Source organism: Pseudarthrobacter sp. NCCP-2145, assembly GCF_023708005.1.
Taxonomy (GTDB): Bacteria; Actinomycetota; Actinomycetes; order Actinomycetales; family Micrococcaceae; genus Arthrobacter; species Arthrobacter oxydans.
Genome location: NZ_BRCG01000029.1, coordinates 1 through 48,155, shown reverse-complemented (window position 1 = coordinate 48,155; position 48,155 = coordinate 1). Strand labels below are relative to the sequence as shown.

Sequence of the window (48,155 nt, the reverse complement as noted above, 5' to 3'; positions counted from 1 at the left end):
GTCAACCGTGACAGACACCTCCATGATCCGCCCCGGCATGCGCCCACCGCCACAGACGAAACCCCCGAGGCACGCACAACCTTCTCCCACCACGGCGCGACAGCAGCGCTGGACCGCTAGTCAGCAGCCTGTCAGCGCCCGGCGGGGCCGCTCCTGGCGGTAGAGATAGCGGCCCGCCTCCTCGAACCCCGCCTGTTGGTAGAGCTGCCGGGCGGCGGAGTTGGCAGCTGTGACCAGCAGCCAGAAGCTTTCCACGTGGCGCGCGGTCCCTTCGGACTGAAGCGCCTGGAGCACTGCTGCTGCGTAGCCCCGCCTGCGGTGCGCAGGCGACGTCGCCATGCAATAGATTCCTCCCGTGGCGCCCGCCAGGGCGAGGCGTCCGACGGCGGCCGGGGCGCCGTCGTCGTCCCTGGCGAGGGCATACAGTGCAGGGCACCCCGTCACGATCAGGCGCGCTGTCTCCCGCGCCTGTCCACCGCCCCGGCCGTCCACGCTCCACCAAAGGTGCAGCCACTCCTCGCTGGGCTCATCAAGGATCTCCACCCCGGCGCCCGCCGGATGCCCATCCTGGGGGCCGGCAGGCCGGGCCAGGATCAGCGTTTCGGACTGCCGCGTGAAGCCCTGGGCGTCCAGGAAGCGGTTCAGCCCGGAGTTGGCGGGGGTGTCCGCCATCTGGAAGATCAGCGGAAGGCGCCGCATCCGGTACCACCGCGCCGCCTCCAGCAAAGCCTCCTGCGGCCTGGGCGCGGGGTCCCGCGGCCACACCGAGTTGGCCCGCTGCGTGACGCCGTCCGCAGCCCGTAGGACCCACTCCCCCAGGTCGTGGCGGTCGGGGGCCGGCCAGGCGGCATCCATGAGTGCTTCGTAGGCGCGGGCGGGGTGGCTCGCACGGTGGGGCGCCACTGGGTCTCCTTTTGCGGACACGCGTGAAGGCCCCCCTTTCCAGGAGGGCCTTCACGTCAAACGGATACTGCCTACTTGCCCTCTTCCGGCTTCCTGGCCTCAGGCTTGAAGTCAACACCGGCTTCCTTGCGCTGCTGCGGCGTAATGGGAGCCGGGGCCGCGGTCAGGGGGTCGTAGCCGTTGCCGGTCTTGGGGAAGGCGATGACGTCGCGGATCGAATCCACACCTGACAGCAGTGCCACCACGCGGTCCCAGCCGAAGGCGATGCCGCCGTGAGGAGGCGCACCGAATTTGAAGCCTTCAAGCAGGAAGCCGAACTTCTCCTGCGCGTCCTGGTGGGAGAGGCCCATGACCTCGAAGACCCGTTCCTGCACGTCGCTCTGGTGGATACGGATGGAGCCGCCGCCGATTTCGTTGCCGTTGCAGACGATGTCGTAGGCGTACGCCAGCGCTGATTCGGGGTCCGTGTCGAAGCTGTCCATGTACTCGGGCTTGGGGGACGTGAACGCGTGGTGCACTGCGGTCCACTGGCCGGCGCCGACGGCAACGTCGCCGGAAGCCACAGCTGCGGCGGCCGGTTCGAACATCGGCGCGTCCACCACCCAGCAGAAGGCCCAGTCATTCGGGTTGATCAGGCCGGTGCGGTGGCCGATCTCAACACGGGCAGCACCCAGCAGGGCGCGCGCGGAGGACTTGTCTCCGGCGGCGAAGAAGATGCAGTCGCCCGGCTTGGCCCCTACGGCGTCCGCCAGTCCTGCTCGTTCCGCCTCGGTGAGGTTCTTGGCCACGGGGCCGGCCAGTTCGCCGTCTTCCTTGAAGAGGACGTAGGCCAGTCCCTTGTGCCCGCGCTGCTTGGCGAACTCCTGCCAGCCATCCAGGGTCCGGCGCGGCTGCGAGGCGCCGCCCGGCATCACTACGGCACCGACGTAGGGGGCCTTGAAAACACCGAAGTTGGTGTCCTTGAAGAATTCAGTCAGCTCAGTAAGCTCCACACCGAAACGGAGATCGGGCTTGTCCGAGCCGAAGCGTGCCATGGCGTCGTGGTACGTGATGCGCTGGATGGGCGTCGGAATCTCGACGTCGATGAGCTTCCACAGTGCCTTCACGATGTTCTCGCCCAGGGCGATGATGTCGTCCTGCTCAACGAAGCTCGCTTCGATGTCCAGCTGGGTGAACTCCGGCTGGCGGTCTGCGCGGAAATCCTCATCGCGGTAGCAGCGGGCAATCTGGTAGTACTTCTCGAAGCCGCCCACCTGCAGGAGCTGCTTGAACAGCTGGGGTGACTGCGGCAGCGCGTACCAGGAGCCCGGCGCCAGGCGTGCCGGCACAACGAAGTCACGGGCGCCCTCAGGCGTCGACCGCGTCAGCGTCGGCGTCTCAACCTCAACGAAGCCGTCCTGGTGCAGCAGTTCCCGGGCCACGCGGTTGGCTTCGGAGCGCAGGCGCAGGTTGCGGGCGGGGCCGGGGCGGCGGAGGTCCAGGTAGCGGTGCTTCAGGCGTGCTTCCTCGCCCACCTCGACGTGCTCGTCGATCTGGAACGGAAGGGGATCGGAGGTGTTGAGGATGGTGACCTTTTCGGCCATGACCTCGATCTCGCCGGTGGCCAGGGCGGGGTTCTCGTTACCCTCGGGCCGCTTGGAAACGGTGCCGATGACCTGCAGGACGTACTCGTTGCGCAGCCCGTGGAAGACTTCTTCCTCGCGGACCACCACCTGTGCCACACCGGACGCATCACGCAGGTCCACGAAGGCCACACCACCGTGATCACGGCGGCGGCCCACCCAGCCGGCCAGGGTTACGGTTTGTCCAATGTGCTCGGAACGAAGGGATCCGAGGTCATGTGTGCGCAGCACAGCACGCCTTTCTGCGGGGTTACGGCGGGAAGTTGATCTGGAAGTTAAATAGGATCGTTACGGGAACAATCCCGTTCGAGTTTACCCGCTGCAAAGGGACTGCCACCGCATGAGCGCACACCAGCAACTTCAACGCAGGCTCGGCACGTTTGACGCCACAGCCATCGGACTCGGCTCAATGCTGGGCGCCGGGGTGTTCGTTGTCTTCGCTCCTGCGGCCGCGCTGGCGGGCCAGTTACTGGCCCTGTCGGTGGTCGTCGCCGGGGCGGTTGCCTACTGCAACGCGGTGGCGTCGGCCGCCCTCGCCGCAAAGTACCCCACCAGCGGCGGCACCTACGTCTACGGCCGTGAACAGCTTGGCGAGTGGCCGGGATTCCTTGCCGGCTGGGGCTTTGTCACAGGGAAGACTGCATCCTGCGCCGCGATGGCCCTGACGTTCGGCAGCTATGCCTGGCCCGGCTACGCAGTGCCGGCGGCCGTGGCCGCCGTGGTTGTCCTCACCGGCGTCAACCTGCTGGGCATCACCCGGACGGCCCTGCTCACACGGATCCTGCTGGGCATCGTCCTGGCCACCCTCGCCTTCGTGGCTTTAGCCGCAGCCGTAGGGCCCCATCCCGTCTCCGGCCCGGGCGGCCCCGCGGGCGGCTCGTCGCCGGGCGGGGTGCTGCCGGCTGCCGGGCTGATGTTCTTCGCTTTTGCCGGCTACGCCCGGATCGCCACGCTGGGCGAGGAGGTCAAGGACCCTGCCCGGGCCATCCCGCGCGCAATCCTCGCCGCCATGGCTGCCGCGTTCGCCATCTACCTGACCATGTCGCTGCTCCTGCTGAACCACCTGCCCGGCGGACAGCTCGCCGCCACACGGACGCCGCTGCTGGACGCTGTCCTGGAGTCGCGGTTCCAGGGCGGTGCAGTACTGGTGCAGGTGGGCGCCGCCGCTGCCTGCCTGGGAGCCCTGCTGGCCCTGATCACGGGTGTTGGCCGCACCACCCTGGCCATGGCACGGGAACGCGACCTGCCCGCACCCCTGGCGAAGGTGGGGGGAAAGCACACCGTGCCTTATGCTGCCGAACTGGCGGTGGCCGCCGTCGTCATCCTGCTTCTGCTCACCACGGACGTTATGACAGTCGTGGGCTTCTCCAGCTTTGGCGTGTTGACCTACTACGCCGTGGCCAACGCCTCTGCGTATACCCTGGCGGCGCATCCAGGCTACGCACCCAAGTGGCTGAACGCCGTCGGCTTCGCAGCCTGCCTGCTGCTGGCCTTCACCCTTCCGCCGGCGTCGGTCCTGACCATGGTGGCCGTGCTGGCAGCCGGAGTGGCTGGGCGGTGGCTGGTCCTGCGCCTGCGGCACTAACACGTCCCCACCGCCCGGAGCGGGACCGTCGCGGGGCACTTTGGTCCGCAGACAGGCCGTGTGCGGACCCATCGACGGCGGGTCTGTGCCAGGTGCCCCACGACGGCGGCACCTGGCACCGACGGGCAGCTAAACGGCTGCCGCAGCCGGCTCGGCCGCCGTGGACACCTGCACTGCCAGATCTTCGGCCGGCGGCGTCCAGGTCTCCGGGGCTGCGACTACCTGCTCGCCGGTGCGGATGTCCTTGACCTGGTGCGTGCCGTCGTCGTCCGTGAACCAGACAAACGGGATGCCGCGCCGGTCCGCGAACTTGATCTGCTTGCCGAACTTTTCCGCCTTCGCGGCCACCTCGGTGGGGATGCCGCGGCTGCGCAGCTGGGCGGCGACGTCCTGCGCGGCGTCCCAGCTGTCATCGTGCGTCAGGGCCACAAGCACGGCGGTGGGAACCGACCGTGAAGCCCTGGCCAGGTCCTGGCTCAGGATGCGGGACACCAGCCGGGTGACGCCGATGGACAGTCCCACGCCCGGGAACTTCCGGTTGCCCTTCGACGCCAGCGCGTCATACCGGCCGCCGGAGCAGATGGAACCAAGCTGTTCGTGGCCAACCAGGACGGTTTCCACCACTGTTCCGGTGTAGTAGTCAAGGCCGCGGGCAATGCTGAGGTCAGCCACCACCTTGCCCGGGGCACGCTGGACGGCCGCGTCAATGACCTGTTCAAGCTCGCTGAGGCCCTCGTCAAGCAGATCGTTGCTGACGCCCAGCGCCCGGACCTGGGCCACGAACGAGGTGTCCTCGGTCCGGATTCCCGCCAGTTGCAGGGCTTTCTGTGCCTGGTCGTCGGTGGCGCCCAGTTCAGACTTCAACAGTTCCGCGACTTTCGCGGGGCCGATCTTTTCGAGTTTGTCGATGCTCCGCAGCACGCCGGCTGTGTCATCCAGGCCAATGCCGCGGTAGAAGCCCTCGGCGAGCTTCCGGTTGTTGATGCGGAGGCGGAAGTCCGGAATGGGAAGGGCGCTGAGCGCCTCGGCGATCACCAGCGCGATCTCGACGTCGTAGCGGAACGGCAGGTCGCCGTCACCCACCACATCGATGTCCGCCTGGGTGAATTCGCGGGCCCGGCCTTCCTGCGGGCGTTCGCCGCGCCACACCTTCTGGATCTGGTAGCGCCGGAAGGGGAACGCCAGGTAGCCGGCGTTTTCGACGACGTAGCGGGCAAAGGGAACAGTCAGGTCGAAGTGCAGGGCAAGTGCGTGCGGGTCGGCTTTGCCCTTTGCCTCGCCTTCGCCCTCCTGGAGGCGGCTGAGGCCGTACACCTCTTTGTCGATTTCCCCCTTGCGCAGCAGCTGGCCGACCGTTTCCACGGCCCGCGTTTCGATGGAGGAGAATCCGTGCAGCTCGAACACCCGGCGCAGGATATCCAGCACATGGAGCTCCACCAGCCGCTCCTCGGGAAGCCACTCGGGGAATCCGGACAGGGAGGCGGTGCGTGCCATGGTGGAGTTTCTCCTCTTGGTGAACGGCGGCAGGGACGTGCGCGGCTATCCGGCCCGAAACGGGCGTACGACGGCGGCAGTCCAGCCGGTCATGCATAAACTATGTGCGGCAGTCAGTTTATGTCGTCGTCCGCCGGCATCTCCAATGCGGCGGACCGGCAGGCCCGGCGGCCACGCACCTGCGCATGCGGCCCACAGCCGTGCCGTGCAGCAGCCCGACTATGAGGAGGACCCTTGGCGGCCAGTTCACGCAGTGCCCGCGAAACGAAACGGCGCATCCAGCAGATGGAAGCCAAGCGGGAGATGCGGCGGGACCAGGAAGCCCGGCGCAAGCGCGACAATCTCATCGCCGCCGGTGCCGGGGCGGCCGCCGTTGTCCTCGCCGTCGTCCTCCAGCTCACTGCCTTTTCCGGCAATCCCTCCGAGGACGAATTTGCTGCTGCAGAGGCCGGGCTGAGCAGCCCGTCCGCGTCGGCCGAGCCGTCCGCAAGCCCGTCCGCCCAGGCAACAAACGGCCCCAACATCCCCGCCGCGGACACCGCCGCAGGCCAGACCTTCACCGGCGAACTCGTCCTGAACGGCAGCCCGCTCGGCGTGCAGCTGAACGGGACGGACGCCCCGCAGGCAACCGCGGTCTTCAAATCGCTCAGCGACGAGGGTTATTTCAGCGGCAAGACCTGCCACCGCCTGACCACCGGAGAGACCTTCGGCGTCCTGCAGTGCGGCTCCCCCACCGGTGACGGCCAGGGAGACCCCGACTACACCTGGGGGCCGCTGGAGAACACACCCGCGGACGGCACCTATCCGGCCGGAACCATCGCGGTGGCCCGGACGGGTAACAACGCGTACGGAAACGGCACCCAGTTCTTCATTGTCTACAAAGACACGGTCATCCCGTCGGACAGCGCCGGCGGCTACACCGTGGTTGGCAAGGTGACATCGGGGCTGGACGTGGTGGCCAACCTGGCTGCCGCCGGAATCACGCCGGGCAGCAGCGACACGGACGGCGCGCCCGTTGAACCAGTCACGATAGACTCGTTTTCTCTGAAGTAGGAAGCCCGGCCGGCACGGCCGCGGTGCAGTACGTGAGTATTTCCCTCCAAGCGAAAGACTTTTAGCGGTGACAGACAGTCAGAAATCCGACGAAACAGCAACAGACCTGACCGAAGCGGCGGCCCCCGCGGCTGACGTCGCAGGGACTGAGGCACCCGGCACCCCAGCAGTGGAAGCTCCTGAAGCCGGGGCAGCCGCAGAAGAACCCGCGGCAAGCGAGGCTGATCCTTCTGCTCCCGCGGAGGACACTCCCGCTGAAGAGGCTTCCGATCCTGCACCTGCCCCGGCACCGGCAACTGCACCAGCACCCTCACCGGCTCCTTCCCCCCGGTCAGCAGCTCCGTCGCCGGCCGCCTTCGCTTCCCGCCCCAAGCCTGCCGCTGCCGCTCCGGCGGCAGCGGCTGTTCCGGCAGCACCTGCCACCTCCCTGGCCGAAGCCTCGAAGTGGGGCCGGGTTGAAGGCGACGGGCATGTGTTCCTCACCATTGACGGCAGCGAGCACGCCGTAGGGCAGTACCCGGGCGTGAGCGACGACGAAGCCCTCTCCTACTTTGCGCGCAAATATGACGACGTCGTGGCACAGATTGTGCTGCTCGAACAGCGCGTCAGCTCCAAAGCGCCCAGCACGGACATGCAGAAAACCGTCGCCCACCTGCGCGAGCAGCTTGCGGAGCGGAACATGGTGGGCGACCTGCGCGCAGCCGAGGCGCGGCTGGACAAGCTTGCTGAGCAGATCAGCGAGCTGGAGAAGGCCGAAAAAGCCGAGCACGACGCCGTCCGTGCGTCCGAACTGGCGGCCCGCGAGGCGATTGTTGCCGAAGCCGAGCAGATCTCCGGCCAGGACCCCGCTCAGACACAGTGGAAGACCTCCAGCGCCCGCATGAACGAACTCTTCGAGAGCTGGAAGGCAGCGCAGAAGAGCGGCGTGCGCCTGGGCCGCAGCAACGAGGACGCCCTGTGGAAGAGGTTCCGGGCGGCCCGGACCGTCTTCGACCGCCACCGCCGCGCCTACTTCTCCCAGCTGGACAGCAACAACTCCGCGGCCAAGTCCGCCAAGGAAAAGCTGATCGCCGAGGCTGAAGCACTGTCCACGTCCACCGACTGGGGTTTTGCCGCCGGCGAGTACCGCAGGCTGATGGACCAGTGGAAGGCGTCACCGCGCGCCAGCCGCAAGGACGACGACGCACTCTGGGCCCGTTTCCGCGCGGCGCAGGATGTGTTCTTCACGAACCGGCAGGCGGCCAACGAAGAGATCGACCAGGAATACGCTGCCAACCTCACCGTCAAGGAAGCCCTCCTGCAGGAGGCCAACGCCATCCTTCCGGTGAAGGACCTGGCCGCGGCCAAGAAGGCGCTGCAGTCCGTCCGTGACCGCTGGGAAGAAGCAGGCAAGGTCCCGCGCGGCGACATGGGCCGCATCGAAGCCGGACTGCGCAAGGTTGAGGATGCAGTCAGGAACGCCGAGGAAGAGCAGTGGCAGCGCTCCAACCCGGAGCGCAAGGCGCGCACCAATAGTGCGCTGTCCCAGCTGGAATCCGCGATCGCAAGCCTTCAGGACGACCTTGCCAAGGCGGAGAAGACCGGTGACCAGCGCAAGATCAAAGCGGCCCAGGAGGCCCTCGAGGCCCGCCAGGCCTGGCTCGACCAGATCCAGCGCTCGGCCAGCGAACTTTCCTAGGCCACCTTCCGGCTCGTCCGCCTGCTCCGCAGGCCGCCGTCCGGTGCAGGCCCGGCCCGGTTATCCACATAACCGGACCGGGCCTGTCCCCGTTAAGGCTCCGCGCGGCAGGATGGACGAATGGCGACTCCATCGGCTCCTCCGGGCAATGACCATCCAGCCGCAGCAGAGGCGGCAACACAACGTTTCCCGGAGCTCTATGTCCCGGAGATGCCCTTCGCCATGCCCGAACTGCAGGCCCTCGCCGCGGACGGACTCCTGGCCAGGCTGCACCACCGCGGCTACACACTGCCCGGAGTCGCCGCTTCCCCGCAGCTGCGTGCACGGGCTGCGGCGGGCGCTGTACCGCCGTCAGTCAGGCAGAGGGTGGTTGCCGGCCGCATGACAGCAGCCTGGATCTACGGTTGCGCGGCAGAGCCGGACAGGCTAGCGCTGCTGGTGGACGCCAAACGAAGGGTTTCAAGCCTCCGGAACACCCGTGGCTGCACACTGCACGAGGTGAAGCTTGGCCCGTTCGACGTTGTCAGCCTTGGCGGCCTGATGGTCTCCAGCCCGCTGCGGACCGCCCTGGACATTGCCCTGCACGTGGACGCCGGCAGGGCCATCCCCGCACTGGAGGGTTTGCTGGCGCGCCCCCAAAAGGACGTGCGCCTGCGCCTGCTCATCCTGGCCATCGAAGCGACACCCCGCGTGCCCCACAAACGGGCCGCCCTGGAAAAGCTCGCCGCCCTAGCTCCGGCGCTTGTTGCCCGTGGTCCGGTAGACGTCGAACACGCCGTCGATCCTGCGGACAGCGCTGAGGACGTGGCTCAGGTACTTGGGGTCGCCCATTTCGAAGGCAAACTTTGAAATCGCCACCCGGTCCGTGGAGGTGTGCACGCTGGCTGCCAGAATGTTCACATGGTTCTCGGACAACACGCGGGTGACGTCCGAGAGCAGTGACTTGCGGTCCAGCGCCTCCACCTGGATTTCAACCAGGAAGACGCTGGATTGCGTTGGCGCCCACTCCACGTCCACGATCCGGTCGGGCTGGTCCTTCAGGTCCGAGATGTTGGTGCAGTCCGTCCTGTGCACGGAGACTCCCGAGCCCCTGGTCACAAAACCGAGGATGGGATCCGGGGGGACGGGCGTGCAGCAGCGGGCCAGTTTGACCCAGACGTCGCCGACACCTCGCACCACCACGCCCGAGTCCGAGAAACGGGCTTTGGTGACCTGGGTGGGGATGCTGACTTCGGCGATGTCGTCGTCGGCGCTCTCATTGCCGCCAAGACTTTCGACCAGCTTTTCCATGACCGACTGGGCGGACGTATGTCCGTCGCCCACTCCGGCGTAGAGTCCCGAAATGTCAACGTACTTGAACCCTTCTGCCACGGCGGCGAGGGCCTCGTGGGTCATCAGCCTCTGCAGCGGAAGGTTCTGCTTCCGCATGGCACGGGTCAGCAGTTCCTTGCCGCGGTCAATCGCCTCTTCCCGGCGTTCCTTGCTGAACCACTGGCGGATCTTGTTCCGTGCCCGGGCGCTCTTGACGAAGTGTTGCCAGTCCTGGCTGGGCCCGGCGCCCTCGGCCTTGGAGGTGAAGATCTCCACCCAGTCGCCGTGGTTCAGTTCGCTGTTGAGCGGTACCAGTTTTCCGTTGACCCGGGCACCGATGGTCCGGTGGCCGACCTCGGTGTGGACAGCGTACGCGAAGTCCACCGGAGTGGACCCGGCGGGCAGCGCCATGACTTCGCCCTTGGGGGTGAAGACGAACACTTCCCGAGCGTTGATCTCGAAGCGGAGGGAGTCCAGGAATTCACCCGGATCCGAGGTTTCCTGCTGCCAGTCCACCAGGGACCGCAGCCAGCCCATGTCTCCGTCGCGGGGGCTTCCGGGACCAACCGCGGTCCGGTTGGGCTGGTCCTTGTACTTCCAGTGCGCAGCCACGCCGTACTCGGCGCGGCGGTGCATCTCATGGGTCCGGATCTGGATTTCCACCGGCTTGCCGCCGGGCCCGATCACCGTGGTGTGCAGTGACTGGTACATGTTGAACTTGGGCATCGCGATGTAATCCTTGAACCTGCCGGGCAGCGGGTTCCAGCGCGAGTGCATGGTGCCGAGGGCAGCGTAGCAGTCACGGACGGAGTCCACGAGGACACGCACGCCCATGAGGTCGTTGATGTCGTCAAAGTCCTTATCGCGGACGATCATCTTCTGGTAGATGGAGTAGTAGTGCTTGGGGCGGCCGGTGATGGTGGCCTTGATTTTGGCGGTACGGAGGTCTTCGGTGATCTGGTCGCGGATGACGCTCAGGCTCTTCTCCCGCTCGGGGGTCCTGTCCCCCACCATCCGGACGATCTCTTCGTAGACCTTCGGGTAGAGCGCAGCGAAGGAGAGATCCTCAAGCTCCCACTTGATGGTGTTCATGCCCAGCCTGTGCGCCAGGGGGGCAAAGATCTCCAGCGTCTCCCGTGCCTTCCGGGCGGACGATTCAGCGGAAACGAACCGCCAGGTCCGGGCGTTATGCAGCCGGTCCGCGAGTTTGATCATCAGGACACGGATGTCCTTGGCCATGGCAACAACCATTTTGCGGACAGTCTCGGACTGTGCCGCCTCACCGAAGCTGACCTTGTCCAGCTTGGTCACGCCGTCAACAAGCATGGCAACTTCGGGCCCGAAATCACGCTTCAAGTCAGCGAGGGTGTAGGGCGTGTCCTCCACCGTGTCGTGCAGCAAAGCCGCGGCCAGGGTGGTTCCACTCAGTCCAAGTTCAGCGAGGATGGTGGCCACGGCCACGGGATGCGTGATGTACGGATCGCCGCTCTTGCGCTTCTGCCCGCGGTGGCTTTGTTCCGCAACGTCGAAAGCCCGCTGGATGAGGTCGAAGTCCTCTTTGGGGTTGTTGGCCCGGACCGTCCTCAGCAGGGGCTCGAGGATGGGTGAGTACGTCGCCGTGCTGCGCCCTGTCAGCCGGGCGAGCCTGGAACGCGTGCGTTCCCTGCGGCCGGGAAAGGTGGGCCGGGAGCCGGAGTTGTCGACCGGAACCAGCGGGCCAGGGCGCGCGGACGAGGCCACCCCGGCCTGCGTACCGTTGGCAGCACCCTTGTCACCCTGTGCCGCTGGCGCTGACGCCGAACGCTCTTCCAATGAAGTACCCCTCACCACCGTTTTAATTACTTCAGTCTATTCCCCGCGGCGGTGAGAATTATAACCAGGGCCTTAAACGCGGACGGGTTATGCGGAGGCTGTTTCCACGGCTGAGGAGCCGGAAGCGGACCCTGCGCCGGCACCGGAGCGCCGGTGCTCAACACGCTTCGCCTGCCTCACGAGGTCGGGCTCGTTCTGGCGCAGCCAGGCATACAGCGGGGCTGCCACGAAGATGGTGGCCGCCGTGCCGATCAGGATCCCGACAAACAGTGCCAGCGAAAGGTCGCGCAGGGTACCTGCCCCCAGCAGCCCGGCGCCGATGAACAGAATGGCTCCCACGGGGAGGATCGCCACCATCATGGTGTTGATCGACCTGACGAGGGTCTGGTTCACGGCGAGGTTGACCTCTTCTGCGAACGTGCGGCGCGTGGACGCGTCCAGGTCGGCGGTGTTCTCGCGGATCTTGTCGAAGACCACCACCGTGTCGTAAAGGGAGTAGCTGAGCACGGTCAGGAACCCGATGATTGCCGACGGAGTGACCTCAAAGTCGCTGAGGGCGTAAACGCCTGCGGTGATGAACATCGTCACCGCCATGCCCGCAATGGCAGAGAGGGACATCTTCCACGTGCGGAAGTAGAGCGCCATCAGCACTGCGGCGAGGAGGACGAACACCACCAGGCCGATCAGGGCCTGCCTGGTGACGTCGGCGCCCCAGGTGGGTCCAACAAACGTCGAGGTCACCTCATTGTCAGTGACGCCGTACGCGCTTGTGAGTCCCTCCTTGATGCGGAGCGTCTCGTCGTCGGTCAGTTTGTCCGTCTGGATCCGCATGGTGGTGCCGGCAACGTTCGCCACGCGCGGCACGCTGCCCTGGACCACGTCGGTTACGGCTTTCTCCCCCAGGGCCGCATCCGTGGTCTGCACGTTGGAGACGGTGAATTCGGAGCCGCCGCGGAACTCGATGCCGAGGTTGAAGCCGCCCTTGGCCAGCGGAATGATGATGGACAGGACAACAGCCACCGCCGCGATGATGAACCAGAGTTTCTTGGCTCCCACAAAGTTGTAGGAGCGCTTTCCGGTGTAGAGCTCGTTGCCGAAGTTGGCGAAGCCTGACATTACTTGTTCTCCTTCGCTGAGGACTTCGAGGAACCCGCGAGCTGTTCCTGCTTCTCCGCCAGGCGGCGTTCGGCGATTGTCATTCTGCGTTCCGCCTCGGCGGCCGCACCGGCGTTCTTGGTCCGGACCGCGGCGGGCTTGTCTGCCGGGGTCCGGACGCGGCCGGCACCGCGGTACAGCGGAACGGCTCCGAGCCGCTTCGGATCAAGGCCGGACAGCCGGTGGCCCTCACCGAAGAACCGGGTGCGCGCCAGCATCTGCAGCGTCGGGTGCGTGAACATGAACACCACAATGAGGTCGGCAATGGCGGTCAGGCCCAGCGTGAACGCAAATCCGCGGACGTTGCCCACGGCCACAAAATAGAGAACCAGCGCGGCAAGCAGGTTGACGGCCTTGGACGCCAGCACGGTGCGCTTGGCCCGCTTCCAGCCGTTTTCGACGGCGGAGACCAGGCCGCGGCCCTCACGGAGCTCGTCCCGGATCCGCTCGAAGTAGACGATAAAGGAGTCCGCTGTCTGGCCGATTGCCACGATGAGGCCCGCCACGCCGGCCAGGGACAACCGGTAGTTTTCCGTCCAGCCCAGGATGGCGATGGCGAGGTACGTCAGGATGCCGGCGACCACCAGTGACGCGATGGTCACGAAACCGAGCGCCCGGTACTGGAACAGCGAGTACACCACCACCAGCAGGAGGCCGATGATGCCCGCCAGGAGGCCCATGCGCAGCTGTTCACCGCCGAGGGTGGCCGAAATCTGCTGCTCGCTCTGGATCTCGAAGCTGATGGGCAGGGCACCGAAGCGGAGCTGGTCGGACAGGGCCTTGGCGCTTTGCTCGGTGAACCCGCCGGTGATCTGCGGGCGGCCGTCGGTGATGACGGCGAGGGAGCGGGGCGCGGAAATGACCTGGTCATCCAGCACAATGGCGAACTGGGCCTTCGGATCGTTGCCCGCGTCGCCGCCGGCGGCAACGTAGAACTGGTTCAGGCGTTCGGTGACCTCTTTGAACCTTGCCGTGCCTTCATCGTCGAACTGGATGTTGACTGCCCAGTCATTGGTAACGGCACCCTGTGCGCCCTGCTGGAGCTGGAAGGAGGACGTGACAATGTTGCTGCCCTTCACCTCCACGGGACCAAGGATGTACTTGATCGCAGGGTTCGTGTCGGAAGCGGGCTCGCAGGTCACCAGCGGCTTGGCCGGATCGGAGCGTTCCCGCTTGTCCTGGGCCGGGTTGTCGCAGTCCAAGGTCTCAAACTCGCGGTAGATCTCCGGAGTGATCCAGTTGATGTCGCTGCTGTTGGCGGGTTCCGCCGTCGGCTTGGGCAGCTGGTCTTCAGGCGCCCGCTGCTCTTCCGGGACGGGAGCGCCGGCACCGGCGAGCAGCACCGGCCGGAAGTTCATGTCGGCGGAGGCCTGGATCAGGTCGCGCGTCTGGCTGGAGGGGGTGCCGGGAAGGCTGACCACCACATTGCGACCGGACTGGGTGCTGATCTCTGCTTCGGCAACACCCGAACCGTCAACGCGCTGGCGGATGATCGCCACGGCCTGGTTCAGCTGTTCCTCGTTGATGTCCGAACCGCCCTCGACCTTCGGCGCCAGGATCATCTGGGTGCCGCCTTCGAGGTCGAGCGCCAGCTTGGGCGCCCAGCTTGCCTGCCCGGCAAGGGTGCCGCCGGCCAGGACGGCAGTGAGTGTGGCGAGGAGTACACCGAGCCAGACCAGGACCCTGAGGCCTGGTTTCTTGGGGCCAGTTCGTGCCATTGTCGATCTTTCTCTTATTCACGGAGGAACCGCCGGTGCCTGCTGACGCTTGCACCGGCGGTGGTCCGCAGCGGTAGAGGTGTTGTGGAAGCAGCGGGGACTAGTTGTCCTTCTTGCCCTCGTCATTGAGGCGCTTCAGGGTTTCGTCCGGGGTCTCGGCTGCAGCGGGGGTGTTTCCGTTGTCCGCGGCCGTCAGGGAAGAGGCATCATCCGGCACCTCAGTCGCAGCGGGTACCCCTGCTGCGGGTTCGATGATCTTGGTGACAGCCTGGCGGTGCACGGTGGCCAGGTTGCCCGGGGAGAGTTCCAGGGTGACCTTGTTTTCCTCGTCGTCGATGTCGACGATGCGGCCGAACAGGCCAAAGCTGGTCATGACCTCAACGCCGGGGGCGAACTGCGACTGAAGCGTTGCCTGCTGCTGCTGGGTCTTCTTGTTGCGGCGGAACATCATGAAGATGAAGATGCCGAGCATCACGAACAGCAGGATCGACATGATGTCGATGCCGCCGCCGGGCTGGGTAGTGGTGGTCTGGGCAGTGATGTGTCCGAACACGGGGAAGTTCCATTCTGTACGTGCATTGAGCTGTACTTGCATTGAGCCGGTTGACAGCGCCGTCCGCTTTGAACGAGTGGCCTGGCGAAGCTGCTTGCCATCCATCCGCGGGCTGCCGGTGGTGCTGCCCGCGGGAACAAAGACCCGAACGTGCCGAGCGTCATACCAGTCTAAAGGGAAAAGCTGAACGGAGCCTGCTATTGGCTTTAGGGGCCAGTCAGCCCGGGCTCAGGCGTCCTCTTCAGCCGGTTCAAACAGGTCCAGTTGCTCCTGGGCAAAGACACCCGACGGAATGGCATAGCCGAGGTGGGTCCAGGCCGGAGCCATGGCAATCCGGCCACGCGGGGTGCGGCCCAGCAGTCCCTCCCTGACCAGGAACGGCTCCGCCACGGTTTCCACGGTTTCGGTCTCCTCACCGACGGCGATGGCGAGCGTGGAGAGCCCCACCGGCCCGCCGCCGAACTTGGTGATCAGGGCTTCGAGGACTGCGCGGTCAAGGCGGTCCAGGCCTTTCTTGTCCACCTCATACATGTCCAGCGCGGCGGACGCCGCCCGGGCGTCGATCTGGTCGATTCCATGAACCAGGGCCCAGTCCCGGACACGCCGCAGCAGCCGGTTGGCAATACGGGGAGTGCCGCGGGAGCGCCCCGCGATTTCGGAGAACCCTGCCGAGTTGACCTTGAGGTCCAGCAGCCCGGCGGAGCGGCGCAGCACAAGTTCCAGCTCCGGCACGGAGTAGAACTCGAGGTGGCCGGTAAACCCGAACCTGTCCCGGAGGGGTCCCGGCAGCAGGCCCGCGCGGGTGGTGGCGCCCACCAGGGTGAAAGGCGGCAGCTCGAGCGGGATTGCGGTGGCACCTGCGCCCTTGCCCACCACGATGTCCACCCGGAAATCCTCCATGGCCATGTACAGCATCTCTTCGGCCGGCCTGGACATCCGGTGGATTTCGTCAAGGAACAGGACTTCGCCCTCGGAAAGGGAGGAAAGGATGGCAGCGAGGTCCCCCGCGTGCTGGATGGCAGGGCCGCTGCTGATCCGCAGGGGCGCGTTCATTTCGGACGCAACGATCATGGCGAGGGTTGTCTTGCCCAGACCCGGCGGGCCGGAGAAGAGTACGTGGTCCGCGCTGCGCCCGCGCATCCGGGAAGCCTGGAGCACCAGGGACAGCTGTTTCCGCACCCGGTGCTGGCCGACGAAGTCGTCCAGGTTCTTGGGCCGGAGGGCCGCCTCGATGGCCCGTTCCTCAGGCTCCTCCCCCGCGGCCACCAGTGACGGTTCAGCCACGGCTGCCTACGCGGTTGCCGGCCCGGGCTCCGTCCTGCCCCAGCCACCGGAGCGTGGTCCGCAGGATCTCCGGCACATTGCCGCGGAACGAGACCTCGGGATCATCTGCCAGTGCTTTGTCGATGCTGGAGGAAGCGTCCTTTTCGGACCAACCGAGGCTCGTCATGGCGGCCACCACCTGCGGTTTCCAGGCGGCCTCGGCCGGAGTGGACGCCGCGGCCGTGCCCGCCGTGCCGTGCGGAACCAGCTTTCCTGCCAACTCCAGCACGATCCGCCCTGCGACTTTGGGACCGATGCCGGGAACTTTGGTGAACGTCTTGCTGTCCCCGGTGTGCGCGGCCACGCGGATCGCCTCCGGTTCGTGGACCGCCAGGACTGCCAGCGCCAGGCGCGGCCCTACCCCGCTCACACTGAGGAGGACATCGAAAACCTCCCGTTCGTCGTCGGACGCGAAGCCAAAGAGCGTGAGCGAATCCTCCCGGACGATCAGGGACGTGAAAAGCTGGCCTTCCTCGCCGGTGCGCAGCCTGCTGAGGGTCTGGGGCGTGGCGTTGACGCTCATGCCCGCCCCGTTAAGGTCAATCACGGCAGTGGAAAGACCCACATGCGCTACCGTTCCGCGAAGGAAACTGATCAAGGCCTGGCTCCTGGTGTCTTGCCGGGCTCCAGGGAGCAGGACCGGCTATCCGAACATATCTACGAATACCCTAACAAGCGGGCAGGACATTCACCGGGCGCGGCGCGCCTTTGCTTCGGCTTCCGCCCATGCCCGCTGGGCCGGGGTCAGGGAAGAGCTGCCAGGGCCGGTAGTGGCGACGGCCGCCCCGCTCCCGGCCCGCCAGGCGTGGGTAATGGCCAGCGCCAGGGCGTCTGCGGCGTCCGCAGGCCGCGGCGGTGCATCCAGTCGCAGGATCTTGGTGACGAGCTTGGTCACCGCGTCCTTGTTCGAGGACCCGCTGCCGGTGACTGCGGCCTTGACTTCCGACGGCGTGTGCAGCGCCACCGGGATCCCCCGCCGGGCCGCTGCGGCGATCACCACACCGGATGCCTGGGCCACGCCCATCACGGTACTGACGTTGAGCTGGGAAAAGACCCGCTCGACCGCGAGGACGTGCGGCTCGTGGCGGTCAAGCCATTCGTCGATGGCGAGGGCGATCACCAGGAGCCGCTGGTCCAGGCTGTCCTCGGGCGACGTTCCCACCACACCATAGGCAACCATGGTGGCCTGCCTGTTCCGCTCGACGTCGACAACGCCGATCCCGCAACGGGTCAGTCCGGGATCCACGCCCAGGACGCGCAGCGTCACAGGTGCAAGCGCCCGGCAGGCAGGCGGAGCGTCACTCAGAGTCCAGGGCGGCCTGGACGTCGTCGCTGAGGTCGGCGTTGCTGTAGACGTTCTGGACGTCGTCGAGGTCCTCCAGGGCGTCAACGAGCTTCATGAACTTCTTTGCGGCTTCCAGGTCCAGCGGCACTTCCATAGACGGAACGAATTCCGCCTCGTCGGTGTCGTACTCGATGCCTGCGTCCTTCAGGGCGTCACGGACGGCCTGGAGGTCCTTGGGGTCCGAGTGGATCTCAAAGGTGTCGCCGTTGTCCTTGACTTCCTCGGCACCGGCGTCCAGGACAGCCATCAGGACGTCGTCCTCGGTCAGGTCCTTCTTGGGCAGGGTCACCACACCCTTGCGGCTGAACAGGTAGCTCACCGAACCGGGATCGGCGATGGTGCCGCCGTTGCGGGAAATGGCAAGGCGCACCTCCGAGGCAGCGCGGTTCTTGTTGTCCGTAAGGCACTCGATGAGCAGCGCTGAACCCTGCGGGCCGCGGCATTCGTACATGATCTCGGTGTAGTCGACCACTTCACCGGTGAGCCCGGCGCCGCGCTTGATGGCACGGTCGATGTTGTCTGCCGGGACGGAGGTCTTCTTGGCCTTGGTGACGGCGAGCTCCAGGCCCGGGTTGCCCTGCAGGTCCGGTCCGCCCATGCGCGCAGCAACTTCGATGTTCTTGATCAGCTTGGCAAACGACTTGGCGCGGCGGCTGTCGAGGATGGCCTTCTTGTGCTTGGTCGTTGCCCATTTGGAGTGGCCTGACATGCTTTACGCTTCTCCTCTGATCAAGCGGATAAAAAGTTCGTGTACGCGTTTCTCCCCAGTCACTTCCGGGTGGAAGGAGGTGGCCAGCAGGTGGCCGGAACGCACTGCAACAATTCTAGCCGTCCCCGGCAGCGGTGCGGCGTGGGACGCGTGCTCCGGGTCGGCGGGCTCAACCTGGGCGAGGACTTCGACGCCGGGACCAACGCGTTCCACCCACGGCCCGCGGATGAAGACGGCGTGGACAGGTGCAACACCGGAGGCGGTGGCGCTGAAGTCCAGTCCCTTGAAGTCAAGGTCTGTTTCAAAGGACTCGCGCTGCCGGCCGAAGGCGTTGCGGCGGACGGTGATATCCAGTCCCCCGAAGGTCTGCTGCGGAGCCCCGGAGAGGTCCGTCGCGGGATCGGCGATGTCGTTGGCAAGCAGGATCATCCCTGCGCATGAGCCGTAGACCGGCAGGCCCTCGGCGATGCGCTCCCGCAGCGGTCCGGCCAGTTCAAAGGCCCGTGCAAGTTTGTCGATGGCGGTGGATTCCCCGCCGGGGATGATGAGCCCGTCCAGGCCGTCGAGTTCCTTGGGCCGGCGGATGCCCACGGCCTCGGCACCGGCGGCTTCGATGGCCCGCAGGTGCTCGCGGAAATCGCCCTGGAGCGCCAGCACGCCGATCCGAAGGCCTGAACCCGGGCGCGCGGAAGCAGCCGAAAGGGAATTTGTCATCCATCCAGCATACGGGTTCGCCCTCCGCGGGCACCGGCAGTGGCGGTGCCGGCGGCAGTTGCATGCCGTTGCTGGGATATATTCAAAACATGCTCTACTTCAGTGTTCCGCTCGGTAAACTGGTCCGCCGGGTATCCCGGCTTCGGGGTGGCGGCTCCGCCCTGCCCGGTCTGGTGGTTGAAAAAATCGACCCGGGCTTTATGCGGCGGACACTCAGCACCCTCCCTCACGGCGTCGCGGTGGTCAGCGGCACCAACGGCAAAACCACCACCACCAAAATGGTGGTGGAACTGCTGGAAAGCCAGGGCTTGAAGGTCTTTACCAACCGCACTGGGAGCAACTTCACCCGCGGCGTGGCTGCCGCCCTGCTCGGCGAGGTGGACTGGCGCGGCCGGCTGGATGCGGACGTCGCGGTGCTTGAACTGGACGAGGCCCACGCCGTGCACTTCGTCAACAGCGTTCCCCCGCGCTACTGCCTCCTGCTGAACGTCCTCCGCGACCAGCTCGACCGTTTCGGCGAAATCGACAAGACAGCCCAGCTCCTCCAGCACATCGCGGCGAAAACCACCGGAACGGTGGTGCTGAACCGCGAAGACCCCAGGGTTGCCCGGATTGCCGAATCGCTCACCGGACAGGACGTCAAATACTTTGGCCTGGACGATTCGCTCCTGAGCACTTTCCCCAACGACGACGACATGCGGACCGCTCCAGGAAGTCCCGCTCCGGCGGGACTGCCGGAGAAGCCTGCCGCCGACGTCGTACTCCGCAAGGTTGGCGCGGACACCGCTGAGTTTGAGTACGACGGCGCCACGGTCACCACGGGCATGAAGCTGCGGGGTGTCTACAACATTTTCAATGCGGCCGCGGCGCTGACGCTGGCGCGCAGCATCTGCGGCAGCGGCGCCGCCACGGCCAACCACGACGCCCTCCTCGAGGCGCTGTCCCGTGTGGCTCCCGCATTCGGACGAGGGGAAAGCCTCACCGTTGACGGCCAGCCCCTGGACCTGGTTTTGGTCAAGAATCCCAGCGGCTTCCGGCTCGGCCTGAAGTCGTTCCCCGCGGGCGGCTACGCCACCATGATCGCCATCAACGACAACTACGCGGACGGCCGGGACATGTCCTGGCTGTGGGACGTGGAATTCGAGTCCCTGCGGGAAGGCGGAGTGGACCAGCTCACCGGCTCACGGGCCTACGACATGGCACTGCGGCTGCAGTATGACGACGTGCCCATCGGCAACGTGGAGCCGGACATAACTCCGGCTCTTGCGGCCTTCATCAGGGAGGCCCAGGGAAAGCCCAAGCGTATCTTCTGCACATACACGGCCATGCTGGCGATCCGCCGCGAACTGTCCAAAATCACCACCGTGGAGGTTGTCTCTTGAGCCAGGCAGGCACGGATTCCGCAACGGAAAACTCCGCGGGCAAGGGCACCCTGCGGGTGGTGCAGCTGTACCCCCGCGACATGAACATCTACGGCGACTGGGGCAACGCCCTGGTCCTGCAGCAGCGCATCCGCTGGCATGGCTACACCCCGGAGCTGCTCGAGTACAACGTGGGTGATCCGTTCCCGGACGATGTGGACATCATTGTGGGCGGCGGCGGCCAGGACAGCGGCCAGCTGGTCATCCAGGACGACCTCCAGGCCCGGGCCGGGGTACTCAAGGACCTTGCCGAGGACGGCGCGCCGGTGCTCGTCATCTGCGGGCTGTACCAGCTCTTCGGGCATTTCTTCAAGACCCGCACCGGCGCCGTCATCCCGGGTATCGGCATCCTCGACGTCGAGACGCACGGCACCGAGGAGAGGCTGATTGGCAACGTCAAGGTTGCCACACCGGAGTTCGGGGAAGTGCTCGGCTACGAGAACCACAGCGGGCAGACAACCCTGGGCAGCGGCGTGCGGCCTTTGGGCTCCACTCCGAAGGGTATGGGCAACAACAGCAGTGACGGCCACGAGGGTGCCCGCTACCGCAACATCGTGGCCAGCTACCTGCACGGCTCGCTCCTGCCCAAGAACCCGGCCATCGCGGACTTCCTGATCCGCACGGCAGCTGAGCGCAAGTACGGCAGCTTTGTTCCCGGCCACCCCGACGACAGCTACGCGGAACTCGCACGCGAACACGCCGCACGCCGACCGCGCTGACCACACCGGCAAGCAGGGTTCCCGGGCGGGGCACATGCCCCCGCCGGCAGGTCACGGTTCGCGGGTGACCAGGAGTTCGTGCGCGCCGCCCGCCGCTGCGCCCATAGACTCCACCACGCCCGCGGTTCGTTGCCAGGTGGCGGCGTCGGCTTCCGGCCCGGCGCAGGGCCCCTGCGGCGCGTCCGACGCCACCGAACACCAGCGGTAGGGATCCCGGACAATAACGGAGGGGGCCCAGGCCAGGTCCGTTGCGCTCCACCTGCCGGAGGCGTCCTGGCCGAACTGCACCCGCACCAGCAGGCCCTCGTTGTTGACCACGTACCAGGGCGAGAGCTCGGTGACACCGTTGCCCAGGCCGTAGGCGATCCACGTGCCCTTGTAGTTCTCAATGGGGAGCACGGAATGCGTGTGGTGGCCGTAGACCAGGTTGAACTGGCCGCTGTCCACCAGGGCGTGCGCCACCTCCTGCTGCCGGGCGTTGGGTTCGCTGGCGTATTCGTCGCCTGCGTGCATGGCCGCCAGCACGATGTCCGCCCCCAGCGCCCTGGCCTTCTCCGCCTTGGCGATCATGGCATGCGCATCCAGCATGTCTACTTGCCACGGATACTCGGGAAGCAGTCCGTTCAGCCCATAGGTGGCCTGGATCACCGCGATCTTCGCGGCGGCGGTCTGCATGACCAGGATCCCCTGCGACTCCCTTTCAGTCCGGTACGAACCCGTGTGTTTCAGGCCGGCGGCGTCCAGCTGGTCCAGGGTTCGCAGGAGCCCATCCGTCCCGCGGTCGATGGTGTGGTTGCTGGCCGTTGTGCAGGCCCCGTACCCCACCTCTTTTGTTGCTGCGATGATCTGCGGCGGGACGTTGAACGAGGGATAGGCCGAGAACGGGCCTTCCGGGCCGGCCACCGGCGTTTCCAGATGGCAGATGGCCAGGTCGCTGTTCCGGATGTACCGCCGCTGCCCCTCCAGCAGCGGCACGAAGTCCAGTCCGGGCTTGCCGGACGCCGCGGCGTCCTGCTGCGCCTGCTGCCACAGCTCTGCGTGGACAAGCATGTCGCCGGTCACCAGTACGGACGTGCATCGGAGCACCGGGCAGGCCGGCCCTTCGCCGGGCGTGGGAGTCGGTGCCGGAGTTGACGGGGCGGCGGGAGCGGGGCTGGCGCTGTCCTGGTTGCCGGGACCGGCGCCAACCGAACCGGGCCCTCCTGCCGGAGCCGCGGGCCCGGCCTGTTCGGCGGCCAGGCCGCAGCCTCCAAGCGCTGCAGTCATGAGCATCGCGGCTGCCAGTGCAAGGCCAGTGATGACGCGGCGAAAGTGCACCGGCCCCCTGCCGGTTGTGTTCCCCATAGAAGCATTCTAGGGAGGGGACCATGGCGTGGCTCACATTGAGAAGCGTGGCCTGCTGTGAAAGGTTTTACTTCATGACCAACCCCCTTTTGGCACCCAGTCCCCTGCCCTACGGACTTCCGCCCTTCGCGGAGATCAGCACCGCCGATTATGACGACGCCGTCCGGGCAGGTCTCCACGAGCACCTGGCTGAGCTCCAGGCCATCGTTGATGACACGGCCCCTGCCACGTTCGAGAACACGGCAGTGGCGATGGAACGCTCCGGCAGGCTTCTGGACCGGGCCGCTGCGTCCTTCTTCACGCTCGTTTCGGCCGATGCATCCCCGGAGATCCGGGACCTGGAAACGGCGCTGTCGCCGCTGCTCTCTGCGCACCAGGACGACGTTTTCCTCAACCGGGCACTGTACGAGCGCTTCGCCGCCATCGACACCGCCGGCTGTGATGCCGAGTCCGCGCGGCTTGTTGATGAGTACCTGAAGGAATTCCGGCAGTCCGGCATCCAGCTGGAAGGCCCTGCCCGGGAAAGGCTCAAGGAGGTTAACGCCGAGCTCTCCCGCCTGGGCACCGAATTCGGACAGCGCGTCAAGGAAGGAATGAAATCCGCTGCCCTGCTGCTGGACCACGCAGGCGAGCTGGCAGGACTGCCGGCCGACGACGTTGCCGCTGCCGCGGAGGCCGCCCGCGCCGCCGGACATGACGGCAAATTCCTGCTGACACTGATCCAGCCGACCAACCAGCCTGCCCTGTCCGCCCTCGAGAACCGCGGAGTCCGCCGTCGGCTGTTTGAAGCATCCGTGGCCCGGGGCAGCGGGGGCGGCAGCCTCGACGTGCTGGATTTAGCCACGTCAATGGCCCGGCTCCGCGCGGAAAAGGCGGCGCTTCTGGGCTTTGCCAACTACGCCGAACTGGTGGTGGACCGGCAGACAGCCCCGGACTTCGGGGCCGTGCAGTCCATGCTGAACCGCATGGCTCCGGCGGCGGTGCGGAACGCCGACGCCGAGGCCTCGGCACTGGCCGAGGCCGCGGGCCATCCCCTGGAGGCCTGGGACTGGGCCTTCTACTCCGCCAAGGTCCGGCGGGAACGCTACGACATTGATGAACAGGCACTCCGTCCCTATTTCGAGCTGGACCGGGTGCTGGCGGACGGGGTCTTCTTTGCCGCAACATCGCTCTTCGGCATCACATTCCACGAGCGGAAGGACCTTGCCGGCTACCACCCCGACGTCCGTATCTGGGAGGTCCGCGACGAGGACGGCATGGGGCTCGGGCTGTTCCTGGGTGACTACTACACCCGTGAGTCCAAGCGGGGTGGCGCCTGGATGAATTCCCTGGCGGAACAGTCGGCGCTGCTGGGAACAAAGCCGGTGGTCATCAACAATCTCAACATCTCCAAGCCGCCTGCGGGTGAACCGACGCTCCTGACGCTGGACGAGCTGCGGACCACCTTCCATGAGTTCGGCCACGCGCTGCACGGGTTGTTGTCCAATGTGACCTATCCCCGGTTTTCCGGAACTTCCGTCCCCCGGGACTTTGTGGAATACCCGTCCCAGGTCAACGAGATGTGGATCATGTGGCCCGATGTGCTGCACAATTATGCGCGCCATCATGTGACGGGCGAACCGCTTCCGCAGGAGGTCGTTTCGAAACTGGACGCGTCACGGCTGTGGGGTGAAGGGTTTGCCACCACCGAGTACCTGGGAGCAGCGCTGCTGGACCTGGCTTGGCACGTCCTGGACGGCAGCGGGGTTCCAGAGGATGTTGTTGCGTTTGAAGACAAAGCCCTGGCGGCCGCGGGCATCGCCCACGCCTTGATTCCGCCGCGGTACCGGACGGGCTATTTCCAGCATGTTTTTGCGGGTGCGGGATATGCGGCCGGCTACTACTCCTACATCTGGAGCGAGGTCCTGGATGCCGAGACGGTGGACTGGTTCACCGAGAACGGCGGACTCACCCGGGCCAACGGCGACCGGTTCCGCCGTGAGCTCCTGTCGCGGGGCAACAGCCGCGACCCCTTGGATTCGTTCCGCATCCTCCGGGGCCGCGAAGCCACGCTGAAGCCCCTCCTGAAGCGCCGCGGCCTGGAGTAAGCCACACCCCAACACACCTTAAAACGACGGCGGCGGGTCACCCACAAGGTGACCCGCCGCCGTCGTACCTCACATGCGCAAGGCGAGGGCCGGCGTTATCCGGCAGCGCGCGTAAAAGGGGCCCCGCGCCGGAAGCCGCTACTAAGCTGCACAGAACGCGCGGGGAATAGCGCGCCGAGGATGGCGCCGTCCCTCACCCCAGGCAGCAAGTTACCAGCCGCGCTCGGCAAGGCGGTGCGGCTGGGGGATCTCGTCGACGTTGATGCCCACCATGGCTTCGCCCAGGCCGCGGGAGGCCTTGGCGATGACGTCGGGGTCGTCGTAGAAGGTGGTGGCCTTGACGACGGCGGCCGCGCGCTGGGCGGGGTTGCCGGACTTGAAGATGCCGGAGCCGACGAACACGCCGTCGGCGCCGAGCTGCATCATCATGGCGGCGTCGGCGGGGGTGGCGATGCCGCCGGCGGTGAACAGGACCACGGGAAGCTTGCCGGAGGAGGCTACTTCCTTGACCAGTTCGTACGGGGCCTGCAGCTCCTTGGCTGCCACGTAGAGCTCGTCCTCGGGCAGGGCCGCGAGCTTGAGCAGTTCCGCACGGATCTGGCGCATGTGCGTGGTGGCGTTGGAGACGTCGCCGGTGCCGGCCTCGCCCTTGGAGCGGATCATGGCCGCGCCTTCGTTGATGCGGCGCAGCGCCTCACCGAGGTTGGTGGCACCGCAGACGAAGGGAACGGTGAAGTTCCACTTGTCGATGTGGTTGGTGTAATCGGCCGGGGTGAGGACCTCGGACTCGTCAATGTAGTCCACGCCGAGGGACTGCAGGACCTGGGCCTCGACGAAGTGGCCGATCCGGGCCTTCGCCATGACCGGCACGGACACGGCGTCGATGATCTTGTCGATCATGTCCGGGTCGGACATGCGGGACACGCCGCCCTGGGCACGGATATCGGCCGGAACGCGTTCCAGCGCCATCACAGCAACGGCACCGGCGTCTTCGGCGATGCGGGCCTGCTCGACGTTGACGACGTCCATGATGACGCCGCCCTTGAGCATCTCAGCCATGCCCCGCTTTACGCGGTTGCTGCCCGTGACGCTGTTCGCGGACGTACCGGCCTCGCTGCTTACATCAGGTGTAGACACAAAAACCCCTATGGGTAGATAGATGACCTTCGCCGGTCGTGCAGGGCGGCACGGAGATGCCACGTGTACACACACCGGGTTGCCGGATCCATTGACCGGGCAGTCCTAATACTAGTCTCACCGCGGCCGGCCGGCTTAATTCGCGTTAATCGGCCGGCGAGGGTTCCGCAAGGGCCTGGCGGCGTACGGAGACCACACGCTGGACCACCGTGATGAAGCTGGCCACGGCGAGGAGCAGGAGCGTCACCAGCAGGACCACCTCCGGAAGTCCCAGGCCGGTGAAACCGGTGACAACCAGCACCGAAACGAGGCGCTCCGCCCTCTCGGCGATGCCGGTATTGGCGGTGAAGCCCAACGACTCCGCCTTGGCGCGGGCGTAGGAAACCACCATGCCCAGGACAAGGCACACCATGGCAGCCACGGCGATGGGGACATTGGCCCCGCCGGTGAAGAACCAGACGGCCAGGCCAGCGAACAGCGCACCGTCGGCAATCCGGTCGAGGGTGGAGTCAAGGAAGTTCCCCCAGCGGCTTCCCACCTCCCGCATCCTGGCCATGATTCCGTCCAGGACGTCGGAAAAGATGAACGCCGTGATGAACAGGGTTCCCCACCACAGCTGGCCGAGCGGGTAGAACACCAGCGCGCCCACCACCACTCCGGCGGTGCCGATGACCGTTACCGCATCCGGCGAAATCCCGATTTTGAGGAGCCAGCGGGCAAGTGGGCTGAACAAGGCGGTGAAAAACCCGCGCGCGTGCCTATTCAGCATCCGTCTCCCCGGGCCAGGCGTCGGCCACCTGCTGGCGGACCTCGTCAAGGGTCTGCGTGATGGCCTTGGTCTGGGCGATGATGGGGAAGAAGTTCCCGTCGCCGCCCCACCGGGGAACGATGTGCTGGTGCAGGTGCGCGGCAATACCGGCACCGCCGACAACCCCCTGGTTCATGCCCAGATTGAAGCCGCCCGGATTGGCCACCTTCCGCAGCACCCGCATGGCTGTCTGCGTGAGGTCCGCAAACTCCGCCGTCTCATCGAGTGTCAGGTCGGTGTAGTCGGGGATGTGCCGGTAGGGGCAAACCAGGAGATGCCCGGGGTTGTAGGGAAACAGGTTGAGCACCACGTAGCAGGTCTTTCCACGGTGGACGATGAGGGCTTCCTCATCAGTACGTCCGGGACCGATGCAGAACGGGCAGTCGTTCTCGTTCTTGAACTGGTGCTGCCCGCCCTTGATGTACGCCATGCGGTGCGGAGTCCACAGGCGCTGGAAGGCGTCCGGGACACCGGCGAGGTCAAAGTCGTCGGTAACGCCGGCATCTCCTGGATACCCTGCGCCTGTGTTCTCCTGCACGGTGCTGTTCCGTTCCGCTAGCTGGTCCGGTTACGGACGGCTTCCGTGATCCGCTTGACGGCCTCGGCCACAGGCACGCCGTTGTCCTGGCTTCCATCGCGGAAGCGGAACGAGACGGCGCCTGCTTCGGCATCGTCGCCGCCGGCAATCAGCACGAACGGAATCTTGTCCTTGCTGGCCGTGCGGATCTTCTTGGGGAAGCGGTCCGAGGAGGTGTCCACTTCCGCGCGGATGCCTGCCGCCTTCAGCTGGTCCACGACGTCGAACATGTACTCGTTGAAGGTCTCCGCCACCGGAATGCCCACCACCTGGACCGGTGCCAGCCATGCGGGGAAGGCGCCGGCGTAGTGCTCGGTGAGCACGCCAATGAAGCGCTCGATCGATCCGAACAGGGCACGGTGGATCATCACGGGCCGCTGGCGGCTGCCGTCAGCGGCCTGGAATTCGAGTTCGAACCGTTCGGGCAGGTTGAAGTCCAGCTGGATGGTGGACATCTGCCAGGTGCGGCCAAGGGCGTCCTTCGCCTGCACGGAGATCTTGGGGCCGTAGAAGGCGGCCCCGCCCGGATCCGCGACCAGTTCCAGGCCGGATTCCTCAGCAACCTCGGCGAGGGTACGTGTAGCTTCTTCCCAGGCCGCGTCCTCGCCGACGAACTTCTCCGGGTCCTTGGTGGAGAGCTCCAGGTAGAAGTCGTTCAGGCCGTAGTCCTTGAGCAGGTCGAGGACGAACGTCAGCGTCTTGGTCAGTTCGTCCTTCATCTGCTCGCGGGTGCAGTAGATGTGGGCGTCGTCCTGTGTCATGCCACGCACGCGGGTCAGGCCGTGCACCACGCCGGACTTTTCGTAGCGGTAGACAGCGCCGAATTCGAAGAGCCGCAGCGGCAGCTCACGGTAGGACCGTCCGCGGGAACGGAAGATCAGGTTGTGCATGGGGCAGTTCATCGGCTTCAGGTAGTAGTCCTGGGCAGGCTTCCGGACTGTACCGTCTGCGTTGAGTTCCTCATCCACGCGCATGGCCGGGAACATGCCGTCCTTGTACCAGTCCAGGTGCCCTGAGACCTCGTACAGATGCCCCTTGGTGATGTGAGGGGTGTAGACGAACTCGTAGCCGGCCTCGACGTGGCGCTGGCGGGAGTAATCCTCCATCTCCTTGCGGATGATGCCGCCCTTGGGGTGGAAGACGGGGAGGCCTGAGCCGAGTTCATCCGGGAAGGAGAAGAGGTCCAGTTCCGAGCCGAGCTTGCGGTGGTCGCGGCGTTCGGCCTCCGCGATGCGTTCCTGGTAGGCCTTGAGGGCGTCCTTGGTGGGCCAGGCCGTGCCATAGATGCGCTGCAGCTGCTGGTTTTTCTGGTTGCCCAGCCAGTACGCGGAGGACGAGCGGGTGAGGGCAAAGGCGTTGGAGATGAGCTTGGTGTTGGGCAGGTGCGGGCCGCGGCAGAGATCGCACCAGACGGTGGTCCCTTCCTTGCGCTCAACGTTGTCGTAGATGGTGATATCGCCCGCGCCGACCTCGACGTTCACGCCTTCGCCGGCCTCTGCGGCCTCGTTTTTCTTGCCCAGCAGTTCAAGCTTGTAGGGCTCGTTCTTCATGGCTTCGCGGGCTTCGTCCTCGTTGACCACGCGGCGGACGAACTTCTGGTTCTGGTTGATGATTTTTTGCATCATCTTCTCGAGGGTCTTGAGGTCCTCGGGAGTGAACGGTTCGGCGACATCGAAGTCGAAGTAGAACCCGTCAGTGATGTACGGGCCGATGCCCAGCTTGGCGTCGGGACGCAGCTGCTGGACAGCCTGGGCCATGACGTGGGCAGTGGAGTGGCGGAGGACGTTGAGGCCGTCAGGCGAGTCAATGGTGACGCCTTCGACGTCGGCGCCTTCCGGGAGCTCCTGGTCAAGGTCCTTCAGTTCTCCGTTGACGCGGGCTACAACAACATCACGGCGCTCAAAGAAGAGTTCCGCACCGGTTGTCCCGGTAGTCACCTTGGTCTCTTCGCCATCGACGAGAAGGGTGATCTGCTGGGCATCTGACACGGGTGTCTCCTATTCAAAGTTGAGGCTTCATAGCTTGTGGCATACGGGGACCACAGCCAGCCATCGTCAATGCTATCGGTTCCGTTGGGGCCCGACCAACGCGGCGCACGGAAGGGTCAGCCGCTGAATCCCGTGATGGCGAGGCTCCTGGTAACTCCATCCAGCGGGTGCCGGACCTCTGGTTCCTGGGGACGGGAATCCGGGAACGGCAGTGTCTCTGTCCTGCCAAGGTCCCAGGCCATGCTGGCGCTCAGGCTGATTCCCCGCGGTCCGGTCCGCCTGGTGGTCCCTCGGATCAGCAGCAGCCTGGTGCCGAACAGGAGCATTCCTGCTTTTTCCTGGGCCTCGTGGAAAAAGACCGAATCTATGCAGCCGGTGCCGTCGTCGATACTGATGAAGACCACCCGCCTCCCGCCCCGCATGGGCGGCGTCTGGGTTGCCACCCGCACCCCGGCCACCAGGACTTCCGTCCCGTTGCGCAGGCCAAGGAGTTTGTCCGCCGTGATGACGCCCAGCCTGTCCAGCATTGGCCGGTGGCTGTCCATCAGGTGGCTGCTGACATCAACTGCCATCAGGTCCAGTTCGGCACGGACGTTTTCCACCAGGGAAGGCACCGGCAGTCCCGGCTTAACATTGCGAAGCTCAACATCACCCAGGGGAAGGGACAGCTGCCCCTCAAGGACTTCCACGCCTTTCCGCCCGCTGCCGGAACCCTGGAGCTGCTGCAGGTGGTGGACAAGATCGGCGCGGTTGGCCGTGCCGCCCGCCTCACGGTGAAGCGAATCAAATGCCCCCAGCTGGGCCAATCTCTTGATGTTGGGCTTGCTGACCCGGGACCGTGCCCTCAGGTCCGCCAGCGAGTCGTAGGGCTGGCCCGCAACGATCCGCTTGAGCTCCGTTGCGGACAGCCCGTAGATGCCGTTGAGGCTCAGCCTGATACCCAGTTTTCCTGCGTCCTTGCCGGCTTCAATCCTTTCCACCCGGTATTCGCCCTTGCTGCGGTTGATGTCCAGGGGAAGGATGGGGATGCCAAGCCGCCGGGCTTCCGCCACCAGCAGCCGCTTGGGGTACATGCCAGGATCGTGCTCCCACAGCCCGGCAAGGAATGCTTCAGGATGATGGGCCTTCAGCCAGGCAGACTGGTAGGTGGGCACGGCAAAGGCGGCGCCGTGGGCTTTGCAGAATCCGAAGCTTCCGAAGGCCTTCAGCGTTCCCCAGACGTTGTCCACTACCTCCGGCTGGTACCCCTTTTTCCTGGCCGCTGTGCGGAAGAATTCCTCCACTCCCAGTTCGAGTGCCTCGTTTCCCAGGGCGCGGCGGAATTCGTCGGCCCGTGCCAGGCCGCAGCCGGTCATGACATCAAAGGTCCGCAGTATCTGTTCGTGGAAGACGGTGACGCCATGGGTTTCCGCCAGCACCGGTTTCAGGTCAGGATGAGGATAGACCTCGGGCGCGAAGCCGTGACGGTGTTCCAGGAAGGGCCGGACCATGTCCGACTTCATGGGGCCCGGGCGGAACAGGGAGATGTCGATGATGAGGTCGTTGAACTCACGGGGGGCCATCTTGCCGATCAGTTCCCGCTGGCCGGGTGATTCAATCTGGAAACAGCCCAGGGTGTGGGTGCTTCTGATGAGTTCAAATGTGGCCTTGTCATCAAGGGGAACGGCGTTCAGGTCGATATGGCCGTTCTCCGCAATGTAGTCAGGACCGCTTCCGCCCGGACCTGACGGATGCCGGCCGGCGGCCACCACCTCCTCCTTGGACGGGTGGATGCGGATGACCTCACGGACGGCAAACGCCATGGCGCTCTGCATGCGGACTCCCAGGACGTCCAGTTTGAGCATGCCCATGGGATCCATGTCGTGCTTATCGAACTGGCTCATGGGCAGGCCCAGCCCGCTGGGCTGCACCGGGGTGCGGTCCAGGAGGGTGGCGTCACCGAGGATGACGCCACACGGATGCATGGAAATATGGCGGGGCAGCCGGTCAAGCCGTTCCGTCAGGTCAACCAGCAGGTCAAGCTGTTGGTTGCCGTCCACTTCCCGTTGTTCCACCCGGCCGGCAAATTCCCGGAGTTCAGGCTTTTCCTGCAGGGCATCACGGAATTTCCGGGCTGAGAAACGCCACAGCTGCTTGGCGATCTCCCCCACCTCGTCGCCGTCCATGCCCAGCGCCATGCCGGCATCCCGCACGGCACCCCTGGCCCGGTAACCGTTCTGCATGCTCATCAGGGTGACCCGTTCGGACCCGAAACGCTTGAAAATGCGGTGGTAGACGTTGTGCCGCTCAGCGCTTTCAACGTCAATATCGATGTCCGGAAGGGTGGCCCGGTCCCGCGACAGGAACCGTTCAAAGATGAGGTCGTGCTGCAGGGGGTTCACCTGGCTGACATCAATCAGGTAATTGACCAGGCTGGAGGCGCCTGATCCCCTGGCTGCCGCACGCACCCCCATCTCCTGGATCATTCGTGACACTTCTGCAACTGTCAGGAAATAGGAGGAAAAACCGAGGTTGCGGATGATGCCCAGTTCATGGTCCAGCCGGGATCGCATCTTCTCTCCGGCAGCACCGTTGATCCCCGGAAAGCGGCGGCTGATACCGGCCTGGCACCGTCGCACCAGTTCAACGTGTGGATCCTGGCTGATCCCCAGGACTGAGGCTTCGGGCACAACCGGCTGCTTCCAGCCCATGTCCGTTTCCGGATCAATTCGGCAGCGGTCCGCGAGCGCCTCGGTCTGCGCCATCAGCTGTTTCAGGTCCGCGGCACCATATCCTGCCGCTGAAATGATCTCCTTGCCCAGCCGGAGCATTTCCGGGGAGGATTTCAGCCACCCCTGCCCGGTTGGCTGCAGCAGCGGTTCATCCGCAAGTTCGGGAAGGGATTTCAGGGTGCGGGCTGAGTCGAGCACATCGGCGGTGGGCGCGCCGTCTGCGGCGCAGTACCTGGCTGCGTTGGTCAGGACAGCCGGAACCTGATGCTCTTCGGCAAGCTTGAGCATCCGGACCGCGTGGGCGGTACTCAACGGCTTTCCCGGAGCGCTGAGCTGCGTCACGATCTCGGCCACCAGCGTGCCTGGGGGCATTGCATCCAGCCATTGCTTGAATAGTGTGCGGGGGCGAAGGTAACGGCGCCCTCCCATGGCCCGTCCGACGTCGGAATCAGGCCCCAGCAGGACAGTCAATACCGGTTTCAGGGTTTGCGGATCGAGGGTGCGGGACGCCAGCTCGGCCCGGGTGACGGCCACCGGGACAGTTCCACCGGCTTTTCCCGTGGTGCGGGCGTGGGCATCGGAAATCAGCCTGCACAGGGCGCGGTAGCCTGACCCGTTGTTGTGGCCCCGGGCCAGTACCACCACCCTGCCCGCCAGCTGCGTGCGGTGGTCGCCGTCGTCGTCGAATACCGCAAGGTCAACCCCAACGATGGGATCGATGCCCGCTGCCATGCACGCCTTGAGGTGCTTGATGGTCCCGTACAACCCGTCCCTGTCCGTACAGGCGAGCGCGGTTGCGCCGTCAGCGGCTGCTGCCTGCGCCAGTTCCTCGGGCCAGGAAACGCCGTAGTGGGCGCTGAATGCTGTGGAAACGTGAAGATGGGTGAAACTCATGCTGTCCTGGGCCGGAGTGCGTCATGGATGCGCAGGAGCCGCCACCTGCCGCTGCGGATATGCCGGGTGAGGTCGAGGGTCAGCGGCTCAGCGGCTTGGGCACCCCGCACCGGGGCGGAAGGCAACACCTGGACCCGCCAGATCTCATGGTCCACCACTCCGGGGCCACTGCCCAGCGGTGCGCGGGTTTCTTCAGCCCACCATTGCCGGCGCTCGTACCAGCGCACCGGTTCCGCGCAGACTGCATAGGACCGTCCAGCCCACAGCAGGCCGATGGGTTCGCCGCCCGCAGTGCAGTCGACGTCCACGGATTCGCTGAACATACCCATGGACCCTCCCGGAGTGGATGTAGCTGAAAGTATTCGAACACATATTCGAATATAACCAGTCTACCCCTGCCCTGAACGGGAGCATAGATGGGCTGCGGGAGGGACAAAGAGATTGGCCGGGAAGGGTGGACGGACCGATCGGCAGGGAGCAGGATTGTGCCATGAAAACCCAAGACGCACTTCTGAAGCAGGCAAGCATCACAGCCCAGGATTCCACCGTGGTGGCCACGTTCGATATAGACGGCACCATCCCGGATTCCGGCGCCTACGTGGTGGGGCTGATGGGGGCCACCCCCGACTATTCCTCGCAGCGGAGGTTGTGTATTGAGTTCATGAACGGGAAGGCCATTGCCTTCTATTCCTTTAACCGCGAACAGGGAGTCGAGGAGGACTACGACCTGTCCGGGGTAACCCATTCAGAGAACACCATCACCGGCAGCTTTCCCCTTGCCGCCCTGAACGGCCTGGGCAAGGGACACCTCATGTCAGCCTTCAGCGAGGCGGAGGGCAGGGAATACCAGCACGGCGTTCCCGTGGAGGAACACCTGTAACCAGGCCCGCAGGGCGGGAGGTCAGCTGTTCTCTTTGTGGACCTTCAGTTCCAGTTCGATGAACCCGGAGATCATGGCCCTGTACGTGGACTCGACGATGTCCGGGTCGATGTCCTTCTTTTCCGCGGCTGAGCGGACGTGTTCAATGATCCGCTCCACCCGGCCAGGGGCGCGGACTTCGGCGTCGTCACCCTTGAGTGTTCCGGCGATGCGGATCAGCCGTTCGCGGCGGGCGATGAGGGTGACAATCTGTTCATCCACCTCGTCAACAGCAACACGGACGGCAGCGAGCTGTTCCTTGTCGGCCAAAGCATCTCTATCGTTTCCTTGAATTGTCGCCATCGTCTGACAGTATCGAAGCATGCAGCCAAGAGTCGACTTCATTTCGCTGGGCGTCCGCAGTGTTGCCGCGTCCCGGGCTTTCTATGTTGACGGGCTTGGCTGGCCTGTCCACCGGGAAGTTCCCGGCGACGTGGTGTTCATCCAGGTGAACCACGGGCTGGTGCTGTCCCTGTGGGACGTGCGCCAGATGCAGGCCGACGCCGGCGTCACCGCGTCCGGAGCTGTCCCCTGCATCACGCTGAGCCACAACCTTCCCGGCACGGAGGACGTGGACCGCGTGATGGAGGAGGCCGCCGCCGCGGGAGCGGAGATCATCGCCGAGCCCATCACCCAGCCGTGGGGCGGCTACAGCGGCTACTTCGCGGACCCGGACGGTTTCCGCTGGGAGGTGGCGTACAACCCCACCTGGGCAGTGGACGACGACGGCGCGGTCACCGTTTAGCCCTCCCCCAGGGTTTGGCCCGGGCTGCTCACAGGGCCGGCTGCTAGAAGAGCGCTTCAACGGGCCGGATCAGTTCCGGCCCGTTGTTCCTGACGTTGCCGACCTCTTTCCCTACGGATTCCACCTGCCAGTCGGCGGCTACGTCCTTGACCCCTGCCCGTACCAGGTCCACGAGTCCGGCCGGATCGTCGGCCTGGGGGTCCAGCCAGGCCTGCATCGTGGCTTTGTCCATGGGAAGGGGTACCCGGTCATGGAGTGCCGTGAGTTTGCCGAACACCGTGGACTCGCTGCCCGGCGGGGGCGTGTCCGTGGTCAGGATGGACGTTGAGAGCAGCCACCCGCCCGGCTCCCCTGCCGGCCAGGAGGGATCCTTCCACCACTCATAGAGCCCCGCGAACACCAGGCCATGGCCAACGCCCGGGTGCACGTAGTACGGCTGCTTGGACTTTCCGGGCCCCTGCTTCCACTCGTAGTAGCCGTCTGCCGGGACAGCGCAACGGCGGGACTGCATGGCTTTCCGGAACGCCGGTTTCTCAAGGACGGACTCGCTGCGGGCGTTGATCATCCGCGAGCCGATGCCAGGGTCCTTGGCCCAGGACGGGACCAGTCCCCAGCGGGCGGCGTGGAGCTGGCGGACGTGCCTGTTCCCGGACTCGCCGTCCACCAGGCGTTCCAGGACGATGGGGACCGGGTCCGTCGGCGCCACATTCCACGACGGCGGGATGCTGACCTCGTCCTCAAGTTCGGCGTCGAACTCGGCAAGGAGGTCCCCCACGGCGCGTGCCATCACGTAACGTCCACACATGGCTCCAGCATGCCATCGGCGGCAGGAGCTGTCATCCGCGGGGGTGCGGCCGGCCCGGAAGCGGGGGAATACCGGACTGCACGCTACCGTTACAGGAACGAAACCGTTATCAAGCACAGAGGAGAGCTCCGTGGACTTCACTCCCGAATCCGGCACTATCACCATGTTTTCCACCACCTGGTGCGGCTACTGCAACCGGCTGAAGAAGCAGCTTGACGCCCAGGGTATCGGCTACACCGAGATCAACATCGAGGAAGTGGAAGGCACCGCCGAACTCGTGGAGCAGCTGAACGGTGGAAACCAGACCGTGCCCACCGTCCTCTTCCCGGACGGCACTGCTGCCACCAACCCGTCAGCCGCCGAGGTCAAGCAGCGCCTCGCAGCCTAGCCCTTTCACAACGGGACCGGCATTTCCACTGTTGGTCCCGTTGTGCTGCCTGGCAGTCAATGGGCCGGTTATGCCCCAAGGCTGCTGAACACAGCGGTTTTGAGGGTGGCATGGTCCGCGTACACGGACAGAAGGGCATCCTCCACCGCTGCGACGTCCACACCAGGCACAAGGTCGTCCACCGCCCCTGCCGTGGCAGGGTCCCAGTCCAGCCCCAGGGCAGCGTAGCTGTCGGTCAGCACTTTGCGGATCGGCGCCGAGTTTTCCACCACGATCACCGAACTGAACAGCCACCCGCCGGCCACCACCCGCTGGGCGGTGCCCACCAGTTTCACCCGGTGTGCGCCGTCAGCCGGGTCCGTGCCGTGCACGCTGAACTCCCCGGGGCAGTATTCCCCCGGAATCTCGCCCACGGCCGCCTGCACGCCGACACGGCGGAGGGCGTCCGCAAAAAGCTCCCCGAAGTACCCAAACCTTGTCTTGGAACCGGCGATGGCGTCCGGATCGGGTTCAATGTGGTCCACCACCAGGGTTCCCTCGTGATAGGCGGCCGCCCGTCCCCCTGCCCGGCGGACCAGGGGTTCGAAGCCGTTGGCACGGCATGCCTTCGCAGCGGCGTCGAATCCCGGCAGGCGGGTGTCACGCTGGCCGAACGCGACCGTGGGGGCGGGCCGGTACAGACGCAGCGTGGGACCGATATCCCCGCTTTTTGCCCTGGCCAGCAATTCCAGGCCGAACTCCAGGTCCCGGCCGGCGCCCAGCGTCTTTTCCTGCCGCACCACAGTCAGGGTGCGGGGCCCCGGACCGCCGTCGTTCATATTGCTAAGCTCCCTTATGGTCATTCTGCAATTCCTCGTTGTCGCCGCCGCCTTCGCAGCGATCGACGCCATCTGGCTCAAGCTGATGAACCCCTTTTACCGCAGCCACATCGGCGAACTGCTGGCGGACAAACCACACCTAGGTTACGCCGTGGCGTTCTACGTCATTTACATCGCCGGAATTGTGTTCTTTGCCCTCCGGCCGGCGCTCGACGGCGGCAGCTGGCTGGCGGCCCTGGGTTACGGCGCGGCGCTGGGCGCCTTCGCCTACGCCACCTATGACCTCACCAACGCAGCCACCCTCAAAGTGTGGCCGCTGCAGCTCATTGTCGTGGACATGCTGTGGGGCGCCGTGCTGACTGGCCTGTCAACACTCGCGGGCTGGCTGGTTTTCCACGCCCGCACCTGACGCCCGCGCCGGCAACGGCTGCAGCCTGGGCACGTCGCTGTCAGAGGCCGCGCCGGCCTGCCCAGAGGCCATGCAGCAACGGAACCACTGAACCGGCCATAAGGATGCCGCCCAGGACGGCGTCGTCAGCCCGCAAGATGGCGCCGGCGATGAGCAGGGCGGCAAATACCAGGGCGGAAGCAGAGCGCCGGGTGGAGCGGTCCAGCCGGGCGATGCGCCGTTCAAGGCGGGGATTTGCGACGGCGAGCGAACCTTCCTCGAGCCGGCCGGCCAGCGCATCCAGGCGTTTCGGCAGGCGCAGCGCGGTTGCCGCGGCGTCGAGGGCCTGCTGTGCCACGTCCTCCACGATGTTGCCGCGCTCGTCGCGCAGGAGCCGCGCAGCATACGGTTCCACGGAATCCCAGAGATTGAAACGCTCATCGAGCGAGGAGCACACCCCCGAGGTCAGCGACATCGCCCGGATGATGAGCAGGAAGTTTTCCGGGAGCTGGAACGGCAGCGAGCGGACAACATCGCCGAATTCCACCGCGAAGTCACGGAACTCCCTCGGATCCACCTCCCGGAGCTCGGCGAACCCCATCCCGCCGAAGCGGGCGAAGAGGTGCGTCATGGCGCGTTCCATCTCCACCGTGTCGGCTGACGGCGCCAGCACGCCGACGTCGTTGATCGCCGCCACCAGCCCACTGCCGTCGCGCGCGGCGGCCGCAATCAGCAACTTCCGGAGTCCGCTGCGGGTGGAGGCGGTAATCTCGCCCATCATGCCGAAATCAATGAACGTCAGCTTCCACGGGCGGTCGCCGGCCGCTGCTCTGACGGGGGTGACGAAGATATTCCCGGGGTGCGGGTCGGCGTGGAAGAAGCCGTTGGTGAACATCTGGTCGAACATGACGGCGGCGAACACCGGAGCCACCTCGGCCGGGTCGATGCCCGCCGCCCTGAGCGCCCCTGCCTCCGTGATCTTGATGGCCGTGACGTCTTCAAGGGTGAGCACGCGGCGGGTGCTCCGCTCCCAGGCAATGCCGGGCACGCAGACCCTGCCGTCGTCGGAAAAATCGGCGGCAAAGCGTTCGGAATTCGCCGCCTCGTGCAGGTAGTCGATCTCCTCGAAACTGGTCTGCGCAAACTCCTCCACCAGGGCCGGCATATTGGCGCGGCTGGACACCAGGCGAATGCGGCTGAGCCAGCCGCCCACCTTGCGCAGGGCTGCAAGGTCGACGTCGACAATCGCGTCGATGCCCGGACGCTGCACCTTGAGCACCACATCGGTGAACCCGGTGTCGGCCGCATCCGTTGAACGAAGGCGTGCCCGGTGCGCCTGCCCCAGCGACGCGGCAGCGATCGGTACGTCCTCCACGAAAGCGAACACCTGGTCCAGCGGAGCGCCCAACTCCTCCTCGGCCAAAGCGCGGATCGAAGGAAACGGAACGGGCGGCACCTCGTCCTGGAGGCCCTCAAGCTCCCTGGTGATCTCCGGCGGCAGGATATCGAGCCTGGAGGAAAGGAACTGTCCCACCTTGATCATCAAGCCGCCCAGCTCCACGGCCAGTCCATGGAAGCGCCGGGCGAAGCGCTGCATCCTCCGCGGCCGCGTACGCTCCGCGACCCGGGCAAGTCCGATCCGCGGAAGGAACAGTTCAAACCACCACGTCACCGCCAGGTTCCAGGCCGCAAAGCGCAGGATCCGGCGGTAGCGGGCACGGGTGTCCCCGGCGCCCGCGGCCGGAGCGGCACGATGCAGGCGGACAGACGCCACCCGGGTCAATCCTGGGCGAGGATCGCGTAGAGCCGGCGCCGTGCGTCGTCGAGTACCGCCACGGCCTGCTGCACCTGGTCCGGCGAGCCCGTGCGGCCCACCTGGGCTGCAGCCTGCGCGAGCTCCACCCCCGCTTTGGGCAGGGATCCAAAGCTGCCGGCGTGCGAGCCCGGCGTGTCCCAGGGCGTTGCCCCGCGGTCCTGCGCAACTTCCTCCCGGCCGGCCTCGGTCAGCGAATAGATCTTGCGGCCGTTGGACTCCTCGGCGCTGATGCTGCCCTCGTCCGCGAGCAGTTGCAGGGTGGGGTAGACGGAACCGGCGCTCGGCTTCCAGCTGCCGCCGCTGCGCTCCTCGATCTCGCGGATGATCTGGTAGCCGTGCATCGGCCGCTCAGCAAGAAGCGCCAGCACTGCCGACCTCACCTCGCCCTTGCCGGCACGGGTTCCGGCGCGTTTTTCGAACCGGGAGCGCAGCTCCTCGACGGCCTGCCACATGCCGTCGATGTTGCTCCCGCCGAATCCGGCTGCCGGGTATGAACCACGCATGATGATCTCCTCTGTAAACCGCCAACGATATACAACGATACATCCATCGGGCCCGCAGGAGTTGCCGCCATATGGCGGCGTTCTGGGAACGCTGAGAGGTGCTTCGGATCGGTGACCGGGTGCACGCGCCTGCCATGTCTGGTAATTGCATTAATCGAAACTGATTTCCGTACAACCCTTCATTGTCACGGGTTCTGCGCCGGAGGAGACTTGGGGCGACGGCATCCCATCCCGGACCGCCCGCGGGGCCACCCGGCTGCGGGGCCTCACAGTTACCCTGCAGCGGCTTGGTGGATCGATGAGCTCCATGGCACCCCTCCCAAAGGCCGCTCAGCGGCCGTGCCATCTCCTGCCCCTGGTGGCTATCGCACTGATTGGATTCCTCGGCGGGTGCCAGTATGAGTCCGACGGCGTCTCCCTCCCGTCCGCCAGTACTTCGACTACGGAGTCTCGCACCGTTCCGCCGACGCCAGAGAGTGACGACACTCGTAGGGTCTCACCGCTGCCGGAGAATGGTGACATCGCTGCCGGCACATACCTCGTCCTCGCCACCGGCTTCACGGCGCCTTTCCAGATCACCGTCCCAGACGGCTGGTCGGTTACCGACGGCGAAGGCCTGGCCAAGGACGACCCGGATCACCCGGATGAATGGGGGGTCTTCGTAGGTTGGTGGCCCGCCCATTATGTGCCGACAGACGCATGCGCCTGGCAGGACGCGCTCGTCAAAGTCGATCCGTCGGCTCAGGCCTTCGTCGACGCGGTAAGGGCTCAAACGTCAACGGTGAGTACTCCTCCCGTCGAGGTCTTGCCGGGCGATTACTCCGGCTTCGAGTTCGACCACTCGGTCGAGGGCGACGTGGACATAACAGCCTGCGACCGCGACAAGTTCTGTGTCCACTCATCACTCTCAAACGAATGCACACGCTGGTACTCCAGCGCCGCTGAACGCGAAACCTACCGGGTGGTCGACATGAACGGCCAGCGCAGCGTGATCTGGGTGGTCCAGTTCCACGAGTCGATCAATCCGGAGCTGACGAGGGAGGCAGGCGCCGTCTTCGACTCGATCGTGTTCAGGTCCAACAAATAACCGGCTGATACGGTACTCGATCCGCCCGCTGGCGCCGACTCCTTCTCTAAGCCCATCTGGGTGTCTCCTAGCCTCAGAGTCTCGAGACCCTAGTGTTTCGAGGCATATGGGTTGAGGGACACCTCGGACGGATGGGAGATAACTCTCATAGTTCGTCAGCGACATTCGGACTGACTCCCTTGTGAGAATCTGGCAGAGGAGGACTCCGTCGTGGTGGGCGGGGAACTTTCTGGGGACTCCCGGACACTATTAGGTATGGAACAGCTGGGGGAAACAGATGCGGAACTGTGGGATAGGTGCAGACAGGGAGACGCAGACGCGCTAGGCGGGCTGTTTGACCGCCATGCAGATGCTGTCTTCCGGTACTGCCTGAGCCGGACCGGGTCATGGCAGGATGCCGAAGACATCGTCTCTGTCACGTTCCTCGAGGCGTGGCGGCAGCGCACCCGGCTCACGCTGGAACGGAAGTCAATCCTTCCTTGGCTTCTGGGCGTGGCTACCAACTCAGTACGGAACCGAGCCCGGTCTGTGCGCCGCCACGAGCAGTTCCTCAGGCAGCTGCCACACGCTGCTGTGGAACCCGATCATTCGTCTTCAATCGCAGACCGGGTCGACGCCGAAAACCTCGTGAAGGAACTGCTGGACGGCGCCGGGAACCTCACACGCGGTGAACGGGACGCGTTGTTGCTGTGCACTGTCAACGGCTACTCCTACCTTGAGGCGGCGGAGGCCCTTCAGGTCCGCGTTGGCACTATCCGGTCCCGTGTGAACCGTGCGAAAACAAAGTTGCGGGCCGCCGCGGTGGCCTCACCCTTGCTCTTGGCCGAGCAGAACAATCCTGTGGAATCGAGGCAGTCATGAAACTTTCAGACATCCACTATCCGGCCGAAACACGGCAGGCTGTGCGGGACGCGGTGGTTAGGGAAGCGGCTGCGCAGTCCCGTCGCAGGCCGTGGTGGCGCCGACCGATGGCGTTGTCCCTGGCCGGCCTCGCGTTGGCGGGCTCGACGGCGGCAGTGGCGTACGTGGCCTTCGCTCCGGTTGAGGACAAACGGGACATCCGGTGCTACTACCGCGCAGACCTCACCGCCACCTACCCATCTCCTCATTCCCCCGGAAACAGGATGGAACCCTATCTCCTTGCCGGGGCTATGGATGAGGGTTTCAATTATGACGCCGAAGCCCTGCAGGGGGACCCAAACGCAGGAAAGAAGCAGATTAGCGATCCGATCGGCCTTTGCGCTTTCAACTGGGACCAGGGACTGATGAACCCGGGAGGGATCACCGATGACCTTATTCCTCCGGATTACCAAGAGCCTGCCCCGGCTCCCGCCCCGACAGGGACCGTAACGGATGCTCAAGGCAACCCCGGCACGGCTTTCCCCAACACCTTTGGCCCTGGGCACTTTGTGCCTGAACTCAGGGCCTGCGTAGTCGACAACACAGTCGCAGTGATACCGGGTCCTGCGGATGTCTGCTCCCGACTCGGTATCCCCGTCCTCGAGAAGTAGATACTCACCCCCCAAGTAAGTGCCATAGGAGAATAATCCACACACAGCACATCACATCGTCTCGTGACCCTTGTCTTACGTGGCGGCTCACGCCCGTCGAAAAGGCCAAGCCGGCAAGACCCTAATTCGGGCGATATCCCGCGGCTTCCTCCCGGTCGGCGATTCTTATAACTATGCCTCAAAACCTGCGGGCTTATTCGGCATACTAATCATTAGTTATGGGACACCTCGAAGCAGCCCACGACGGAACTTATTGGCTACCCGGTAGCTCAACCGGCATCGGTCCACTCATCGAAAACAGGCGGATCTTCTGGCCGCCGGCGTCCGCCGCGACGTCCACCACGTTGCTCACGGAATATCTGAGCGGGAGCTTTACGACCTCACGTGATCAGGCATTCGAGGCGCTGATCGATGGGACACTCTTGCGACCACCACGCTGGACAGGCTCTGGCAATCCACCCAGTACATTCCTGTCTTCGCCGACGAACTTCGCACCGAAGGCAACGATCCCGAACCGCCGGTTGCCCGCGATCCCGGAGTGTCCCAAGCTCCCTCCTTCAGGCGGTACCAGCAACCCTGAACAGGCGAAGTAACGCTCCCAAATGACCGCCATCCACTGCCGCGCTCCACGCCCGGCGGTCCCGTCAGGTTTTTCGGAGTGTGAGGATCTGCTCCGCGCGCCCGAACGGCCCCTGGAGGTCGTGCAGGACGGTGGAGGTCAGGCCTATTCCGTCCCCACCGAACGAGACCGCGTTGTCCAGGCCCAGCCACTCCCCCTCGGGCCGGCGGTACATGTGGATCTGCAGGTCAAGGTTGGGAAAGGAGTAACTGCCCTTCCCGGGCGGCACCCTGGCCGCGATGCCGTTGGCCGTGTCCACCATGCCCATGAGCCTGGCCAGGGCACCGCTGTCCGCGCGGTCCGTCAGGGGGTGTTCCGTACGGAGCCAGACCTTTCCGGCCCCGGGCCGGTGCCCTTCCGCCACGCGCATTTCCAGCGAGCGGATGTAGCCGCCGGGCCACACGGACGCGCCGTCGTACGGCTTGCAGTCTTCCGGACCGGGAATGGGGGTGTCCTCGATGGCGGCTACCGGCGTTGTATCGCTGGTTGCCAGCCGCCAGGCGGTGGCACGGATGGCGGTCCGGCCGCCCGCCACCAGCTCGGCCTGCAGGAGTTCGATGGTTTTTCCGGGCCGGAGGGTGGTGGCTGCGATCTGGAACTCGCCGCCCGGGATGAGGCCGAGGATCTCGTAGCTGATCCGCGCCATCCGCATGTCCGGCCGCGGGTCATGGCGTTCCAGGCTGTCCGCCAGCAGGCCCGATGCCGGAGCCATGTGCTGCTCGTGGACGTTCCAGGCACCCTGGGCATGGATGGTGGAACGGAAACGCCCACCGCCCAAGTTCAGGTAGTAGCAGTTTCCTTCAGCCAGTTCAGGCAGCTCTGCGGTCAACGTTGGCCCCTTTGGAGTTCCAGTGAATCGGCCTTAACTCTATCCGGGACGGGTGCCCCGCCTGCGCCGGACCCGGGCACGGCATTTCGCCCCCAGGGACGCGGCGAAATGTTGGCCCCTGGCGGGATCCATCCGACTAGACTCAGGAACTGGTCCTGTCAGCAACCCTCTGAAGAGGTGTTCCATGCGCGTCATCAGCTACAACCTCCGCAAGCACAAGGCGAGCGGCGAACTCCTCGCCTTGGCGCGGAACCATGACATTGATGCGCTCTGCCTCCAGGAGGTGGATTCCAGCGATCTTCCGGAAACCCTGGGCCCGCTGCATCTGGCGGACGCCACGAAGGGCAACCGGCTGGGGCTGGCCATCTACTACCGCACCAGCCGCTTCACCGCCCTGGACACCCAGTCCTTCGCCCTGAAGAAGTCGATGCATGACCGCGTCCTGGCCCCGGCCCATGAGCGGCTGATCGGCACCCGTGTCATGGACAATGAAACGCAGCATGAACTGGTGATCGGCTCGTTCCACGCAGCCCCGCTTACCGCCTCCAACTCGCTGCGGCGCAAGCAGATCCACGCGGCCCACGCGGAGCTGCTGAGCATGGGCAAGGGCCTGATGACCCTGATGGTGGGCGATTTCAACTACCCGTTCTTCACCAAGAACCTTGACCTGCACATGAAAAACTCGGGCTATGCACTGTCCCTGAGCAACCGGCGCACCTACACCCGGTACAAGGTGTTCAAGGGCCACTTCGATTTCGCGACGTCGCTGGGCCTGGATATCGAAAGCGTGGAGACGCTGCCGCGCGGCAACTCAGACCACCTCCCCATCCTGGTCACGGCCGAGTACGGCCCGGACTACTAGGACTCGAGCCTTGCACGGAGGTCCGGCCAGGACGCTTCGAATCCCGGGTGCAGTTCCAGGGCACCCACCTCGGGCAGCGGGACCCACCGGAGCTCCAGGCTTTCGGGATCGCTGATGACGGGGTCAAACGCCTCCCGCACCAGCACCACAACCGTGGTGTAGCTCCAGTACCCCACGTCCAGCCGGGACGTGAAGAGCACGTCCACATTGTCCGCGGGCACGGCGGCTTCCTCATAGGCTTCCCGGAGCGCGCCGGTCACGGCCTCCTCGCCCTCATGGAGTGCGCCGCCGGGCAGCCCCCAGGTTCCACCGTTGTGGCTCCACACGGCCCGGTGCTGCAGCAGCACCCCCTTGCCGGGATCGTGGGCCAGCACCCCGGCCGCGCCGAAACGCCCCCAGAAGCGCCCGCGGCTTCCCTCGACCCAGGCGTCGCCGGGGTCCCTGGGACCGGTACGGACGGGAGGGACGGAGGACGCGGTGGACGCCGGAAAGTGATCCATCGTTCCAGTCTGACAGGTGGGGCGGGTGGGCTGCACCCGCCAGTCCGCTGCGCCGGTCAGGCCTGGTTTGCTGTACCGCGCTCGACGGCGAAATCACCGCCGGGGTACATGATCGTCTCGTGTCCGTCATCAAAGCGGACACGGTAGGGCGGCGCTCCGCCCTGGCCGCGCACCTCGAGAATCACTCCATGCCGGTCCGCCGCCCCCACAGTCCTGCCGTGCACGATGATGCGGTCGCCCTGCGTTGCCTCCATGGCAATCACCTCCGAGCCCAGAGTACGACCGGCTGCCCGCCGGGAAAAGGGCGAATCGAAAGAACGCCGGAAGGGTCCGCAGGAGGGGGCGAGAGGCGGGTCCCCGGGGACCCGGCGGGCATGGCAGGATCTTTCCCATGCCGCTGAATCTTGTCCTGGTCGCCGATACCCACGTCCCCAGGCGCGCGCGTGACCTTCCTGCACAGGTGTGGTCCGCCGTCGAAAGCGCCGACGTGGTCTTCCATGCCGGCGACTGGGTGTCGGCAACCCATCTGGAGGAGTTCCGGCGGCGGAGCCGCCTGCTGGTGGGCGTCTATGGAAACAATGACGGACCGGAACTGCGCCGGAGCCTTCCGGAAACGGCGGAGATCACGCTGGAAGGCGTCCGGTTTGCCATGGTGCACGAGACCGGCCAGGCCAAGGGGCGAGAAGCCAGGTGCGAGGCCCGGTACCCGGAGGCGGACGTGCTGGTTTTCGGCCACAGCCACATCCCGTGGGACACCACCACCCCGCGCGGGCTGCGGCTGCTGAACCCGGGATCGCCCACTGACCGCCGCCGGCAGCCGGCCTGCACGTTCATGACCGCCACGGTGGATTCCGAAAAGCTGGGGGACGTCCGGCTGCACGAGGTGCTCCGGGATTGACCGGGTTTGGCAAGGGACGCTCTTGGTGCCTAGGCTTTGAACGGTAAGCATGCTTAGCTTTTTGTCATCCGAGCACCAGGAGGACCACCATGACAGACCAGTACACCTTCCGCAATCCGGTCACCGCCTACGAAAAGATCTCCCCGCCGAAGCAGCACCAGCCCGAGCCGGGACTGGACGCGGAGCTGGCACCCAAGGCCGATCTTGGCGAAGAGACCTACCGAGGTACCGGCAGGCTGGAAGGGCGCAAGGCGATCGTCACCGGCGCGGATTCCGGCATCGGTGCAGCAACGGCCATTGCCTTCGCCCGTGAGGGGGCCGACGTCGTTCTCTCCTACCTTCCGGAGGAGGAAGAGGATGCCGCCCGCATTGCGGGCCTCATCGAGGCCGCCGGGCGCAAGGCCATCAAGGTCCCCGGCGACCTCAAGGACGCCTCCGTGTGCCGCGATGTGGTGGACACAGCCGTGGCGGTGCTGGGCAGCATCGACATCCTGGTCAACAACGCCGGGAAACAGGTGGCGCAGGAGGACCTCGCCGACATCACGGATGAACAGTTCGACCACACACTGAAGACCAATGTGTACGCAATGTTCTGGCTGACCAAGGCAGCACTCCCCCATATGCCGGCCGGATCCACCATCATCAACACCACGTCCATCCAGGCCTACAGCCCGTCCCCGACCCTGGTGGATTACGCCACCACCAAGGCCAGCATCAACAACTTCACGAAGGGCCTGGCACAACAGCTGGCGCCCAAGGGCATCCGCGTTAATGCGGTGGCGCCGGGCCCCATCTGGACCCCGCTGCAGGTCAGCAGCGGCCAGCCGAAGGAGGAACTGCCGGAGTTCGGGCAGTCGACGCCGCTGGGCCGGGCCGGCCAGCCGGCGGAGCTCGCCCCCGCCTACGTCTTCCTCGCCTCACCGGAATCCAGCTATGTTGTGGGCGAGACGCTGAACGTCAACGGCGGCAGCCCCACGCCGTAGCCCCGGGCTGTCCCGAAATCCCGACGGCGGTGCCCCGCGCCTGATGCGCGGGGCACCGCCGTCGGCATTTTAGTTCCTGGCCCCTACTTCTCGTCCTCGCCTGCCAGCAGTTCGTCAGTGGCGGCGTCGGGCTGTCCATCAAAGAACTGGGCCAGGACCGTTTTGAACACGGTTTCCCCCGGAGCCGCCCGGAGGAACAGCGTCATGGAGGAGTGCAGCTTGCGGGCGTCGATGCTCCCGAAGATGTCGCCGGCCGGGCTGCCTGAGTGGTTGGTAACGGCCAGGGCGGACTCGAGCAGCCGTGGACCCAGCACCGGATGGGCCAGGTACTCCCGTGCTTCATCAAGGGAGCTGATGGCGTACCGTCGCGACATGTCGCTGTGGCCCAGGCCCGCGAACTGCGGAAAGACGAACCACATCCAGTGGCCGGTCTTCCGTCCCAGCTGCAGTTCCGCCAGCGCCTGGCTGTACGTGCCGCCGCTGTCCTGGGCGGCGACGAACCTGTCGAGGTTATAGGGATCGTTCATGGGTGTCTCCTTGTAGTGGGGCTTGTTGGTCAATGAAGGCGGCGGCGGAGCGCAATTGGCTGTCGGAGTCCGTCCGCCACCGTGCCAGGACCACGGCTGCGCGCTGCCTGTCCCGCCCGCAGAGCCTCGCCAGGAACGGCGCCACGACGTCGGCCAGCAGCGGTTCCGTCAATTCCCGGGTCCCGGCAGACCGGAGGAAGCCCTCAATGCGGGTCAGGTCCGAATGGCGCAGGAGTGTCCTGGTGGATTGCAGCAGGACAACAGCGGCGAGCCGGCGCTCAAAAACGGCCCTGGAACCGGGGCCGGGCTGGCCCCACAGGGCGGACGCCAGGTGGACAACGGCGTCGTGGTCGAGTTCCTTGTACTTCCGGAGGGCGTCACGGACGGTTCCCCGGACTGCGCCCACCGAGGAGCCGTAGGAGGCCAGTTGCCCGCCCAGCCTCGCCTCGACGTCGTCCGCCCGGTACCAGGCGCCCTCATTCTGCAGGGTCCGGTCAACGAAGCCTGCAGCCGCGGCCACCTGGTCCAGGGTGCCGCTCACTGGCTGCGGCCCGCAGAGGCGTGGCGGATGCAGAACGGGGTCCACGGCCGCGCCTCCAGCCTGCCCTCGGCGATGGCCTCCCCGCACACGGCACAGATCCCGTACGTGCCGGCGGCAATCCTCTCCAGCGCGGCGTCCACCTGGTCGAGCCCTGCGCTGCTCTGCTTCAGCAGGGCAGACGCCTGGGACAGCTCGAAAGCGATGGTGGAGCCTTCCGGGTCATGTTCGTCGTCCACATTCGAATCCTGGCGCGCCGAGTTGGCGGAGGCGATATCTGCGCGCAGGGCCGGCAGGAGGGCCACCTTCCGCTCCCGTTCCTCCTTAAGCAGGATCCGGAACCGTTCATAATCGGGCATGGGAAAAGCCTAGCGCGGGGTCAGTACCAGTTCCTGGCCACAGAGTGGTTCCAGGCGGCGCACGGCGAGCCGTAGCGCTCCCTGATGTAGCCCAGCCCCCAGTCGACCTGCGTCCGGTAGCTGGTAAGCCAGTCGGCACCGGCACTTGAATACTTGCCCGGCGGGAGGGCCTGCGCGATTCCGTAGGCGCCGGAAGAGGGGTTGGTGGCGGTGGTCAGCCAGTTCGATTCCTTGGTCCACAGCTGGGCCAGGCAGAGGAACTGGTCCTGCCCCCAGCCGTGGGCGCCCAACCTGGTGGAGGCATAGTTTTTGGCTCCTGCCGGGTCATTGACCGTGCCGCCAGGGAGGGAAGGCACGACGACGGGCGGCGGGCTTGGCGGTGCGGGGGCCGGCGCAGGG

47 protein-coding genes and 1 pseudogene are annotated in these 48,155 nt (G+C 65.7%); 17 read left to right on the top strand and 31 right to left on the bottom strand.

The genetic code is table 11. The features are described from left to right. Positions 1-120: 120 nt before the first annotated feature. Together NFU08_RS19400 and aspS are read right to left on the bottom strand one after the other, a co-directional pair. A complete protein-coding gene (locus NFU08_RS19400) occupies positions 121-855 on the bottom strand; it encodes an N-acetyltransferase (protein ID WP_174174762.1) in 735 nt (244 codons plus the stop codon). Between the two features lie 119 nt (positions 856-974). Next, the gene (aspS, locus tag NFU08_RS19395; RefSeq protein ID WP_251425567.1) at positions 975-2,756 is read right to left on the bottom strand and encodes an aspartate--tRNA ligase; all 1,782 of its coding nucleotides are present in this window, start codon (positions 2,754-2,756) and stop codon (positions 975-977) included. Between the two features lie 109 nt (positions 2,757-2,865). Between aspS and NFU08_RS19390 the strand changes: the two genes are divergently transcribed. Then, a complete protein-coding gene (locus tag NFU08_RS19390; RefSeq protein WP_251425565.1) occupies positions 2,866-4,110 on the top strand; it encodes an APC family permease in 1,245 nt (414 codons plus the stop codon). Positions 4,111-4,239: 129 nt separating this feature from the next. On the opposite strand, the gene hisS is transcribed toward NFU08_RS19390, so the two are convergent. Beyond that, positions 4,240-5,604 (bottom strand): histidine--tRNA ligase, encoded by a 1,365-nt coding sequence (gene hisS, locus NFU08_RS19385; protein WP_251425564.1) that lies wholly within the window; start codon positions 5,602-5,604, stop codon positions 4,240-4,242. Between the two features lie 234 nt (positions 5,605-5,838). On the opposite strand from hisS, the gene NFU08_RS19380 reads away from it, so the two are divergent. The 3 genes from NFU08_RS19380 (at position 5,839) to NFU08_RS19370 (ending at position 9,184) form a co-directional block, all read left to right on the top strand. Next, complete coding sequence (locus NFU08_RS19380; RefSeq protein ID WP_251425562.1) at positions 5,839-6,657, top strand: peptidylprolyl isomerase; 819 nt, start codon at positions 5,839-5,841, stop codon at positions 6,655-6,657. Between the two features lie 67 nt (positions 6,658-6,724). Next, positions 6,725-8,335 carry a DUF349 domain-containing protein gene (locus NFU08_RS19375; RefSeq protein ID WP_251425560.1) on the top strand — a complete coding sequence of 537 codons (1,611 nt, stop codon included), beginning with the start codon at positions 6,725-6,727 and terminating at the stop codon, positions 8,333-8,335. 120 nt (positions 8,336-8,455) lie between these two features. Continuing rightward, positions 8,456-9,184: a type IV toxin-antitoxin system AbiEi family antitoxin gene (locus NFU08_RS19370; RefSeq protein WP_251425558.1), complete on the top strand. Its 729-nt coding sequence runs from the start codon at positions 8,456-8,458 to the stop codon at positions 9,182-9,184. On the opposite strand, the gene NFU08_RS19365 is transcribed toward NFU08_RS19370, so the two are convergent. From NFU08_RS19365 to pdxT, 9 genes are all read right to left on the bottom strand, one after another. Continuing rightward, positions 9,065-11,458, bottom strand: a complete 2,394-nt coding sequence (locus NFU08_RS19365) for a bifunctional (p)ppGpp synthetase/guanosine-3',5'-bis(diphosphate) 3'-pyrophosphohydrolase (RefSeq protein ID WP_285835610.1) — start codon at positions 11,456-11,458, stop codon at positions 9,065-9,067. The genes NFU08_RS19370 and NFU08_RS19365 overlap by 120 nt on opposite strands. 87 nt (positions 11,459-11,545) lie before the next feature. Then, positions 11,546-12,574 carry a protein translocase subunit SecF gene (secF, locus tag NFU08_RS19360; protein ID WP_174181108.1) on the bottom strand — a complete coding sequence of 343 codons (1,029 nt, stop codon included), beginning with the start codon at positions 12,572-12,574 and terminating at the stop codon, positions 11,546-11,548. Beyond that, positions 12,574-14,331, bottom strand: coding sequence for a protein translocase subunit SecD (secD, locus tag NFU08_RS19355; protein WP_174181110.1), 1,758 nt, complete (start codon positions 14,329-14,331; stop codon positions 12,574-12,576). The genes secF and secD overlap by 1 nt, the downstream gene beginning before the upstream one ends. Positions 14,332-14,431: 100 nt before the next feature. Then, positions 14,432-14,824 (bottom strand): preprotein translocase subunit YajC, encoded by a 393-nt coding sequence (yajC, locus tag NFU08_RS19350; protein WP_174181192.1) that lies wholly within the window; start codon positions 14,822-14,824, stop codon positions 14,432-14,434. Between the two features lie 288 nt (positions 14,825-15,112). Further along, the gene (gene ruvB, locus NFU08_RS19345; RefSeq protein WP_174181112.1) at positions 15,113-16,168 is read right to left on the bottom strand and encodes a Holliday junction branch migration DNA helicase RuvB; all 1,056 of its coding nucleotides are present in this window, start codon (positions 16,166-16,168) and stop codon (positions 15,113-15,115) included. Further along, a complete protein-coding gene (gene ruvA / locus NFU08_RS19340) occupies positions 16,161-16,805 on the bottom strand; it encodes a Holliday junction branch migration protein RuvA (RefSeq protein ID WP_174181114.1) in 645 nt (214 codons plus the stop codon). The genes ruvB and ruvA overlap by 8 nt, the downstream gene beginning before the upstream one ends. A gap of 90 nt (positions 16,806-16,895) precedes the next feature. Continuing rightward, positions 16,896-17,474 (bottom strand): crossover junction endodeoxyribonuclease RuvC, encoded by a 579-nt coding sequence (gene ruvC, locus NFU08_RS19335; RefSeq protein WP_174181116.1) that lies wholly within the window; start codon positions 17,472-17,474, stop codon positions 16,896-16,898. A gap of 31 nt (positions 17,475-17,505) precedes the next feature. Further along, entirely contained in the window at positions 17,506-18,261 is a 756-nt protein-coding gene (locus NFU08_RS19330; protein WP_104185953.1) for a YebC/PmpR family DNA-binding transcriptional regulator, read from the bottom strand. A 3-nt stretch (positions 18,262-18,264) separates the two neighbouring features. Further along, positions 18,265-18,975, bottom strand: coding sequence for a pyridoxal 5'-phosphate synthase glutaminase subunit PdxT (pdxT, locus tag NFU08_RS19325; RefSeq protein ID WP_251425556.1), 711 nt, complete (start codon positions 18,973-18,975; stop codon positions 18,265-18,267). Between the two features lie 89 nt (positions 18,976-19,064). Here pdxT and NFU08_RS19320 point away from each other — a divergent pair, with 89 nt between their 5' ends. Both NFU08_RS19320 and NFU08_RS19315 read left to right on the top strand, forming a co-directional pair. After that, complete coding sequence (locus tag NFU08_RS19320; RefSeq protein ID WP_174181120.1) at positions 19,065-20,357, top strand: Mur ligase family protein; 1,293 nt, start codon at positions 19,065-19,067, stop codon at positions 20,355-20,357. Beyond that, on the top strand, positions 20,354-21,115 hold the full coding sequence (locus NFU08_RS19315) for a type 1 glutamine amidotransferase (RefSeq protein WP_285835609.1): 762 nt from the start codon (positions 20,354-20,356) through the stop codon (positions 21,113-21,115). Before NFU08_RS19320 ends, NFU08_RS19315 begins: the two co-directional genes overlap by 4 nt. A gap of 51 nt (positions 21,116-21,166) precedes the next feature. On the opposite strand, the gene NFU08_RS19310 is transcribed toward NFU08_RS19315, so the two are convergent. Then, a complete protein-coding gene (locus NFU08_RS19310) occupies positions 21,167-22,459 on the bottom strand; it encodes a CapA family protein (RefSeq protein WP_251425554.1) in 1,293 nt (430 codons plus the stop codon). Between the two features lie 74 nt (positions 22,460-22,533). Here NFU08_RS19310 and NFU08_RS19305 point away from each other — a divergent pair, with 74 nt between their 5' ends. Then, complete coding sequence (locus tag NFU08_RS19305; protein ID WP_251425552.1) at positions 22,534-24,546, top strand: M3 family metallopeptidase; 2,013 nt, start codon at positions 22,534-22,536, stop codon at positions 24,544-24,546. A gap of 210 nt (positions 24,547-24,756) precedes the next feature. Here the strand turns inward: NFU08_RS19305 and pdxS are convergent, their stop codons facing one another. The 6 genes from pdxS to NFU08_RS19275 form a co-directional block, all read right to left on the bottom strand. After that, entirely contained in the window at positions 24,757-25,683 is a 927-nt protein-coding gene (pdxS, locus tag NFU08_RS19300) for a pyridoxal 5'-phosphate synthase lyase subunit PdxS (RefSeq protein ID WP_285835608.1), read from the bottom strand. A gap of 145 nt (positions 25,684-25,828) precedes the next feature. Then, complete coding sequence (gene pgsA / locus NFU08_RS19295; protein WP_174181128.1) at positions 25,829-26,452, bottom strand: phosphatidylinositol phosphate synthase; 624 nt, start codon at positions 26,450-26,452, stop codon at positions 25,829-25,831. Further along, the gene (locus tag NFU08_RS19290) at positions 26,442-27,029 is read right to left on the bottom strand and encodes an HIT domain-containing protein (protein ID WP_174181130.1); all 588 of its coding nucleotides are present in this window, start codon (positions 27,027-27,029) and stop codon (positions 26,442-26,444) included. The genes pgsA and NFU08_RS19290 overlap by 11 nt, the downstream gene beginning before the upstream one ends. A gap of 17 nt (positions 27,030-27,046) precedes the next feature. Then, positions 27,047-29,056, bottom strand: coding sequence for a threonine--tRNA ligase (gene thrS, locus NFU08_RS19285; RefSeq protein ID WP_251425550.1), 2,010 nt, complete (start codon positions 29,054-29,056; stop codon positions 27,047-27,049). Positions 29,057-29,172: 116 nt separating this feature from the next. Further along, positions 29,173-32,661: a DNA polymerase III subunit alpha gene (locus NFU08_RS19280; protein ID WP_251425548.1), complete on the bottom strand. Its 3,489-nt coding sequence runs from the start codon at positions 32,659-32,661 to the stop codon at positions 29,173-29,175. Next, positions 32,658-32,990: a DUF6504 family protein gene (locus NFU08_RS19275; RefSeq protein ID WP_174181136.1), complete on the bottom strand. Its 333-nt coding sequence runs from the start codon at positions 32,988-32,990 to the stop codon at positions 32,658-32,660. Before NFU08_RS19275 ends, NFU08_RS19280 begins: the two co-directional genes overlap by 4 nt. 161 nt (positions 32,991-33,151) lie before the next feature. On the opposite strand from NFU08_RS19275, the gene NFU08_RS19270 reads away from it, so the two are divergent. Then, complete coding sequence (locus NFU08_RS19270; RefSeq protein WP_174181138.1) at positions 33,152-33,541, top strand: hypothetical protein; 390 nt, start codon at positions 33,152-33,154, stop codon at positions 33,539-33,541. Between the two features lie 21 nt (positions 33,542-33,562). Here NFU08_RS19270 and NFU08_RS19265 read toward each other — a convergent pair whose 3' ends face one another. Next, positions 33,563-33,883: a chorismate mutase gene (locus NFU08_RS19265; RefSeq protein WP_066276294.1), complete on the bottom strand. Its 321-nt coding sequence runs from the start codon at positions 33,881-33,883 to the stop codon at positions 33,563-33,565. A 19-nt stretch (positions 33,884-33,902) separates the two neighbouring features. On the opposite strand from NFU08_RS19265, the gene NFU08_RS19260 reads away from it, so the two are divergent. After that, positions 33,903-34,325 (top strand): VOC family protein, encoded by a 423-nt coding sequence (locus NFU08_RS19260; RefSeq protein WP_174181140.1) that lies wholly within the window; start codon positions 33,903-33,905, stop codon positions 34,323-34,325. A gap of 43 nt (positions 34,326-34,368) precedes the next feature. Here NFU08_RS19260 and NFU08_RS19255 read toward each other — a convergent pair whose 3' ends face one another. Beyond that, entirely contained in the window at positions 34,369-35,130 is a 762-nt protein-coding gene (locus tag NFU08_RS19255) for an SOS response-associated peptidase (protein ID WP_285835607.1), read from the bottom strand. Between the two features lie 130 nt (positions 35,131-35,260). Between NFU08_RS19255 and NFU08_RS19250 the strand changes: the two genes are divergently transcribed. Continuing rightward, a complete protein-coding gene (locus NFU08_RS19250) occupies positions 35,261-35,518 on the top strand; it encodes a mycoredoxin (protein WP_066276302.1) in 258 nt (85 codons plus the stop codon). 68 nt (positions 35,519-35,586) lie between these two features. On the opposite strand, the gene NFU08_RS19245 is transcribed toward NFU08_RS19250, so the two are convergent. Next, positions 35,587-36,360: a biotin/lipoate A/B protein ligase family protein gene (locus tag NFU08_RS19245; RefSeq protein WP_397426220.1), complete on the bottom strand. Its 774-nt coding sequence runs from the start codon at positions 36,358-36,360 to the stop codon at positions 35,587-35,589. Here NFU08_RS19245 and NFU08_RS19240 point away from each other — a divergent pair. Beyond that, positions 36,353-36,745, top strand: a complete 393-nt coding sequence (locus NFU08_RS19240) for a DUF2177 family protein (RefSeq protein WP_104185968.1) — start codon at positions 36,353-36,355, stop codon at positions 36,743-36,745. The genes NFU08_RS19245 and NFU08_RS19240 overlap by 8 nt on opposite strands. Positions 36,746-36,785: 40 nt before the next feature. Here the strand turns inward: NFU08_RS19240 and NFU08_RS19235 are convergent, their stop codons facing one another. Then, on the bottom strand, positions 36,786-38,498 hold the full coding sequence (locus NFU08_RS19235; RefSeq protein WP_251425546.1) for an AarF/ABC1/UbiB kinase family protein: 1,713 nt from the start codon (positions 38,496-38,498) through the stop codon (positions 36,786-36,788). Positions 38,499-38,503: 5 nt separating this feature from the next. After that, complete coding sequence (locus NFU08_RS19230) at positions 38,504-39,043, bottom strand: PadR family transcriptional regulator (RefSeq protein WP_174181147.1); 540 nt, start codon at positions 39,041-39,043, stop codon at positions 38,504-38,506. Between the two features lie 298 nt (positions 39,044-39,341). On the opposite strand from NFU08_RS19230, the gene NFU08_RS19225 reads away from it, so the two are divergent. The 3 genes from NFU08_RS19225 (at position 39,342) to NFU08_RS19215 (ending at position 41,641) form a co-directional block, all read left to right on the top strand. Further along, positions 39,342-40,130 carry a hypothetical protein gene (locus tag NFU08_RS19225; protein ID WP_251425544.1) on the top strand — a complete coding sequence of 263 codons (789 nt, stop codon included), beginning with the start codon at positions 39,342-39,344 and terminating at the stop codon, positions 40,128-40,130. Between the two features lie 255 nt (positions 40,131-40,385). Beyond that, the gene (locus tag NFU08_RS19220) at positions 40,386-40,991 is read left to right on the top strand and encodes an RNA polymerase sigma factor (RefSeq protein ID WP_174181151.1); all 606 of its coding nucleotides are present in this window, start codon (positions 40,386-40,388) and stop codon (positions 40,989-40,991) included. After that, positions 40,988-41,641 carry a hypothetical protein gene (locus NFU08_RS19215; RefSeq protein ID WP_174181153.1) on the top strand — a complete coding sequence of 218 codons (654 nt, stop codon included), beginning with the start codon at positions 40,988-40,990 and terminating at the stop codon, positions 41,639-41,641. The genes NFU08_RS19220 and NFU08_RS19215 overlap by 4 nt, the downstream gene beginning before the upstream one ends. A 644-nt stretch (positions 41,642-42,285) precedes the next feature. On the opposite strand, the gene NFU08_RS19210 is transcribed toward NFU08_RS19215, so the two are convergent. Then, on the bottom strand, positions 42,286-43,089 hold the full coding sequence (locus tag NFU08_RS19210; protein WP_251425542.1) for a thioesterase family protein: 804 nt from the start codon (positions 43,087-43,089) through the stop codon (positions 42,286-42,288). A 184-nt stretch (positions 43,090-43,273) separates the two neighbouring features. Here NFU08_RS19210 and NFU08_RS19205 point away from each other — a divergent pair, with 184 nt between their 5' ends. Beyond that, entirely contained in the window at positions 43,274-43,951 is a 678-nt protein-coding gene (locus NFU08_RS19205) for an endonuclease/exonuclease/phosphatase family protein (RefSeq protein WP_066276355.1), read from the top strand. Here the strand turns inward: NFU08_RS19205 and NFU08_RS19200 are convergent. Together NFU08_RS19200 and NFU08_RS19195 are read right to left on the bottom strand one after the other, a co-directional pair. Next, positions 43,948-44,451, bottom strand: a complete 504-nt coding sequence (locus NFU08_RS19200; protein ID WP_174181157.1) for an NUDIX domain-containing protein — start codon at positions 44,449-44,451, stop codon at positions 43,948-43,950. The genes NFU08_RS19205 and NFU08_RS19200 overlap by 4 nt on opposite strands. Before the next feature lie 56 nt (positions 44,452-44,507). Continuing rightward, positions 44,508-44,705 (bottom strand): DUF1918 domain-containing protein, encoded by a 198-nt coding sequence (locus NFU08_RS19195; RefSeq protein ID WP_174181159.1) that lies wholly within the window; start codon positions 44,703-44,705, stop codon positions 44,508-44,510. A gap of 137 nt (positions 44,706-44,842) precedes the next feature. Here NFU08_RS19195 and NFU08_RS19190 point away from each other — a divergent pair, with 137 nt between their 5' ends. Both NFU08_RS19190 and NFU08_RS19185 read left to right on the top strand, forming a co-directional pair. After that, positions 44,843-45,349: a metallophosphoesterase gene (locus tag NFU08_RS19190; protein ID WP_251425540.1), complete on the top strand. Its 507-nt coding sequence runs from the start codon at positions 44,843-44,845 to the stop codon at positions 45,347-45,349. 89 nt (positions 45,350-45,438) lie between these two features. After that, complete coding sequence (locus NFU08_RS19185) at positions 45,439-46,332, top strand: glucose 1-dehydrogenase (protein ID WP_174181163.1); 894 nt, start codon at positions 45,439-45,441, stop codon at positions 46,330-46,332. Positions 46,333-46,415: 83 nt separating this feature from the next. Here the strand turns inward: NFU08_RS19185 and NFU08_RS19180 are convergent, their stop codons facing one another. The 4 genes and pseudogenes from NFU08_RS19180 to NFU08_RS19165 form a co-directional block, all read right to left on the bottom strand. Further along, a complete protein-coding gene (locus NFU08_RS19180; protein ID WP_174181165.1) occupies positions 46,416-46,859 on the bottom strand; it encodes a DUF1810 domain-containing protein in 444 nt (147 codons plus the stop codon). Continuing rightward, complete coding sequence (locus tag NFU08_RS19175) at positions 46,843-47,400, bottom strand: DNA alkylation repair protein (protein WP_251425538.1); 558 nt, start codon at positions 47,398-47,400, stop codon at positions 46,843-46,845. The genes NFU08_RS19180 and NFU08_RS19175 overlap by 17 nt, the downstream gene beginning before the upstream one ends. After that, on the bottom strand, positions 47,397-47,756 hold the full coding sequence (locus NFU08_RS19170; protein ID WP_251425536.1) for a TraR/DksA C4-type zinc finger protein: 360 nt from the start codon (positions 47,754-47,756) through the stop codon (positions 47,397-47,399). Before NFU08_RS19170 ends, NFU08_RS19175 begins: the two co-directional genes overlap by 4 nt. Before the next feature lie 20 nt (positions 47,757-47,776). Further along, positions 47,777-48,155, bottom strand: a pseudogene (locus tag NFU08_RS19165) (lytic transglycosylase domain-containing protein); the annotation flags it as partial.

What these genes read in the sequence shown, in the direction of transcription:
- NFU08_RS19400 (WP_174174762.1), bottom strand. Translation starts at nt 855, where the DNA reads ATGGATGCCGCCTGGCCGGCCCCCGACCGCCACGACCTGGGGGAGTGG.
- NFU08_RS19390 (WP_251425565.1), top strand. Translation starts at nt 2,866, where the DNA reads ATGAGCGCACACCAGCAACTTCAACGCAGGCTCGGCACGTTTGACGCC.
- hisS (WP_251425564.1), bottom strand. Translation starts at nt 5,604, where the DNA reads ATGGCACGCACCGCCTCCCTGTCCGGATTCCCCGAGTGGCTTCCCGAG.
- NFU08_RS19370 (WP_251425558.1), top strand. Translation starts at nt 8,456, where the DNA reads ATGGCGACTCCATCGGCTCCTCCGGGCAATGACCATCCAGCCGCAGCA.
- secF (WP_174181108.1), bottom strand. Translation starts at nt 12,574, where the DNA reads ATGTCAGGCTTCGCCAACTTCGGCAACGAGCTCTACACCGGAAAGCGC.
- secD (WP_174181110.1), bottom strand. Translation starts at nt 14,331, where the DNA reads ATGGCACGAACTGGCCCCAAGAAACCAGGCCTCAGGGTCCTGGTCTGG.
- yajC (WP_174181192.1), bottom strand. Translation starts at nt 14,824, where the DNA reads ATGTCGATCCTGCTGTTCGTGATGCTCGGCATCTTCATCTTCATGATG.
- NFU08_RS19330 (WP_104185953.1), bottom strand. Translation starts at nt 18,261, where the DNA reads ATGTCAGGCCACTCCAAATGGGCAACGACCAAGCACAAGAAGGCCATC.
- pdxT (WP_251425556.1), bottom strand. Translation starts at nt 18,975, where the DNA reads ATGACAAATTCCCTTTCGGCTGCTTCCGCGCGCCCGGGTTCAGGCCTT.
- NFU08_RS19320 (WP_174181120.1), top strand. Translation starts at nt 19,065, where the DNA reads ATGCTCTACTTCAGTGTTCCGCTCGGTAAACTGGTCCGCCGGGTATCC.
- NFU08_RS19310 (WP_251425554.1), bottom strand. Translation starts at nt 22,459, where the DNA reads ATGGGGAACACAACCGGCAGGGGGCCGGTGCACTTTCGCCGCGTCATC.
- NFU08_RS19305 (WP_251425552.1), top strand. Translation starts at nt 22,534, where the DNA reads ATGACCAACCCCCTTTTGGCACCCAGTCCCCTGCCCTACGGACTTCCG.
- pgsA (WP_174181128.1), bottom strand. Translation starts at nt 26,452, where the DNA reads ATGCTGAATAGGCACGCGCGCGGGTTTTTCACCGCCTTGTTCAGCCCA.
- NFU08_RS19280 (WP_251425548.1), bottom strand. Translation starts at nt 32,661, where the DNA reads ATGAGTTTCACCCATCTTCACGTTTCCACAGCATTCAGCGCCCACTAC.
- NFU08_RS19275 (WP_174181136.1), bottom strand. Translation starts at nt 32,990, where the DNA reads ATGGGTATGTTCAGCGAATCCGTGGACGTCGACTGCACTGCGGGCGGC.
- NFU08_RS19270 (WP_174181138.1), top strand. Translation starts at nt 33,152, where the DNA reads ATGAAAACCCAAGACGCACTTCTGAAGCAGGCAAGCATCACAGCCCAG.
- NFU08_RS19265 (WP_066276294.1), bottom strand. Translation starts at nt 33,883, where the DNA reads ATGGCGACAATTCAAGGAAACGATAGAGATGCTTTGGCCGACAAGGAA.
- NFU08_RS19260 (WP_174181140.1), top strand. Translation starts at nt 33,903, where the DNA reads ATGCAGCCAAGAGTCGACTTCATTTCGCTGGGCGTCCGCAGTGTTGCC.
- NFU08_RS19255 (WP_285835607.1), bottom strand. Translation starts at nt 35,130, where the DNA reads ATGTGTGGACGTTACGTGATGGCACGCGCCGTGGGGGACCTCCTTGCC.
- NFU08_RS19240 (WP_104185968.1), top strand. Translation starts at nt 36,353, where the DNA reads ATGGTCATTCTGCAATTCCTCGTTGTCGCCGCCGCCTTCGCAGCGATC.
- NFU08_RS19245 (WP_397426220.1), bottom strand. Translation starts at nt 36,360, where the DNA reads ATGACCATAAGGGAGCTTAGCAATATGAACGACGGCGGTCCGGGGCCC.
- NFU08_RS19230 (WP_174181147.1), bottom strand. Translation starts at nt 39,043, where the DNA reads ATGCGTGGTTCATACCCGGCAGCCGGATTCGGCGGGAGCAACATCGAC.
- NFU08_RS19225 (WP_251425544.1), top strand. Translation starts at nt 39,342, where the DNA reads ATGAGCTCCATGGCACCCCTCCCAAAGGCCGCTCAGCGGCCGTGCCAT.
- NFU08_RS19220 (WP_174181151.1), top strand. Translation starts at nt 40,386, where the DNA reads ATGGAACAGCTGGGGGAAACAGATGCGGAACTGTGGGATAGGTGCAGA.
- NFU08_RS19215 (WP_174181153.1), top strand. Translation starts at nt 40,988, where the DNA reads ATGAAACTTTCAGACATCCACTATCCGGCCGAAACACGGCAGGCTGTG.
- NFU08_RS19205 (WP_066276355.1), top strand. Translation starts at nt 43,274, where the DNA reads ATGCGCGTCATCAGCTACAACCTCCGCAAGCACAAGGCGAGCGGCGAA.
- NFU08_RS19200 (WP_174181157.1), bottom strand. Translation starts at nt 44,451, where the DNA reads ATGGATCACTTTCCGGCGTCCACCGCGTCCTCCGTCCCTCCCGTCCGT.
- NFU08_RS19195 (WP_174181159.1), bottom strand. Translation starts at nt 44,705, where the DNA reads ATGGAGGCAACGCAGGGCGACCGCATCATCGTGCACGGCAGGACTGTG.
- NFU08_RS19190 (WP_251425540.1), top strand. Translation starts at nt 44,843, where the DNA reads ATGCCGCTGAATCTTGTCCTGGTCGCCGATACCCACGTCCCCAGGCGC.
- NFU08_RS19185 (WP_174181163.1), top strand. Translation starts at nt 45,439, where the DNA reads ATGACAGACCAGTACACCTTCCGCAATCCGGTCACCGCCTACGAAAAG.
- NFU08_RS19180 (WP_174181165.1), bottom strand. Translation starts at nt 46,859, where the DNA reads ATGAACGATCCCTATAACCTCGACAGGTTCGTCGCCGCCCAGGACAGC.
- NFU08_RS19170 (WP_251425536.1), bottom strand. Translation starts at nt 47,756, where the DNA reads ATGCCCGATTATGAACGGTTCCGGATCCTGCTTAAGGAGGAACGGGAG.